Origin of the sequence: Shewanella decolorationis S12, assembly GCF_000485795.1 — a bacterium.
Lineage (GTDB): Bacteria > Pseudomonadota > Gammaproteobacteria > Enterobacterales > Shewanellaceae > Shewanella > Shewanella decolorationis.
This window is the reverse complement of the sequence record NZ_AXZL01000038.1, coordinates 1-49,847: the sequence shown is the minus strand read 5'-3', so window position 1 is coordinate 49,847 and position 49,847 is coordinate 1. Positions and strand designations below refer to the sequence as shown.

Annotated in this window: 45 protein-coding genes, 2 tRNA genes and 1 pseudogene; 17 read left to right on the top strand and 31 right to left on the bottom strand. The window is 44.7% G+C overall.

What is annotated here, in order from left to right; translation table 11 throughout:
- Positions 1–198: 198 nt before the first annotated feature.
- The 5 genes and pseudogenes from SHD_RS01945 to SHD_RS22210 form a co-directional block, all read right to left on the bottom strand.
- Positions 199–2,205 (bottom strand): cation:proton antiporter, encoded by a 2,007-nt coding sequence (locus SHD_RS01945; RefSeq protein WP_039977161.1) that lies wholly within the window; start codon positions 2,203–2,205, stop codon positions 199–201.
- A gap of 269 nt (positions 2,206–2,474) precedes the next feature.
- Positions 2,475–3,587, bottom strand: coding sequence for an HDOD domain-containing protein (locus SHD_RS01940; protein ID WP_023265608.1), 1,113 nt, complete (start codon positions 3,585–3,587; stop codon positions 2,475–2,477).
- Between the two features lie 9 nt (positions 3,588–3,596).
- Positions 3,597–5,573, bottom strand: coding sequence for an EAL domain-containing response regulator (locus SHD_RS01935; protein ID WP_023265607.1), 1,977 nt, complete (start codon positions 5,571–5,573; stop codon positions 3,597–3,599).
- Between the two features lie 8 nt (positions 5,574–5,581).
- A complete protein-coding gene (locus SHD_RS01930) occupies positions 5,582–5,989 on the bottom strand; it encodes a response regulator (RefSeq protein WP_235056920.1) in 408 nt (135 codons plus the stop codon).
- A gap of 21 nt (positions 5,990–6,010) precedes the next feature.
- A pseudogene (locus tag SHD_RS22210) lies at positions 6,011–6,160 on the bottom strand (helix-turn-helix domain-containing protein); the annotation flags it as partial.
- A 92-nt stretch (positions 6,161–6,252) separates the two neighbouring features.
- Between SHD_RS22210 and SHD_RS01925 the strand changes: the two are divergent.
- From SHD_RS01925 to SHD_RS01915, 3 genes are all read left to right on the top strand, one after another.
- A complete protein-coding gene (locus SHD_RS01925; RefSeq protein WP_023265605.1) occupies positions 6,253–7,578 on the top strand; it encodes an HD domain-containing phosphohydrolase in 1,326 nt (441 codons plus the stop codon).
- 291 nt (positions 7,579–7,869) lie between these two features.
- Positions 7,870–9,243, top strand: a complete 1,374-nt coding sequence (locus SHD_RS01920; RefSeq protein WP_152526550.1) for a sensor histidine kinase — start codon at positions 7,870–7,872, stop codon at positions 9,241–9,243.
- A complete protein-coding gene (locus tag SHD_RS01915) occupies positions 9,227–12,301 on the top strand; it encodes an ATP-binding protein (protein WP_023265603.1) in 3,075 nt (1,024 codons plus the stop codon). The genes SHD_RS01920 and SHD_RS01915 overlap by 17 nt, the downstream gene beginning before the upstream one ends.
- A gap of 6 nt (positions 12,302–12,307) precedes the next feature.
- Here SHD_RS01915 and SHD_RS01910 read toward each other — a convergent pair whose 3' ends face one another.
- The 8 genes from SHD_RS01910 to dnaQ all read right to left on the bottom strand — a co-directional run bounded on the left by SHD_RS01910 (position 12,308) and on the right by dnaQ (position 18,018).
- Positions 12,308–13,597 (bottom strand): sensor histidine kinase, encoded by a 1,290-nt coding sequence (locus SHD_RS01910; RefSeq protein WP_023265602.1) that lies wholly within the window; start codon positions 13,595–13,597, stop codon positions 12,308–12,310.
- Positions 13,598–13,599: 2 nt separating this feature from the next.
- Entirely contained in the window at positions 13,600–14,172 is a 573-nt protein-coding gene (locus SHD_RS01905; RefSeq protein WP_023265601.1) for a chemotaxis protein CheX, read from the bottom strand.
- Positions 14,169–14,534: a response regulator gene (locus SHD_RS01900; RefSeq protein ID WP_023265600.1), complete on the bottom strand. Its 366-nt coding sequence runs from the start codon at positions 14,532–14,534 to the stop codon at positions 14,169–14,171. Before SHD_RS01900 ends, SHD_RS01905 begins: the two co-directional genes overlap by 4 nt.
- Positions 14,535–14,918: 384 nt before the next feature.
- Positions 14,919–15,104, bottom strand: coding sequence for a hypothetical protein (locus tag SHD_RS22205; RefSeq protein ID WP_084294812.1), 186 nt, complete (start codon positions 15,102–15,104; stop codon positions 14,919–14,921).
- A gap of 265 nt (positions 15,105–15,369) precedes the next feature.
- Positions 15,370–15,446 (bottom strand) — tRNA-Asp (locus tag SHD_RS01895).
- 56 nt (positions 15,447–15,502) lie between these two features.
- Positions 15,503–15,579 (bottom strand) — tRNA-Asp (locus tag SHD_RS01890).
- Positions 15,580–15,743: 164 nt separating this feature from the next.
- Entirely contained in the window at positions 15,744–17,279 is a 1,536-nt protein-coding gene (locus SHD_RS01885) for a TIGR03503 family protein (RefSeq protein ID WP_023265599.1), read from the bottom strand.
- A gap of 10 nt (positions 17,280–17,289) precedes the next feature.
- Positions 17,290–18,018 carry a DNA polymerase III subunit epsilon gene (gene dnaQ / locus SHD_RS01880; protein WP_023265598.1) on the bottom strand — a complete coding sequence of 243 codons (729 nt, stop codon included), beginning with the start codon at positions 18,016–18,018 and terminating at the stop codon, positions 17,290–17,292.
- A 70-nt stretch (positions 18,019–18,088) separates the two neighbouring features.
- Here dnaQ and rnhA point away from each other — a divergent pair, with 70 nt between their 5' ends.
- Complete coding sequence (gene rnhA, locus SHD_RS01875) at positions 18,089–18,565, top strand: ribonuclease HI (protein WP_023265597.1); 477 nt, start codon at positions 18,089–18,091, stop codon at positions 18,563–18,565.
- A 48-nt stretch (positions 18,566–18,613) separates the two neighbouring features.
- On the opposite strand, the gene SHD_RS01870 is transcribed toward rnhA, so the two are convergent.
- The gene (locus tag SHD_RS01870) at positions 18,614–19,513 is read right to left on the bottom strand and encodes a LysR substrate-binding domain-containing protein (RefSeq protein ID WP_023265596.1); all 900 of its coding nucleotides are present in this window, start codon (positions 19,511–19,513) and stop codon (positions 18,614–18,616) included.
- A gap of 24 nt (positions 19,514–19,537) precedes the next feature.
- Positions 19,538–20,272, bottom strand: a complete 735-nt coding sequence (locus SHD_RS01865) for a methyltransferase domain-containing protein (protein WP_023265595.1) — start codon at positions 20,270–20,272, stop codon at positions 19,538–19,540.
- Positions 20,273–20,441: 169 nt separating this feature from the next.
- Between SHD_RS01865 and gloB the strand changes: the two genes are divergently transcribed.
- Complete coding sequence (gene gloB / locus SHD_RS01860; protein ID WP_023265594.1) at positions 20,442–21,245, top strand: hydroxyacylglutathione hydrolase; 804 nt, start codon at positions 20,442–20,444, stop codon at positions 21,243–21,245.
- Positions 21,246–21,499: 254 nt separating this feature from the next.
- The gene (locus SHD_RS01855; RefSeq protein WP_023265593.1) at positions 21,500–23,047 is read left to right on the top strand and encodes a lytic transglycosylase; all 1,548 of its coding nucleotides are present in this window, start codon (positions 21,500–21,502) and stop codon (positions 23,045–23,047) included.
- Positions 23,048–23,248: 201 nt separating this feature from the next.
- Here SHD_RS01855 and SHD_RS01850 read toward each other — a convergent pair whose 3' ends face one another.
- From SHD_RS01850 to SHD_RS01840, 3 genes are all read right to left on the bottom strand, one after another.
- Positions 23,249–23,818, bottom strand: a complete 570-nt coding sequence (locus SHD_RS01850; protein ID WP_023265592.1) for a BsuPI-related putative proteinase inhibitor — start codon at positions 23,816–23,818, stop codon at positions 23,249–23,251.
- Between the two features lie 92 nt (positions 23,819–23,910).
- Positions 23,911–25,734 (bottom strand): AsmA family protein, encoded by a 1,824-nt coding sequence (locus SHD_RS01845; protein WP_023265591.1) that lies wholly within the window; start codon positions 25,732–25,734, stop codon positions 23,911–23,913.
- A 40-nt stretch (positions 25,735–25,774) separates the two neighbouring features.
- Positions 25,775–26,269, bottom strand: coding sequence for a putative 4-hydroxy-4-methyl-2-oxoglutarate aldolase (locus tag SHD_RS01840; protein WP_023265590.1), 495 nt, complete (start codon positions 26,267–26,269; stop codon positions 25,775–25,777).
- A 218-nt stretch (positions 26,270–26,487) separates the two neighbouring features.
- Here SHD_RS01840 and SHD_RS01835 point away from each other — a divergent pair, with 218 nt between their 5' ends.
- Positions 26,488–26,808: a hypothetical protein gene (locus SHD_RS01835; RefSeq protein WP_023265589.1), complete on the top strand. Its 321-nt coding sequence runs from the start codon at positions 26,488–26,490 to the stop codon at positions 26,806–26,808.
- Between the two features lie 174 nt (positions 26,809–26,982).
- On the opposite strand, the gene SHD_RS01830 is transcribed toward SHD_RS01835, so the two are convergent.
- Entirely contained in the window at positions 26,983–28,773 is a 1,791-nt protein-coding gene (locus tag SHD_RS01830) for a DUF885 domain-containing protein (protein WP_023265588.1), read from the bottom strand.
- Positions 28,774–29,084: 311 nt separating this feature from the next.
- On the opposite strand from SHD_RS01830, the gene SHD_RS01825 reads away from it, so the two are divergent.
- Positions 29,085–30,560 carry a DEAD/DEAH box helicase gene (locus SHD_RS01825; RefSeq protein WP_023265587.1) on the top strand — a complete coding sequence of 492 codons (1,476 nt, stop codon included), beginning with the start codon at positions 29,085–29,087 and terminating at the stop codon, positions 30,558–30,560.
- A 46-nt stretch (positions 30,561–30,606) separates the two neighbouring features.
- A complete protein-coding gene (locus SHD_RS01820; protein ID WP_039977154.1) occupies positions 30,607–31,104 on the top strand; it encodes a peptidylprolyl isomerase in 498 nt (165 codons plus the stop codon).
- A 198-nt stretch (positions 31,105–31,302) separates the two neighbouring features.
- Here SHD_RS01820 and SHD_RS01815 read toward each other — a convergent pair whose 3' ends face one another.
- Genes SHD_RS01815 through SHD_RS01805 form a run of 3 tightly spaced genes read right to left on the bottom strand, consistent with a single transcriptional unit; the run spans position 31,303 to position 33,104 of the window.
- Positions 31,303–31,743 carry a YcgN family cysteine cluster protein gene (locus tag SHD_RS01815; RefSeq protein ID WP_039977152.1) on the bottom strand — a complete coding sequence of 147 codons (441 nt, stop codon included), beginning with the start codon at positions 31,741–31,743 and terminating at the stop codon, positions 31,303–31,305.
- Positions 31,744–31,799: 56 nt separating this feature from the next.
- Complete coding sequence (locus SHD_RS01810) at positions 31,800–32,801, bottom strand: lytic murein transglycosylase (RefSeq protein WP_023265584.1); 1,002 nt, start codon at positions 32,799–32,801, stop codon at positions 31,800–31,802.
- Between the two features lie 24 nt (positions 32,802–32,825).
- A complete protein-coding gene (locus tag SHD_RS01805; RefSeq protein WP_011717311.1) occupies positions 32,826–33,104 on the bottom strand; it encodes a YcgL domain-containing protein in 279 nt (92 codons plus the stop codon).
- A gap of 123 nt (positions 33,105–33,227) precedes the next feature.
- On the opposite strand from SHD_RS01805, the gene minC reads away from it, so the two are divergent.
- From minC to minE, 3 genes are read left to right on the top strand one after another with little or no spacing between them, the layout of a single operon-like run.
- Positions 33,228–33,893, top strand: a complete 666-nt coding sequence (minC, locus tag SHD_RS01800) for a septum site-determining protein MinC (RefSeq protein ID WP_023265583.1) — start codon at positions 33,228–33,230, stop codon at positions 33,891–33,893.
- A 27-nt stretch (positions 33,894–33,920) separates the two neighbouring features.
- Positions 33,921–34,730, top strand: coding sequence for a septum site-determining protein MinD (gene minD, locus SHD_RS01795; RefSeq protein ID WP_023265582.1), 810 nt, complete (start codon positions 33,921–33,923; stop codon positions 34,728–34,730).
- 2 nt (positions 34,731–34,732) lie between these two features.
- Entirely contained in the window at positions 34,733–34,990 is a 258-nt protein-coding gene (gene minE, locus SHD_RS01790; RefSeq protein WP_007648439.1) for a cell division topological specificity factor MinE, read from the top strand.
- A gap of 183 nt (positions 34,991–35,173) precedes the next feature.
- On the opposite strand, the gene rnd is transcribed toward minE, so the two are convergent.
- From rnd to tsaB, 7 genes are all read right to left on the bottom strand, one after another.
- Positions 35,174–36,283, bottom strand: coding sequence for a ribonuclease D (rnd, locus tag SHD_RS01785; protein WP_039977163.1), 1,110 nt, complete (start codon positions 36,281–36,283; stop codon positions 35,174–35,176).
- A gap of 71 nt (positions 36,284–36,354) precedes the next feature.
- Positions 36,355–38,028, bottom strand: coding sequence for a long-chain-fatty-acid--CoA ligase FadD (gene fadD, locus SHD_RS01780; RefSeq protein ID WP_023265580.1), 1,674 nt, complete (start codon positions 38,026–38,028; stop codon positions 36,355–36,357).
- Between the two features lie 199 nt (positions 38,029–38,227).
- Entirely contained in the window at positions 38,228–39,094 is an 867-nt protein-coding gene (locus SHD_RS01775) for an alpha/beta fold hydrolase (RefSeq protein WP_023265579.1), read from the bottom strand.
- Between the two features lie 21 nt (positions 39,095–39,115).
- Entirely contained in the window at positions 39,116–39,928 is an 813-nt protein-coding gene (locus SHD_RS01770) for a class I SAM-dependent methyltransferase (protein ID WP_023265578.1), read from the bottom strand.
- A gap of 131 nt (positions 39,929–40,059) precedes the next feature.
- The gene (locus SHD_RS01765; protein WP_023265577.1) at positions 40,060–40,767 is read right to left on the bottom strand and encodes a M50 family metallopeptidase; all 708 of its coding nucleotides are present in this window, start codon (positions 40,765–40,767) and stop codon (positions 40,060–40,062) included.
- The gene (locus tag SHD_RS01760) at positions 40,760–41,068 is read right to left on the bottom strand and encodes a hypothetical protein (protein WP_023265576.1); all 309 of its coding nucleotides are present in this window, start codon (positions 41,066–41,068) and stop codon (positions 40,760–40,762) included. The genes SHD_RS01765 and SHD_RS01760 overlap by 8 nt, the downstream gene beginning before the upstream one ends.
- A 143-nt stretch (positions 41,069–41,211) precedes the next feature.
- Complete coding sequence (gene tsaB, locus SHD_RS01755; RefSeq protein ID WP_023265575.1) at positions 41,212–41,922, bottom strand: tRNA (adenosine(37)-N6)-threonylcarbamoyltransferase complex dimerization subunit type 1 TsaB; 711 nt, start codon at positions 41,920–41,922, stop codon at positions 41,212–41,214.
- A 373-nt stretch (positions 41,923–42,295) separates the two neighbouring features.
- Here tsaB and hemB point away from each other — a divergent pair, with 373 nt between their 5' ends.
- On the top strand, positions 42,296–43,294 hold the full coding sequence (hemB, locus tag SHD_RS01750; RefSeq protein ID WP_023265574.1) for a porphobilinogen synthase: 999 nt from the start codon (positions 42,296–42,298) through the stop codon (positions 43,292–43,294).
- A gap of 95 nt (positions 43,295–43,389) precedes the next feature.
- Here hemB and SHD_RS01745 read toward each other — a convergent pair whose 3' ends face one another.
- Entirely contained in the window at positions 43,390–44,295 is a 906-nt protein-coding gene (locus SHD_RS01745; RefSeq protein WP_023265573.1) for a bifunctional methionine sulfoxide reductase B/A protein, read from the bottom strand.
- A 377-nt stretch (positions 44,296–44,672) separates the two neighbouring features.
- Between SHD_RS01745 and SHD_RS01740 the strand changes: the two genes are divergently transcribed.
- Together SHD_RS01740 and ylqF are read left to right on the top strand one after the other, a co-directional pair.
- On the top strand, positions 44,673–45,512 hold the full coding sequence (locus SHD_RS01740; protein WP_023265572.1) for an isopenicillin N synthase family dioxygenase: 840 nt from the start codon (positions 44,673–44,675) through the stop codon (positions 45,510–45,512).
- Positions 45,513–45,647: 135 nt separating this feature from the next.
- Entirely contained in the window at positions 45,648–46,589 is a 942-nt protein-coding gene (gene ylqF, locus SHD_RS01735) for a ribosome biogenesis GTPase YlqF (RefSeq protein WP_023265571.1), read from the top strand.
- A gap of 297 nt (positions 46,590–46,886) precedes the next feature.
- Here the strand turns inward: ylqF and SHD_RS01730 are convergent, their stop codons facing one another.
- Positions 46,887–47,327, bottom strand: coding sequence for a hypothetical protein (locus SHD_RS01730; RefSeq protein ID WP_039977145.1), 441 nt, complete (start codon positions 47,325–47,327; stop codon positions 46,887–46,889).
- A gap of 395 nt (positions 47,328–47,722) precedes the next feature.
- Between SHD_RS01730 and SHD_RS01725 the strand changes: the two genes are divergently transcribed.
- Positions 47,723–48,571, top strand: coding sequence for a tyrosine-type recombinase/integrase (locus tag SHD_RS01725; RefSeq protein ID WP_023265569.1), 849 nt, complete (start codon positions 47,723–47,725; stop codon positions 48,569–48,571).
- Positions 48,572–48,605: 34 nt separating this feature from the next.
- Positions 48,606–49,691, top strand: coding sequence for an IS91 family transposase (locus tag SHD_RS01720; protein ID WP_023265568.1), 1,086 nt, complete (start codon positions 48,606–48,608; stop codon positions 49,689–49,691).
- Positions 49,692–49,847: the final 156 nt, after the last annotated feature.

Here is a 49,847-nt window from a genome sequence, read left to right as displayed (position 1 = left end):
GGGAATAATCGCGTTGAGTTCGTTTAATTGTTGAAGTCATTACACTCTCCAAAATGAGTTTGAAAAGTGTCAACGCTATTTAGGACTGGTCACTAATTAGACAAAAGGCACTACCTGTGTAGTGCCTTTTTTATTTTCTCACTTAACAGGCTTATCTCTTCGCAATTGCCAAGCTCTTCTTAGCCTTGACCTTGTCCATTATCCCTTCGCCAAGGTTTCATCCGAGGTATTGATGTTATCTTGTGCTTCAACCTCGGGTTGTGATGGCTCTTCATCCTTAGTTTTCGCTTGCTGCTCAAGTCGTTGACGCTCAGCTTCTTCCTCGGCCTTGGCTTTCGCTAGGGCCGCTTCTTCCGCCGCTTTTGCCTGTGCAGCTATCGCCTCTTGCTCAGCAATCGCCTGTTGGATTTTCGCTTCTTCAAGCGCTTCAACGGGCAATAGGCTGATTAACTCTATACCATTGGGGAATTGGGTATCATTGCCTGACACAATCACGACTTTGCCTTCTTTGGTCAAATACACTAACGGCAATGCGGTTTCGCCATAACGTTTGCGGAAATGCTCAAAGGTGAAGTTTTCAGTTAAGTTAGTGACTTTAAGCTGCGCCCCTTTCGCCATTTGACTAGCAATTTTGGCGTAGGACACCGCATCACCAAACAAACATAGCCGCTGTTTATAGGATTCGGACAATTGGTGGCGCGCACTGCCCTGCTCGGCATTGTTAAGGCCAAAGACCTTTTTAGAACCTAGCACATCTTGAAAATAAAAGGTCACCAGCGGGTTTAACTGCTTATAAGGCGACATGATCAGCACTCGGCCAATCCCGGTTAAATCCATATAGGTTTCAGCATGTTCTGAGGCAGGATTACCAAAATAGACCTGAATATTGTCCATCCGCGCGAGGCGAATGTTATCCCAGTTGCTGTCGGCCAGCAGCACTTTGATATCTTTGGCCTTCAAGATTTTTGCTAGTTCGCGGGAGAACTTGGAGGCGCCGAAAATTAATAATCCTTGCGCCGACCCCGAGGTCACCCCAAGGTATTTCGCCCAGCGGCCCGCGGTTAAACTTTGGATAACCACTGTGCCGATAATAATTAAAAACACCAAGGGTACAATGGCATCGGCGCCCTGCACATTATTCGCCTCTAACTTAATGGCGAATAAGGAAGATACGGCCGCCGCCACAATCCCCCGCGGCGCAATCCAACATAGGAACCACTTATCGGCCTTTGAGAGTGACGTCCCAATGCCTGATACCCAAATACTGAGTGGCCGTGCAACTAGCATAGTCACAGCGAGCACACCTATCCCGCCCCAACCTAAATCCATCATGGCATTCGAGTCGAGTCTGGCGGCTAACAGAATAAATAAGGCGGAGATCAAAAGAACTGTCAATGTCTCTTTAAATTCGAGGATTTCAGCAATATCTACACCGCGCATATTCGCCAGCCAAATCCCCATCACAGTCACTGTGAGTAATCCGGACTCTTCCTGCAATAGGTTGGAGCCGACAAAAATCCCCAGCATTAGGGTTAATACTGCGGTATTTCGTAAATAATGCGGCAATAAATTGCGGCGGATCACTTGGCCAATTAAGTAACCTGACGCTGCGCCTAAACCTAAGCCAAGCGTGAGCATAGAACCTAGTGCATAAAGTACATGGCTGGTTTGATCGCCAGATACAGTAATGTATTCAAACACTAATACCGCCAGCAGCGCACCAATGGGATCAATCACAATCCCTTCCCAGCGTAAAATACTCGCCAGTTGCGACTTAGGCCGCACGCTGCGCAGCATAGGTACAATCACGGTCGGGCCCGTAACCACCACGAGGGCGCCAAATAACAGTGCGACCTCCCAGCTAAAATCTAGCAAGTAAAAGGTTGCGACACTGATGCAGCCCCAGGTGATCACCATGCCAATGCTCACTAAGTGAGTCACCATGCGACCATGATCTTTTATCTCCTTAAAATTGAGGGTCAATGCGCCCTCAAACAGGATCACGGCAACACCGAGTGAAATGATAGGAAACAGCAAATCCCCGAAGATTTCATCGGGATTGAGTACCCCAAATGCAGGGCCTAACAGCAAACCACAGAGTAATAAGGGTAAAATTGCAGGTAACCTAAGCTTCCAACCAACCCATTGACAAAATAACGAAAGCACCCCAATCAGTGCTAACATCCCAGTGATTTTTTCAACCATAAAACTTCCTTTCGTTGGCATGGAGTGGTGAATATTAACCAAGCTAACACGCTTTTTTCATACTGAAAAATGAACTATTGGTGATAACCATAGCAGCTAATAATGCGTGCTTTTACAAAAAATTTCGTATCTAGGTGATACGCTCAAACGATAGACAAATTGTTAATGGTAGTGATCTTAGACACACGGCAACATAGCCATGTTGCTAATGGCTGGATAACGAGAGGGTTTAAGGCTGTCACTTTAACATCTAGTATTCTTAACCTTGGCTAAAGAGCGGCAAGTTTTTGCTTTATTTGCTCATCGGGCAGTTTTTGCAATATTTCTTCGGGGATCTTGCCATGAAATTTTGTCGCATAGTTTGCTAAACAAAGTAATAAAGCAAGATTATGTTCTGAATCAGTCAGCTCAGGTTCTGCACTCGATAAAATGATATCGCACAGAGACTCACTATAACCCCATAGTGTTAATAGGTAGGCAGAAATAGCGACAATTAATTTTCTCGCAGGCCAGTCACCGACTTGTGACGCAAATAAACTCTGCCATGTTCGCGATGATACGATCAACTCCCCTATTGCCGACATTAACGCAGCAATAAATAGCTCTTCTTGAAGACCTTTATGCAAACTCAATTTGCTGGCAATTTTTTGTGCGTTTAGCGCCAACTGATAGGCATGTTCATTAATATTTACTTGGGTTGCTTTATCTATGATAGAGGTTGCCGATTGTTCTACTGCAATTGAAGTTATGATCGCACAGGTTAAATCTACCCCTAAGCGTTTAATGGCTTCTTCAATTGAGAGCGTCGTTCGGCTAAAGCCGAGAAAAGCTGAATTTGCCAACTGCAAAAGTTTGGCAGTGATTAAAGGTTCGTGAGCAACAAGATCCACAATATCAGCCGCTTGTGACTGTTCATCTTTAAGCACTTTTCTGACTTGCTGCACGATATCCGGCAATGGAAGCAATAACGCACTCGCTCCTAACATCGCCCTAACATCATTGGTAAAGGGGAGTTTATGTGTTCTCTCAACACAAGTTAAAAGTTGCACTATATCCTGTTCATTAAACGGCTTGCTCAACACAAAATGAGCCGCTTTACCCGCTTTACACACCACTTCCTCGGTTGTGTCTCCTGTCAGCAGTGCTCTAATCGCGCCAGGATAATGCGTTGATGCCTCTAAAAGTACTGCATCTCCGTTGATTTCGGGCATTAAGTAATCACAAACAATCAGATCGAGCTTAATATGTTGAGGGATTGATTTGGCCCAATTTACCCCATCTTCCTCAACCCAAAACTGCCATTCAGGTCTCAACCGCTTCGCAAGCCTTAACAGCGCTCTAAGCATAAAACTGTCGTCATCAACAAAGAGTACATTGAACATGGTTCTCTCCTAAGGCATTGTCGCAGAAAGGCTTTCAAAGGAGGTCAATAGCGCTAAATAGTCCTCTTCCAATTGAGGTTTCGAAATGCAATAACCTTGGATAACATCGCAACCTAAATACTTCACGATATTAAGTTGGTCCAAAGTCTCAATCCCTTCTACAACAACTTTCATATTAAGATCGTGCGCTAATCTAACCACATTAGCGACTAAGCTTTCAGTATTCAAATTACTTTCAATATCTAATATCAGTGATCGATCAATTTTCAGCACATTGATAGGTAACTTACTCAAATAGCTTAATGAGGAGTAACCCGTACCAAAGTCATCAATCGCGATACTTATCCCTAATTCGGCAATAGCATTGAGCGTAATTGCACAATCATCAAGATTATTAAGTAAAAATGTTTCGGTTAATTCAAATTCAAGGAGTGTGGGCTCAACACCAGTAAGCTGAATATGATGCTTAATCCAATGGATAAAATCAGGTTCCATTAGCTGACGACCTGAAATATTTATCGCCATTTTGCCAAATTGAACCCCCTGACTATGCCATTTAGCAGCGGTGATAAATGCCGTTTTGAGAACCCAGTAACCAATATCGACCATTTGGCCATGTTGCTCGGCCAGCGGAATAAACAACGAAGGTGAAACCATACCAAAATCTGGATGTGACCACCGAATTAGTGCTTCGCAACCGGACAGGGCATATTCAGCAACATCAAATTTTGCTTGAAAATTTAAGAATAACTGTCCTTGCTCTACGGCATGAAACAATGCTTGATTGAGCGAGATCTGGTGTTTTTTCCGTTCAACAGCTTGCTTATCGTAACGCATAAACATACGCACTGCGTCTTCAGCAATCATCATATTGCCGAGTAATAAATTATTCAGAACGGTTCTAGGATCATCGCCATCATCCGGAATAAGACAGTAGCTTACAGCATAATCGAGCTGAGATAACATCACATCGGCTTGGCCAGTGACAGGGTCGATAATGGCTGCGGCCTTTTGTAACGCATTCATTTCAGACGCAACATCAGGTAAACAAAGAACAAATTGCTCATTCGCAAGTAAGGCGAGTTGCCCACTCTCGCCCATGGTATTGCGTAACTGTAATGCAATACGTTCAATGGTTCGCTGTGCTTCGGAATAACCAATCATGCGGCTCCAAAGCTCAAAACTTCTGATCTTAATGACCACAAGGACCATTGGGCGACTGGCGTTAAGATATTGACCTATTAACGAGACAAGCTGTTGATAATTAATCAAAGAGGGAAGCTCAAATACTGCATTAAGGAGCTCACCATCGGTCACTGGATGGAAACTCAACACCACACCTGAGGGCCCCGCTAAACGGCAGGTGACTTCTAGCTCTGTGTGGTTTAATAAACGCATCGACATACTCTGCCCAATTGACAGTGCTTGCCCATGCAACCTTGAACGGTCACTTTCAACCCAAAAGTCATCCAATAAACGCCCTTCAACAAAGGTTTCGCCTAACAGCTTTCTTGCGGCGATATTGGCCTGACTAATCAATGAAGGATAAGATATTTCAACTAAAGCATCAGAACTTGCTAACAGCATTTTTTGTGATTGGCGTTGAAACAAACACTTAGCATAGTGAGTAAAAGCATTTTCAACTTCATCAAGTAGCTCATCATCTTCCCAAGGTTTCTGTAAAAAGCGATAGGCACTTCCTGCATTAAGTAAGGACTTTACAGACTCAAAATCAGAGTAACCACTGAGCACTAGCGCAACGATATCTGGGTATAAACGCTTAATTTTAGAGAGTAACTGCCCGCCATCCATATAGGGCATTCGAAAATCGGTCAGCACGACTTTGCAGTCGAAAGAGAGCAAAGCGTTAAGAGCTTCTTCTCCACTCTGGGCAGTCTTTACGGTATAGCCAGAACGAGTCAACAGGCGGCTAAGAGCCTTAATAATCCCTACATCGTCATCCACTAGCAATAAAGACTTATCCATTGTAACCCCTAACTTAATAGCATATTTACCCTATTTAACAGATCTTTATTATCAAAAGGTTTTGCAATTGCATCATCGGCACCTAATCGAATTGATTCAACAAGCTCAGTCGATGAAAGCCCTGACAATACTAAGATTTTAAGTGTTGCCAAATCTTGTCGCTGCCGAATAAATTGAATGACTTCAAAACCATCTAATCCAGGTAAAGACAGATCGAGCAGAATTAAGTCTGGCTTCTCGGCAATAATCTTAACCCCAGCCTGAAACCCATCCTGTGCAAATAAAATTGTATAAGGCGTTGATTGAAGAGCTCGCTTCAGCGCATTACGCATCGACAACTCATCATCAATAATAAGGATAGACTTTTTGGCAGCCGACAACTCTTTATTATTTGAAGCTAAAAATGCTTCTGGCATAGGCATCTTCTGTTGATGCAGAAAGTTGATAAAGTCCTCAACTAAGACCCGATAATTTCCACGCCCGGGTAACTTATGGCCTTTCAGTTGACCATTAGCAATCCAGCGACTCACAGTACGTTGATGCACATCACAATATTGGGCGATATCACTTGGCTTGAGCGTTTTCATGCAGGTGTGTCTATGTTTAATCTTGCTTAGTTAACACTTATAGCATAATTTTAATCTATAAGACAAATAGGACAAATGTGATAGGTGACTTGATGACAACCCCATCTGATAGCACTCTCCCGCTGATTCTGTGTGTGGACGATGAAGCGAGTATTTTAAAATCGCTACAACGGCTTTTTATCTCAAAAGACGTGCAATTATTGCTTGCAGAAAGCGGTGCCAAAGCGCTGGAATTAATGCAGAACCACAGAGTCAATGTCATTATTACCGATATGCGTATGCCTAACATGACCGGCGCGGAGTTTCTCGCAAAAGCGGCCGTTATCCAACCCGATGCCTATCGGATCCTTATGACAGGTTATGCGGATCTTGCCTCCACTGTCTCAGCTATCAACCTCGGAAAAATTCATCGATACGTACAAAAGCCTTGGGATAATCAGGAGTTGCTAACAGTCGTTGAAGAAGGTTTAGCACTTTACCATTTACTACGCCAAAACAAACAGTTAACAGCAAAAGTCGCTGCACAAAACAAGCAGTTGAAAGAACTTAATAGCTCCTTAGAAGAAACCGTACAAAAAAGAACTGAACAACTGAAACAAACGCTATTAAAATTTAAAAACTTAGCGAGCGAAAGGCAAAAAGACGAAGCCGCAACCTTAGAAGTGCTTTATAACATTATTGTTAGCTACCCCCCCCTCAGTGGTGAACTCGCGCGTAAAATTAGCGCAACCTGTGAATATCTAGCAAACGCGTTAAAAATACCCTCCGACCAAGTGAACACTATTACCAAAGCAGGTTTATTTTCCGAGATTGGTAAAATTGCCCTGCCTCCTAAAATCGCAGAAACCGCTTATACCGATCTCCACAATCGTGAACGTCGTATGTTCAATGAACATCCTCTGCACGCTGAAGAGATATTACTCCCTGCTCTGCATTTAAGTGAAATGTCACTTATCATTGCAAACCAATTAGAACGATTTAATGGCGGTGGTGAGCCTGCACAAAAAGCCGGGGCCGATATCCCTCTTGGATCAAGAATATTGGCCATCGCTAGGGATTTTTGGTTACATGTAGAAGGTCGTTACGATGGTAACAAAATGACAATGACCGAAGCCTTCGACGCAATTCAGCTCCATCAGGGCAGTTATTACGATCCGGCTATTGTCAAAGCATTGTCGGTATTAGTGGCCTCCGAAGAAGTCGATATTGCCAATAAAGCGCGCCGAGGTTTGGAAGTCAGTGCGCTCAAACCAGGGATGAAATTGAAACAAAATCTCTACAACCTTAAGCATATTCTTCTCTTACCTCAGGAACACGTACTTACCCAAGCCTCTCTCGATAAATTGTGGAAATATCAGCTAAAACACAAGGAACAACTGCTGGTAGAGGTCGAAACCACGCCAGATGAAAAACGCTGAGAAATCTAAGAATGAGGCAGCAAACATACTAAGCAAACTCTTAAAGTCGCCTACAATTAAGTTATCGAATCGATTGCTTGCTCGGGTTGCATTGCTGACTAAACGACTAAGACCCCTTTTGCTTTAATCGCCAATAAGTTAGCAAAATTTTAAAACACTCATTCCTGTCTATAAGGTTACATCTGCGGATAACGACTAGTATGAGTGAGATGCTAAGGACTCAGCGCAGACATACTAGTGTTAGAGTGTTCGATAGAATTAAACAAAGTAGCTTAAAACATGGGCAGGCAGATGAGTAATAAAAACCAACAAGAAGTATTGCTAAACCAATTAAAAGCTGAAAATCAGAAGCTGCAAGAGTTTAAAAAACTGAACAATTTAATGTTAAAAACGATGCAAGCATTTACTGAAAATATTGACCAATCGGTGCCATTTAGCTCACTTTTCAGCTTAATCGCCCAAGAGGTCAACCCAGACATCCAGCTAATTATTACCTGCAATCAACAAGGCGATGGTGTTTATGTTGTAGCAAGTACGAATACGGAACTAGAAGGTAAAGATTTTATCTTAAAAAATACTGAAGTAAATGCGAAAAACATATTCGACAAATCAGCAGTCTTTAATAGTCAAGTCAAATCAGCTTGGCCAAGTATACTACAGGAGTTTTCAGCACTCGCCTCCTCGGCAATCATTCAACCAGTAAAAATCACGAACCGTTGCTATGCAATAGTTTTACTAATGAATAATGCTAAAGGGTTTAGTGCAGAAGCAAGTTCGGTGATATCAAATTACAGCAGTTTCATTGCTAGCATACTTACATTAATGGAATATCGACATGTCTCGAAAGAGAGAGATAACCTATTTGCTCAACAAAAACGCATGGAAACGAGCATGGCACGTCAGGGAAAACTAGCTGCTATTGGTCAACTTGCAGCTGGTGTCGCCCATGAGCTAAACAATCCATTGGGATTTATTTATAGCAATTTGAATACTTTTAAACTTTATATAGAAGATATAGAAACTTTTATTAGTAACGCGTGCAAAAAATCATCTGACACGGATAATCTATATAACAAAAGTAATTTACAATTTATCATTGATGACAGTAAAGAATTACTTAGCGAAAGCTTAGAGGGCGCAAGGCGAGCGCGAGACATTATCAAGAATCTTCGAAATTTCTCACACCCTGATGAGACTACAATCTCCAAAGTGAACATTTTAAAACTTGTTGAAGATGCCATCAAAATAGCAAATACACAATTTAAAAAACAAACTAAAATTTTAATCAAGAGTGAAAACCAAGATTTTTGGATAGAAGGAAATATCACACAACTCTGCCAAGTTATTTTAAACTTGATAAGTAATGCTCACCATTCCATTAATCATTCGAATGGATTGATAGAAATAAATATAATAAGAACAGCATCGTGGATCAATATTGAAGTTATAGATAATGGTAATGGGATTGATAAAGCAGATATTCCCCATCTATTTGAGCCATTTTTTACAACAAAGGAAATAGGACAAGGCACAGGATTAGGGCTACCGATCTCTCGAGCGATAGTTGAACAGCATAATGGTTGTCTTGCCCTTGACTATACGGGCTCAAAGGGGACTAAATTCATTATCAGTTTACCGGAGTATACTAATGCTAGCAGTAATTAAAAACCATAACAAGCCTATAAAAAAACATAGGTTGTTGTTTTTACTATATTGCATTACTATTGGTTTACTCGCTAATTTATCAGTAGTATCCTTTCCAATTGCAGTACCATTTAATGTAGGAAATGTTGCAATATTAGTTATTCTTGCTCGATTAGGCCCTATTTGGGCATTGATCTGTTTTTTATTTGTGACATATCCATTGCCCTACGACATCACAATCACTAGTAGCATTTTACAAGTAATACTTTTCTATCTCTATAATAAATTTGAAAAAATCAACTTATTAACTGCATCGTTAATCTATTTCATTTCTATAGCAATTTTAAACCGATTAATGCTACCAGAGGCCATAACTGATAAGTATTTTTTCCTTTTAATCTTTACAACCTTAGCGACTGCATTATTTGCCTGGAGTATAAAAGCTGCAAACCTACTTTTGGCGCTTTATGTAAATGCTCAGCAACTTAGAAAACAGTCTCTACAACATCAATTATCCTATAGAGTTGGATTATACACAGCCATTCCTGCCACACTATTAATTACATTGGGATTAAATGGTATTTCCAGCTTGCACTTAGTTAAACAAATAGCAATTTTTCAAGACGAAGTATCAATACTGAACAAAGAAATAGAAGCAAAGCTTAAAAATTATGTAGATAAAATTGAAACGATAACTAATTTAACAGATATACAGTTGACTAAAAACACACTCAAACAGTTAGTTGAACAATCACCTGAATTCATATCAGCTTTAGTCACGGATAAAAATGGACTAGTAAGAGAGTTTTACAAAGCTAACTTAAATGAAAATAGACTGAATAATGAGAGCGTTGCTGATAGACCTTACTTTTATCAAGTCAAGAAATCTAACACATCTTTTCTCAGCGACACCTTTATGGGGCGTGCATTAGGAGAAGATCAGCTATTCGCCGTGAGCACACCAATTAAAATAGACAATCAATTTAGCGGTGTTTTACAACTTGCAATAAAACTTGATTCACTATTAAAAGTTTTTAGCAATCGAAATGATAGCATATCACATCGGATTTTACTTGATAGCTCAGGTAAAAAAGTATGGGGAAGTAATATAAGCGGGGAAATAGGAAGCATATGGGTACGACCCAATCATAGCCTGCCAATGGAAAATAAGTTTTTAACCAATAGTTTATTTAACCCGCTAAAGCCTATCACTTTCAGTAAAGATGCTCATCATCTTATTATCAGTGAAGATGTATCGAACTCAGGTTGGTCATTGTATTTTTTTATTGATACTGATGATCTATTTTTAATATTTTCAATATATTTTTCACTTGCATTATTACTCATAACATTAATTCTCGAAATATCAATACAATTTTCTAAACGCTTTGTAAAGCACTACACCCAAGCGTTAGAACAACTGGTGGATTATACTCAGCAGTGGGATGGAAAAAGCTCAGTTAGAAAGAATTTAACGTTTACTCAATCTGCACTTGAAATTGATACCCTAGCACACAGTTTTGTAAATATGCAGCGAAGAGTTTCTGGCGCTCATCATGCTATAATATCGACGATGAATGAAGTCAGGCTTCTTAATGAAGAATTAGAAGAGCGTGTTGAAAATCGGACTAAAGAACTAGAACTTGAGCGCGATAAAGCAAATCATCTTGCTTCAATAAAAACACGCTTTCTTGCTAATATGAGCCATGAGATTCGCACACCCATTACTATAATAAAGGGATTTACAGAGCAAATATTGCCTAAAACAGATGGTGAAATTCATAGTGCGCTATGTAAGATAGAACAAAACACGACTCATTTACAAAGCATTATCAATGATATTTTAGATGCCGCTAAAATTGATGAAGGTAAAATGACTATTGCTGAGCAGTATATTGATATCATTCCACTTCTAGAAAGTATTTACGAGTCAATAGTCATGCTAGCAAGTAGCAAAATGCTCATCACTGAATCCGAAATTGATATCGGAGAAATTAGATATGTAATGACTGATCCCTACAGGCTTAAACAAATATTATTAAATTTTATAAGTAATGCCGTAAAATTTACACATCAGGGTAAAATTAAGCTTGTCGCAAATATCAATCAGTCAAATCAGCTATATATAGCAATAATCGATGAGGGTATTGGTATTTCTCAAGAACAAGCCTCTAATTTGTTTCAAGCCTTTACTCAAGCAGACTCAAGTACTAGCCGTGATTTTGGCGGCACAGGTTTAGGTCTATTTATTAGTAAACAATTAGCAGATGCCATGTCTATTACACTCGACATGCAAAGTGAACCAGGTGTTGGTTCTTGTTTCTCAGTCACAATACCGGAAAGCAAAGTAACCAATAACATCAACAGTGTTATTACACATAGTCACGAGGCGAGTTATGAAAAATATAACTGGGAAAACTTGCATATACTGATTGTTGATGATGTAAAAGATATTAGAGATTTGATTGCAATTTATCTTCAGGAAACAGGTATAAACTTGAGCTTTGCTGAAAATGGAAAACAAGCCGTTCAACTTGTAAAGCAACAATACTATGATTTAATTATTTTAGACCAACAAATGCCTATTATGGATGGTGTAACAGCGGCAAATGAGATTAAAAAATTTAATAAGAAAATCCCCTTACTACTACTAAGTGCAGATATACTGGATGTAGAATCTACTCTAGGTGCAGTATTTAAAGAGAAAATATCAAAACCATTTACTAAGGTTCAACTTTTAACCACATTAAGCAAATTGCTCAACCTAAAAGAACCTTCGGTTTTAAAAAATATTCTTTTAGAAGATGATTTAGTTATTGAATACTTAGAAACCTTGCCTAGTTTAATGAATAAATTAGAATCATTAATCGAGAATGGTGACAGTAATAATTTATCCCGCGAACTACATAAAATTAAAGGAACAAGTGCTTGTTTTGAACTGAAATCAATTTCGCAATCTGCTTTAAAGCTACAAAATCTATTAACTGAAAGAACACTATCAGTATCCGATTTGGAAGAACTATCCTTTGCCATAAAAAGTTATAGTGATAATACTAAAGATAGTATTAACTCAAAGTGATGCAAATTAAGATATGCTTTCGGGAGACAAAATGGGTAATATAACCGTAAATGAGGTGCCCTCTCCTAATACAGACGCAACTTTTATTTCACCTTTATGTTTTTGCACTATACTATAGGACAATGACAACCCCAATCCAGTACCTGTTCCCACGGGTTTTGTCGTGTAAAATGGTTCAAAAATTTTTCGCATATCTTGAGGTGCTATACCAGACCCAGTATCACTAATGACGATATAAAACTCAGCATCTGTCGCACTAACATCAATTTTTATTTCGCCCTTATCTTCAATAGCCTGAGCAGCATTCACAAGTAAATTAAGGAAAACCTGATTCAGCTGCATGGGCTGGCAATATAGTTCGGGCAAAATTTCCTGATAATTCCTCACAATTACAGCTTTGTACTTAATTTGGTTTGCTGCAATTTTTAACGTATTTTCAATACCTTCAATCACATTAGCATATTGCCAATCACTGCTATCGACATGAGAAAATGACTTAAGGCTTTTTACTATTACGGCAACGCGCTCTAATCCCTCAATGGATTCATTTATTAAATCGGGTAGATCTGAACTAATAAATTCAAACTGCTGACGTTTTAACATATCCTGCTCAAGTAAAAAATAAGGTGGAGAGCCAATTTTTTTTGTCAGTTTTTGATAAAAGGACAGCAGCTTCAGCAGCTTATTATTATAGTCCTGCAGGCTTTGTAAGTTGGAGTTAACAAAACCGATAGGATTATTTATCTCATGAGCAACTCCAGCAGCGAGTTGCCCTATAGCTGCCATTTTTTCTGATTGCAGCAATTGATTTTGGGCTGTTTCTAATTTTCTATTGAGTAAACTAAGCGAAGCATGCTCATGCTCTAATTGCTCAGAAAGGCTCTTTTGGGCTTGATAATAGCTCGCTAACTCAGTGACATCTTGTACAATTAAGCAAACGGTTTTAACTTGATTATCTTCAATATCAAGTGGGAAAAACTCAATATTTTGATACATTGCAGTTTCTTCACCCGTAATAGGTCTGCTACTGCTAAAATCAAATACATGGGGCCTATGTTCCCAATAGGAAAAGCTTGCATTATTCAATACAAACACACTGTTAATTTTTTTTTGAAGAAATTTAGCAGCCTGAGGAAATAACGTGAGTAAGTTTTTTTCTTGTTTATCTCCTGCTACAGAAGATAAACGATCACTAAAAAAATCATTCCAATAAACAATATTGTAAAGCTCATCAACCACACAGATCCCTAAGGGCAAACGTGAAGCAAGTTTCTGTAACAGTTGAGAATTACTCATAATTACTCCAGCAATAGCTGCAGTTTGGCTAAAAGTGTTTGAACCGAATTTTCTTCCAAACAAATCACAATCTTCGAGTCAAATTGACTTACTTCTACTTTAAACTCTACTTCCATCATTAAAGTACTAGCCCAGCGATAATGGTAATGCTGATTTGAAGCGCTATACATTGTCGGCATACTTAGCTTTGCGTTCAATGCTAACTGTTCCGCAAATCCCGTTAAACAAGCCCCTGCTAAAATATTCGCAAGCTCTAGCAACAGTTCATTTAAGCTATCTTGAGTTAGGGGAAGCTCGTAATCCATAAGTTGACCAATTGCATCACACCCCTGCTTGGATAATGTAGCAATTACCTCACCTTTAATCGTGCCCAAAAAAGATTGTCGCGTGTACCATACTGTCTCATCAGACAACATAGTGCAGAATTGCTCAGGGGTAACATCGCTAATTTTGGGAATTGATAAAGTGATTTTCGCTCCAATTAATCGAGCAAGAGAGTTAGCAGCCTGCCCCATAGAGATATTCATCAACTCCTGCAAGGCATCTCGCTGTTCTTCTGATAGCAACATGTTCATATGAGCCCCACATCAAAAAGCGCTTCTCTTAGCTGTGCAGGCTGCAATGGTTTTTGCAAAAATCGAAAGGCACCTAGGGAGTCTACTAATGATTTTGCTTCTGGCTGAATATCCGCACTGATAACAATCACGATAGTTTTTGATTGTTGTTCATGGAGATACTTTAAAACCCCAAATCCATCAAGCTCAGGCATGGTGAGGTCGAGGAATAACACCTCAGCTTTGCCTGAATTTGCAGCTTCTAGGGCCTCTTTACCATTACATGCTTCCGTGATTTCAACGTCCCAATCCTCAGGCAGAGCACGCCTAACGGCTTTTCGGGACATTAACGAATCATCCGCAATTGTGACTGGAATAGGCATAGCATCACCTCAACAATGTCTCATTTGTCTTATATTAGTCGTTATTCGCGATGCGTCAACATTGAGCCAGAAGAATAAAAAATGATGCCCTTATCATAGAATGAACATTGGTTAGAAATGTTCGGATGAGAATAACCTCCTATACTTGTGTCGTAACGAAATGTGACCTAGGTAAATTGCTTACTTTTAACAGAGCCAGCACTCACGGACGCATGATCATATGGTCAACGGCTTTTGTTAAAACTATTAAAATCGAGTGTCAACTACACATTAATACTTTTCACTACTTAGCTAACCACTGTGAGAGCGGAGGATAAACCGAACCTTGTTTTGAATGCACTCAAGCAATTATTAAGCATTTATGTCACGTACAAAGTAGAAATCTCAATAAACTGATGATGCTGTCAACCGATGAAGAATATGACCCCTGTTAAAAGTGAGTCTTATACCAATCCTATTAAATATCTGTTCATTCAGCGGTAGTTCAACGCGCTTTAGACAAGGCGAAGGCTTGAATGCATAGTCGTGCTCTGTCGGAAGCCTTAAACACAGTATAAAGCGCGTTGCCATACAGTGAACATCAGTCGCCCTTTGGGAGCCATACAGGCATCCCACTCCCGCGTCACATTGACTTAAAAGGGAATAACCATTCCTGCGTCAATACGCCTTGGATTGAGATGCCTGTGAGGCTCTGAAGTGATTAGATATTTAATGTGATTGGTATTAGTCACGAAATGGTCACATTTTGGTCACGGTCACGAAGAAAGAAATGAGATAGGAACTGATGGAAAATCAAAAAGCCCATGCTAATTAATAGCATGGGCTTCATGAATGTTGGCGGAGCGGACGGGACTCGAACCCGCGACCCCCGGCGTGACAGGCCGGTATTCTAACCAACTGAACTACCGCTCCAAACTTTTTATCATAACGCTGTAACAGCACTATAATTTTAATTTCAACAACTTGACTGGCGGAGCGGACGGGACTCGAACCCGCGACCCCCGGCGTGACAGGCCGGTATTCTAACCAACTGAACTACCGCTCCACTCAAGTTGCGGTGAATAATACGGTTGAGTGTTCGTAGCGTCAACCGTTTTTTTCACCCAATTGCATCGTTTAGTTAAAATTTCGCCAAACTTAACAAAATCCCATGTTAAATGAACAAAATACCTTCAAATCAGGCTTCAAATCTTCAAGCTGTATGTCGCTTTATCTACGATTATCAGGCTCATCCGGCATGGTCAAATCAATTTCATCAAGCGATGGTGCTGCGGTCTTATTTTGTTCCGCTTCATCTAGAATTCTTTGTTCAGCAGCGGCAAGAGCCTGGGCTAAACTTTGTCGTTTGCGCCAAACGATGAGCCCCACAATGCCTAACAATAATAAAACAGCATTGACGGTAATGATCCAGAAGAGCGCATCCTGCTTAGCGAGTGCTTCTTCCTCTGCGGCCTTTTGGGCGGCTACAGCGGCTAATTCCTCTTCACTCGGTGGAGGTTCTGGCGGTTGTACTAAGTTAAAAAAGAGCTCAGGCAAATCCAGTATTATTTCACGCCCTGCGATTGTGGTGGTCGCCACTGTACCTTTAATGCGATAACTTCCAAATTCCGTGACTAGTGGTAATGGCAGTTCTGTACTGTCTTGCGTCAGCCCATGGAGGACAACCGGTAACTGCAAGCCCGCTGGTCCTACAAGTTCAAATGAAAAATGCGTTTCTGCAAGTTGTAACACACTGCTATCGGCGTGTAGCATTATTTTCCATTGACCCGTTAACGGGTCATCAGGCGTGATCACTTCGGCATGCACAGGCCGTGGTGATAAGGTGAAGGGAAAGGAAACTTGCCTCTCAAACACGTTATTACGGGCTTGTACCACAAAGTCGTACTCACCCCATGGCTGTTTCAGATTGATATCACTCGTAAAAGTGCCATCATCGGGCCTTTCATCAAACTTTTCGCCATTATCTTTGTATGAACCCACAATAATATCGCCAGCGGCAAAATTTTCATCGCCAGCACGATGTTTACTCACAAAATGGGCGGTCCACTCGACAAGATAATCGAGACCCGGCATGCGAACCCGCTCAGCATCCCCCATCAATTGGGCGACGACTTTAACCTCTTCACCTTGGAATAAGGGTTGCGGTAAGTGTTGCACTTCAATCTCAAGCTTTGATACACGCTTGATTTTCGAACCTTGCACAACTTTACCGACCAATTGCCAAGGTCCAGGCAACGGTGATTCGATATAAATTATATCTCCCGTTATCCCATCGACCCATTTTACGTTCTCAGGATGGCGATTGGCGTACCACTTACTTCCATCGGGCAGTACAATGACCACAGGCGCAGAACCATACTCCCGCTGGATCAACAGCGTCATGTTGCTGACCATATGATCAACCCGAAAGCGATTCTTAAGCTCAGAGGCGGTGTCAACGGGCACTGCTTTTTCCGTCAAAAGCTTAGGAGGCTTGCTAATGGTATTCGGTTTAGCATCAACGGGCTTTTGGGCACTCACGTTAACCTCAGCGGCCTTATCTACACTAGCTTTCGACCCATTGATTTTCGCATCGTTTGGAGTTGCATCAACGGGTTGCGCCTCATTCGTTTTTGAAGCCAAATTGGCGGGTGACGCTGTGGTCGCAGCCGGCTCAGTATCGGCGGCAAGCAAAGCAGTGCTCAAGCAGAGGCCGCCGAGCACAAATGTGGTATTCAGTAAGGATTTTCGCAGCGACATCGTCATAGGCAATAAATTATCCTCTCCAGAGGCATTTTCCTGATTTTGCGACTAAATCAAGACGTTTTTCATGCATAAGGAGTTCATCGGCCGATGCGCTGATCACTTTAAGATTAAGTGATGCCGGATCAAAGCGTTGAATACCACCAGCCTCTTGGCCGACTTCTTCGTTAGAGAGATTGAACTTGGTCTGCCCACCTGTCATCGCCAAATACACATCGGCTAAGATCTCGGCGTCGAGTAACGCGCCATGGTAAAGGCGGCGGGAGTTATCGATACCGTAGCGCTTACACAGGGCATCTAAGTTGTTCTTTTGCCCAGGGTGTAAAAATTTTGCGATATCGAGGGAGTCTAAGATTTCACAAATTTCACTCGTCTTTGGCCCTAAAGGCTGCAACAGCGAAAATTCATGGTCCATAAAGCTCACGTCGAAGTTTGCGTTATGGGCCACAATTTCGGCGCCACTGATAAAATCGATAAACTCTTGCGCTATTTGATGGAACCTAGGCTCATTGGCGACGCGTTCATCGGTGATACCATGAACCGCTATCGCCTCTGGGTCAATCGCTTGGCCTGGATTGATATATTGATGGAAATAGCGACCTGTTAAACGGCGGTTGATCACCTCAACACAACCTATCTCAATAATTCTGTGGCCTAAATACACTGCACCACTGCCTTGGTTCATACCCGTGGTTTCAGTATCCAAAATAACCTGACGGCTTGCGTTTGAGATAATATTCATACTTTTATGCGCTTCTTATGACATTTATTGGTTATACTCGGCCGGTATTTTTGCAGCGGATAACCATTTGATGACTGAACTAAAACTAATCCACATCTTCACCGATGGCTCTTGCTTGGGCAATCCTGGCCCCGGTGGCTATGGCATTGTAATGAATTATAAGGGCCATACAAAGGAGATGTCCGATGGTTTTGCCTTGACGACCAATAATCGCATGGAATTATTAGCCCCCATCATCGCTCTTGAGGCGTTAAAGGAGCCCTGTAAAGTCATTTTAACCAGTGATAGCCAATATATGCGCCAAGGGATCACCACCTGGATCCATGGTTGGAAGAAAAAAGGCTGGATGACCTCAAATCGTACACCAGTAAAAAATGTTGACCTCTGGAAACGTTTAGACAAAGCAGCCCAGCTCCACCAAATTGATTGGCGTTGGGTGAAAGGTCACGCCGGACACGCCGAAAACGAGCGCTGCGATCAACTCGCCCGCGCCGCCGCTGAAGCGAGCCCTACCCAAGTCGATGAAGGCTATCAGGCTGAGTCCTAATACCAGTAATCACTTCGGCGCTCATTTCGGCGCTTACACTTGCGCCGATCACTCCCGAGATAAATGGAAGAAATTACCGCAAAACTGCACAAAGGCCAGACCTAATGACGTGGCTTGGCGGCTCTTGTGGGTAATACGATAAAATTGTCGCTCCAGCACTAGGCCTTCAATGGTTACCAGTGCCAACTCTTTTCGGCTGATGTCTTTATCGAGAGCCAATTCCGAGAGCACGCCCAACCCAGCCCCTTGTTTTACCGCGAGCTTGATGGCATCGGGCGTAGAAAAGCAGAATTTTGCCTCGGGCTGCATACCTAATTCATTGGCTGCATTGACAAAATATTCCCTTGTGCCCGAGCCTTCTTCCCTTAGAACCCAAGATTGGCCTTTGACCGCTGCGGGTTTAACCGTTTGCCCAGCGAGGGGATGCGCGGGATGACAAAAGACTAATAGTCTGTCCTTATGCCAAGGCTCGATATTTAAACGGTTATCGGTACAATGTCCTTCGATAAACCCCATTTCGGCACGAAATTGCGCGACCGATTGGATCACTTCTTGGGTATTGGTGATCGCTACGTCCACGTGGGTCTGGGTGTGTTGCTGACAAAAAGCCACTGCCGCCTTCGCCAGCAAATAGTTACCAATAGTGGAACTGGCACTCACGCTTAAATGCCCGACTAAATCGCCGTCTTGGCGCGTGAACGCTTGCTCGATTTGCTCGACCCTATGCAACAAGTCCGTTGCCAGCGGCAACAATAGATTCCCTTGGGAGTTGAGCTGTAACCGATTGCCTATCCGTTCAAATAAACGGGCGTTAAGTTGTTTTTCTAATTCAGCCAAGGCCATGGAGGTCGCCGGCGGCGACAGGTTGACTTGTTCAGCCGCTTTCGCGACTTGTCCACTGCGTGCAACAGCTTCAAACACCGCAAGTTGCCTTAAGGTTATTCGCATAACAAACTCATTGATGAATAAAAGTTATTTGGTATGTTCAGATAAGTGCCCTGTTCGGCCAGCGCTAGGCGCAGTGGTCCAATTAGGTTGTCTCACCTTACGTTTGTCACGGATGGGCGTTAATGGTGACTCTAACTTACGCGCGACAATCAAATATAAACTGCCCGCACTAGGTAACCATGAGGCCAAAGTTTGCTGCATAAAACGGCCTTCATTAAATTCACCAATTAATGGGTGATAGACTAAACGCTCATCGCTGACCACTTGATAGCCTAATAGCCCTAACCAATCTCGCACTCGAGACGGCATAAAAAAACGCCCGCACCAGGGTAATTTATCCTGATATTTAGGCCAAAGCTTACCCAGAAACACAGGGCTTAAGGGGTTAAAACCCACAATAAATAGGTATCCGCCAGCGATCAGAACCCTGTCGGTTTCGCGCAGGATACGGTAAGGATCTGCTTCAAATTCAAGCAGCAGACTCATCAGCACCGCATCGATCACCCCATTCTGTAAAGGTAAGTGACAAAAATCGCCTATTAACGAGGCATTGGGTTCTGAGCACAGCGAGAAATGATGGGCAACTGGGGATGACATGCTCGACAGTTCGGCGCTTAACGGGCCCAGTTTGAGCAGATGATAACCAAATACCCTTGGCCACCAATCGGCAAGCTTATCGGCAACGGCTTGTTGGAGGGCTGGGCCATTAGGCAAATCGTCCCATTGTTCGGGTTTGTACGCAGAACTGTTATAGGACACAAGTCTCCTCCCTTCCTGTTACGTATTTGCTCAATGATGATGTTAAATCACCCTATCACCCAATACCGGTTTGGCTTTTGCCTATAGATGATAGCAACAGTCGCCAAACGTTATCGTCTTATGGATAATAACCTTATCTTCAAATCGAAATACAGCGATCGGCGATGCTATGCTCACTATAACAGCGATTAATGCCTTTAATGACAATTATATCTGGGTGTTGCGACAAGACTCCCAGCAAAACGTGTATGTGGTTGACCCAGGCGATGCCAATGTTGTGATCGACTACTTGCGCGCACAGCAACTCACACTAGCGGGTATTTTGATCACCCATCACCATAGGGATCACACGGGTGGGATCCCTGCCCTCGCGGCCCATGTTAAACAGACTACAGGCCATGACTTAGCCGTTTATGGTCCACAAACTGAAGCAATTGAAGGCATCAATCAGCCGATTAACCCAATGCTTAGCGATACGCTCACCCTACCCTTTGTTGACGTGCCCGTTCGTATTCTGTCCGTTCCCGGGCATACTGCTGGGCATATTGCCTATCTCGTTGATGACGCATTATTTTGCGGTGATACCCTCTTTAGCGCTGGCTGTGGCCGCTTATTTGAGGGCACGCCAAGCCAAATGTGGCAATCCTTAAGTCTGCTCGCGGCGCTGCCCGATGAAACCCGAGTCTACTGCGCCCATGAATACACTTTATCAAATCTGAAGTTTGCCCAAACGGTCGATACTGATAATGAAGCGCTTAACGCCTATGTGGAGCAGGCAAGCACCCTTCGTGCCCAAGGCAAAGCCACCATTCCCTCAACGATAGGATTGGAGCGAGCCATTAATCCCTTCCTTAGACCTTTAGCACCTACCATAGTCAACAGCATAAAAAATCAGTTTTGTGATCAGGATCTGACTAAAGCAGATGAACTGACCTGTTTTACCCTGCTCAGGCAGTGGAAAGATATTTTTTAGTAAAAAACGATCTATTTCCGACTGAAAATTATACAGTTTTTTCCACTTTTGATGATGTAAATCAAAAGTAACCCCACAAGATGTACGATAATTTAGGGACAAGATCGAAAAGATCCCATAGAATGGCTCGTTTTTGCGTGAATACTTTGCGCTCTGTGTTGTCGCTATTTACATAACAATCAATACATTAGGCTATATCAAAGCTAAGCAAGATTGTGCTGTGGCAATGCACTAACAGAGGACTATCGTTTTCCATGAGAGTATCACTTTATGTTGTGGTAGGGGGAATTGCCCTACTAACGGGTTGTCAGACTTTAGACAACCATCAGGTGACCAAACCTGAAGCTGAAACCGTCACAACCGAAAATAGTGTCCCACAGTATTATCTCGCAACCGAACCTGAATCGGCGCAAATTACTGATGTGTGGGAGCGAATTCGTCAAGGAATGCAACTCCCCATTCCTGACAAAAAATTAGTTAATTATTACCGCGATTGGTACATCAAGAACCCCAAACACCTCGAAGTGATTTCTGAGCGTGCGGCACCTTACATGTATTTGATCGTCGAAGAGCTTGAGAAGCGTCATCTACCGATCGAGATTGCCCTTTTGCCAATTATTGAAAGTGCTTTCGATCCAACCGCTTCATCGGCAAGTTCCGCCTCTGGGCTTTGGCAATTTACTTCCCCTATGGCCAGCTATTTTGGGTTAGAGATGAATTGGTGGTACGACGGCCGTCGCGATGTGCCAGCCTCCACCGTGGCCGCGTTGGACATGCTCGAATACCTGTACGACAAAACCAATAACAATTGGCTTTATGCGATTGCGGCCTACAACTCGGGCGAGTCTCGCGTCCTTAATGCTATTAAGCGCAATGTGGATAAAGGTCTTAACACCGATTTTTGGTCACTCGATCTCCCCAAAGAGACAAAACGTTATGTACCGCAATTATTGGCCCTTGCCGAAGTGATTAAACATGCCGACGAGTACGGCATTACACTAACGCCAATTGAAAACAGCCCGTCTATTGAAGTCGTTGATATTGATAGCCAAATTGATTTGGCCATGGCTGCTGGGCTCGCCAATATGACGACCCACGAGCTGTTAAAACTCAACCCAGGATACAACCGCTGGGCCACGGCCCCCACGGGGCCTCATACGCTGGTTTTGCCGATTGATAAATCAGAAGAGTTTAAAAAAGCACTGGCCGAAACCGAGAGTGAAGCCCGTGTAAGTTGGCTCAGATACACCATCAAATCCGGTGATAGTATCGGCGCCATTGCCAAGAAGCACCATACCACTGTCAATGCAATCCGTGTGGCAAACGGTATGAAAAACAATAATATCGTTGCAGGTAAGCACCTGATTATCCCTGTCTCAGCCGATGATGAACAGCTGTATGCAATGTCAACAAGCCAGAAGTTACCTAAAAAGGCTGCAACATCAACCTCTGGCAACAAATTGACATATAAAGTGAAATCCGGCGATACGCTGTGGCAAATTGCACAAGATCATAAGGTATCGGTGAAGCAACTGACCGCTTGGAACCATTTAACCAAAGACAGTAAATTGCAGATGGGCCAAAAACTGACGATCGTTGCTCCGCAAAACCAAGCTAACGCCGAGCAAATTCGTACCGTTAGTTACAAGGTAAAATCAGGCGATTCATTAGCGCGCATTGCCAGCAAGTTTAAAGTGACTGTTGCTGAACTGCTCGAATGGAACAGCTTAACGCCATCACAATACATTCAACCCGGTCAAGTGTTAAAACTGGTTGTGGATGAAAGCAATTTAAATGCTTAATGCTTTGCCGCTGTTTAAAGGCGTCAAAAATAAGCAAAGACAAGCTCTCAGCCAAATTCACCAGCTGTCACACTAAAATAAAAAGGCAGTAACCTTAGGTTACTGCCTTTTTCATTTGTAAATGATACGGTTATCCTTAGAACTGAGTTATCTTTTTGACGCCAATAAGTCAATGTTAAGCAAGTTTATTGTTGGTAAAAATTACTCAAGAGTAAGTAAAAACACTATGGGTGCCATTGCGGGTAATTCACTCTGCATCGCTTTACCTGCAAATTGCGCAGTTAAGTTTGCGCCTTCTGTCGGAATACCCGCTAATGCTTTGGCAGGAATGGCAAAAGTGACAATCAGCTCTTCACCTGCTGCTAGCTGCGTATCACGCAGAGCTTGAGTAAACATCATATCGTCTGACCAAGCCCAAAGAGGCTTTCCTTGCACAGTCGTCAATACTAGATCCGCCGTCATGCCTGAATGATAACGCAGCGCAACCGCATTGGCTGATGGATTGCGAATCGTCAACGTCGCCTTAAGCGGTTGCTTAAAGTCAACAAATGTTCCGAGGGAGAGTTCACCTTTTAACAGACTCGGTGACGTAAAGGACGAGATCTGCTCAACTTTCAAACTTGGCTTTTCTTTTATCCCTTGTAGTTTCGCCGCTATCCCCGCAGTTTGCACCACTTCAGTCTGTTTCGCGGCCTCGGTACGAATATCCGTTTTTGGCTCATTAGACTGGGCTAGTGGCGCAAAACAACCCAATAGTTGTGCTGCAACCATTCCGATCCCTAGCGGACGTAAGATGCGACTTAAACTGAGTGTTGGTCGAGGCAGTGGCCTCGACACTTGCATGGAGGAGTGTTTTGTCATTCCTAAAAACCACCCAGTTTTTTAAGCAAGGAATCTTTTAATTTTTCCTTAGCTTTATCAGTCTCTTCCTTCAACTGATTATTTAACAGCGCTTGAGTATCTAACGCATATTCAGGTTTTTGAAAGGTACCAGTGATCGCAAGGGGAATATCAATCCCAGCCAACGCATCTTTTTCACTGCCGCCTTGCCCTTTGAGAGAATTTACAAGACTTGTCGTCAGTCGATAATCGAGCGCTTCGGTCAGCAGGTTTGCACTCCCCTTACCCGCCACACGTAATAGCGGTGATGACATGGCAAGATCAGGGTTTGTCGCCACACCATTCTCTAAAGTGAAGTTACCCGTCAAGCTCGAAAAGTCGGTTTTACGCTCTTCTTTGGTGTCGGCAGACATGTCCCCTTTTAACTTGGCCTGAGCGCTACGGATCATCTGTGGAATATTAACTCCGTAAAGAGCACCGTCAGTAATATCAAAACGGCCATTTGCAAGCAGATTTTTCTTCAACAGCTCTGGTATTAAACTCTTACCTTTACCCTTGACGTTGAAATTAGCCGTACCCGCCAGAATATCCAGCTCGGCTGCATCCTTAAGTAATGGACGAATTTGAACACCTGATATTTGCTTATCAAATTGATAACTTGCGACTTTAGTTCGAGCATCAACCTGTGCATTCACGATCAATTTACCTTGGTAAAGATCCGCCGTCAGTTGCTTAAGGTCAACCATCCCATTCTTAATGCCTAAATCCATCAACCAGTTTTGCGTGGACAAATTCGCCAGCTTGATGGATTTCACCGCTAATTTGAGTTTTACATCTAAGCCATTGACAGCACTAAGATCAGGCTCAACCGCTTGAGTTTGTGAAGGTGTGGCAGCGGTTTGCTTTTCTGCCGTGTCAGATTTTGGAAGCAAGGCATCGAGGTCAATGTCACCCAGTTGGAAATCCGCGCTAATTTGTGGCACTTTTCCAACGTAATTCACTGCGAGCTTACCTTCCGCATTGATATCCATCGCCGTAAATTGACTGATGTCAGCCGACAACTGTTTTTTATCTAATGCGATTTGACTGTTTACACTGACCTTCGCGGTCAGTTTTTTATTGGGGATCCCATCGCCTTCTACTTGAGTCTCTATATTGAGTTTCTCAACCATCAGTTGATTAAAGTCTTGGCTCAACTTGATTTGCCCTTCACCCTGACTGTTAATCGTCATATCCGGCAAGATCGCCGCAAATTCGTAAGCAATCGGTGCAAATTTGTCGAGGGAAAATGCCCCCAGTGTAAATTGCTTTAAGGTTAAGGTTTGAGTTTGTCCCTTAGCTTCATCAATCAAGTTGATTTCAGTATTGGTGATAGAAACGCCACCGACATCAATGCTCGTTAATTGTGTTTTGGCGCTGGATTCGGCTGGTGGGGTAACAGGCTTTTCTGTGCTCTTGCCCGTCAAGCCATCGAGGCTCGAACTGCCATTTTTACGGGTGACCAAATTGATTTTTGCACCATCAAGGCTTAACTGTGCGATTTCAATTTGCTTGCTAAAGAGTGGCATAAGTTCGACTTCTGCCACGGCTTTATTCACTTCTAGCATGGCTTTGGGCATAAATCCGTCAGGGTTTGAAAGAGAAATCCCCCCTAAATTGATCCCTATAGTTGGGAAAAATGTCCATGATAAGTCCTCACCAATGACGAGTTCACGACCCGTTTGTTTTTTTACTGCGTTGACAATTTCGGGTTTAAAATCATTAGGGTCAAAGAAAACAGTAAGATATAAGGCGACAGCGACAATTAAGGTCACCAGAATGGCTAAAAACCACTTAATGAATTTCATAGAAACATCCTTATCAATAACATCTTGAATTTTTATAAACTTAATTTAAAAAGGCGAAATTTAATAACTCCTCACTGATAGCAACACCGTTCTCATCGACATAGATCATCATCCCAGGCTTAACAGTGACACCGCCTATCTCTATGGGAACATTTATTTGTCCTTGGTTTAACTTTTCAGTCTTGATGGGCATAGCACCAAGTGCATAAACCCCTAAATTGAAGGTACTCAGTCTTGCCACATCCCGAACATAGCCATTGACAATCACGCCTTGCCAACCATTATCTAGGGCACTTTGTGCGATTAAATCACCCAATAATGCACGACGTGGCGAAGCACCGCCATCAACTACAAGCACTTTTCCATGACCCGGTTGAGCCAATATTTCTTTCACTTTGGAGTTATCTTCAAAACATTTTACTGTGACAACTTCCCCCCAAAACAAACGCTTACCACCATAGGGACGAAACTGGAGCGGTAATAACGTCAATTTCGAGGGGTAGTGATCGAACAAATCAGGTAGTAGATCAAGCATTTGGATCTCCGCTAAGTGAAAAGTTTAGACTACTCATTATTGTAGACCCCGACAAGTGTTATGCGAAACCCATCTTTTTATTTAGTTTTCATGCTTAAATACTTGGTCAGCATTGGCTTTAACATTATAATCTGCGATAGTTAAACGAGTGTGACACCTCAAGGTGTACCCATACATTATTCTGCTTCTCAAATTTTCGTAATTAAAGTGAACACCAAATGACAACAGATCTGGATTTGCAAAGTGCTATCGCAGCACTCGATGAATATGGATATGAAAAAAAAGCCTCAACGGATCTTGAGCAAGCCCGTAATAAACAACAAATGGGAAAATATATCAAATCCCTCGACTACAGTTTGCGTCGATTATTGATATTGCAAGAAACCGTTAACGAGCTAGTAGAAGAAAAGAAACACGAGCTTGCACAACAAGAAAATATCCAAACCTATAAAACAAAAATCATCAATCTTTCTCGAGAGTTTAACATTTCTTACGAAGATGTATTAACTATCATGGCAGAACTGCAATCAACGAAATAATCCGCGTATAGCAATCAATTTTGTTTATTCATTATCAATATATTCTTTGTTCTGAGTTGATAGCTTGCTCTTGCTGGTGTTGATAGATTGTTGCTAAATCCTCCTTGCAATTTGCGACATAAAATATAACAAGCGTCTAGAGCGCGTTTTGCACTCTAGACGCTTATAGTATTGCTATTTTTCTAACATTAACTGACGAATATATTTCACTGGCGCACTGCCATAACTTAAGAACTTCTCATGGAATGCTTTTAGGTCAAAATCCTTGCCTTTAAGTTGCTTATATTCTTCACGGAAATCGTAAATTTCGCGGTAACCAGAGTAGTAACTGGTCAGTTGTACTTGGCTTAGGGTGGCACGGCGCCATTTGCCTTCCGCCTCAGCACGTTGCTGGAACGCCTCATCCATCATCAGACTAATGGCTTGCTCTTCGGTCATGCCTTTAACATGAATACTGTAGTCTAAGATGGTGTTACAGATAACACGTAAATTCCACTTGTAATACATTAACCACATTTCAGGTTCGAAATTACCATAACCTTCTTCAAGCATCATGCGTTCGGTATACACGGCCCAACCTTCGACCATAGCGCCATTGCCAAATAAGCTTTTCACTAAGCTTGGTGACTCATTGGAATAAACTAATTGGGTGTAGTGCCCAGGAATTGCCTCATGGATATTTAAAATCTGTAATATCCAGTGGTTATATTCGCGTAAATAGCTCTCAGCGGATTCATCACTCATACCATCGAGTGGTGTGACGTTATAATAGGTATTACCTAATTTATCATAGGGGCCAGGGGCACTAATCGAAGCTCCCGCATAACCCTGCATATACTCAGGGGTTTCACGCACGACTAATGGTTTTTTAGGATCTAAGGTCACTAAGTCTTTTTGATTTACAAATTCAATCAACTCAGGAATTTGTTTACGCACTTCGCTCACAAAGTCATCACGCTTAACGTGCTCTGTCGATAATTTATCAATCAATTGGCGAATCGCGATTTTATTGTCGGCAGGTTTTGGCGTAGTGAAATATTTTGGCCACAGCTTGTCGGTGATCTTTGCCATTTCACCTTGCACTCTTTCTTTATCCGCCACGGCTTTTTGATAAAGCTGTTTTGCTGTCATGCCCGCTTGGATATCAAAGGCAAACTTTTGCTCGTATAATTCTTCACCAATTCTAAAGCTGCGGGCGCCGTCTTTTTTAAGTTGGCTGACCTGGGTATTTAACCAAGTAATATGTTCATTAATCGCTTTGGTTGCCGTATCGAAACGGGATTTAAACAGCGATTTTTCCGCATCTGACAGACCCGAATCCGCCACTTGCTTCAATAAATCATCGGAGAAGACCGAAAACGCACCTTGATTTTGCATCACAGCCAATTCGGTGTGTTCTAGGGTTGGCTGTTGGATATTGCTGCGCGCCGCGGCGTAATAAGCTGGGATATTTTCCATTCTGGCCAATACGGAACGTAATCTGTCATCCAGTGGCGCAAAGTTTTCATTGATGATTTGTGCAAAGCCGCCAGCTACGTTATAGCTCGAGGGATCCCATTGCCAAGATTTAAAGTCGGTAATTTCCCACGCCATGCTGTTTAGCAGGTTATCAATTAAGTGATAATCGATGGTTTCGTTAGAGCTCAGAGACTTAAGTTCAAACTGTTTCAGCTTTGCCTGCTGGGCTTTTACAAAGGCGAGCGTCTTAACACGGCTCGCTTCATTGGGGATTTCTAAATAGCCATCATTAACGTGTTTGCCACTGTAGAGTGCCCAGGTAGGCGCTAATTGCCACAGATCATCGATAAAGGCCTGGCTAAATTGTGCAAAGGCGCTGGTCTTCACATCAGCACTGAGCGCGCTTGATTTGGCGGTATCGGCTGACGCTTGAGTTGATTGCGATTGGCAACCCGCAAGGCCTGTGAGCGATAACAAGATCGCAAGAGAGATGGCGGTTTTCTTCATTCTTTTTCGTCCTTTTTATATTTATGCGTTAATTCCAGTGCCTCGAGGCGACCGTAAGCGTCTAAAAACCTAACTTATCAGACGCCAATAAAAGGACTTAAGTTAATCATATCAGCCGCCTAATTGCAGCAGTGTTACGAGTGAATACATGCCCAGTTACAAATTTGTAAGCTCGAATGCCGATAGCGCCAACTATCAATCTGCGTGAGATAATCCCCTATTTCACTATCGCTACTGCTATAATAGCGACCTGCTTCGCTGTTCGCCTCAGGCCAACAGTTTGCCAATAAATCATTTAGTTGAGACTCTCAATGCCATTCTCCCAACTTGGATTACACAGCGCGCTTGTCAAAGCGGTGACTGAACTGGGTTACACGAACCCCACGCCAATACAGACAAAAGCCATTCCCAGCATTTTAGCGGGCAAGAATGTGCTTGCTGCGGCGCAAACGGGCACAGGTAAAACCGCCAGTTTTGTGCTGCCGCTGCTGCACAGATTCGCTGACGCGCCCAAGATCCGCCCTAAGCGAGTGCGGGCCATCATACTCACCCCCACGCGTGAGTTAGCACTTCAGGTCGAAGAAAATATCAACCAATACGCCAAGTATTTACCTTTAACGGCCATGGCGATGTACGGTGGTGTCGACGCCGCGCCGCAAAAGAAACGGCTGATTGAAGGCGTCGATTTACTGGTGGCCACACCAGGGCGTTTGCTCGACATGTATACCCAAAGGGCCATTCGTTTCGATGAAGTCTCAGTATTGGTGCTCGACGAAGCCGACCGCATGCTCGATATGGGCTTTATCGAAGATATTAATAGCATCATCGAAAAGCTGCCCGAGCAGCGACAAAACCTCTTATTTTCAGCCACCTTATCGAAACAGGTGAAAGCGCTGGCGAAATCCGCGATTCCGGACGCCATCGAAATTGAAATTAGCCGTAAGAGTGCGGCGTCAACTCATATTGACCAATGGTTGACCACGGTCGATAAAGATAAAAAGTCGGCGCTGTTAAGTCATTTGATCCAAGAAAATAACTGGTCACAGGCATTAATTTTTATCCAAACCAAACACGGCGCCGCTAAATTAGTTAGCCAGTTAGAAAAGCGTGGCATTGTTGCAGAGGCTTTTCACAGTGGGCGTAGCCAAGCGGTGCGCGAGCAACTGCTGATCGATTTTAAAGCGGGTAAAGTTTCCTTTTTAGTCGCCACGGGCGTGGCCTCACGCGGCATTGATATCGATGCCTTAGCGCGGGTGATTAACTACGACTTACCCGATGAAGCCGACGACTATATCCACCGCATTGGTCGTACGGGACGTGCGGGTAATCAAGGGGAAGCAATTTCCTTTGTCTCTAAGGATGATTTTAGAAACCTATGTGCCATAGAGCGCCGCTTAGGTCATATTATCGTGCGCAGGGAGATTGCAGGCTTTGAGCCGAAAAAAGTCGTGCCGATTTCTATACTCGATTTTGTGCCTAAATCAGCATCTTCAACAGAGCGTAAGCCCCATAAACTCACCGATACAAGTGCTCAACCCCGCCCCTATTCAAGTGGCAAGCCAGGCACCTTTGAGGCAACACAAGCCAAGAAGCATCGCAGTGCCAAGGCGGCTCCTGCGCCTAAAGCCCAAAAGGCAGGGGCTGACGTTCGCTCAGATACTCACTCAAGTGCTCGCTTAAATAGCCGCCCTGCGAACCCATTGCAAGGTAATCCATGGCAAAACAGCATCAAGTCGCAGGGTGATAGCGAACCCCAAGCAAATCCTTGGCACAAAAGCACTAAGTGAATTAACGGCTTATCAACGAATTAACTCAAAAATAGCAGAAGCCAATATGACGATTATTTTTACAACCAACCTAGGTGATATCAGTATCGAACTCGATATGGAGCGCGCACCCGTTACTGCCAAAAACTTTATCCGCTACTGCCAGGAAGGTTTTTATGAGCACACGATTTTCCATCGAGTAATCAAAGGCTTTATGATCCAAGGCGGTGGTTTTACCGCCAAAATGAAGGAAAAGCCCACCCACGAGTCGATTGTTAACGAAGCCAATAAAGGCCTATCGAATGTGTTTGGCACAATTGCCATGGCCCGCACCGACGCACCGCACTCGGCAACCGCGCAGTTTTTTATCAATACGGCCAACAATGAGTTCCTCGACCACACGGCAACCACGAACAACGGTTGGGGTTATGCGGTATTTGGTAAAGTCACCGCGGGACTCGAGGTCGTGCTACAAATTGAAGGCGTAAAAACCACCCGTGTTGCAGGCCATGAGGACGTGCCCCGTGAGCCGATTATTATCGAAAAAGTGACTATTGTTGAATAAGTCACTCTATCTAATCGATGAATAGTGTGGCGTTGCTTAATACAGCAATAACGCCGCCATTCCTTGATAGATAAAACTTTGGTTTTAAAGCCTAGATAGAAAAAGGAGCAATCAACCCAATGGTTAGTTGCTCCTTTTTGTTTATTCACATCTGATTGTTTATTAACGTCTGTTAATAGAAACGCTGCTGCAATGGCGTTAATTCAGATCCTTAAGCGGCCACAGCACGATATGGTCTTCAATATCTTTCACCCTGCGCTCATCCACCACTTTGCCTTGAATCGACATGCCCGCAAGGTGCATGGCCTCTTTAGAGCCCGTGAGTAAAGGATGCCAGCTTGGTAAGTCTCGACCGGATGCTAAACGGCGGTAGGCGCAGCTATCGGGGAGCCACGTCAGTTCATGGACGTTTTGCGGTGTGATCACAGTACATTGGGGAACATGGCTAAAACGGTCACTATAATGCTTGCAGCTGGCAGTTTGATGATCGAGCAGTAGGCAAGCCGCATTGGTGTAATAGAGCTCTTCGGTTTCATCATCGATCAACTTGTTTAAACAACACTTACCACAACCATCGCAGAGGGACTCCCACTCCTGCGACGTCAATTCGGTTAACGCTTTATTCTGCCAAAATGCCATGTTTACGCTTATCTTCATATAAAAAACCCGCTTAATGCGGGCCATTTTACACCAATTTACTGGGGAGTTTTAATTCTCTCCGATAAATGCACCACAGAGATGCCAAAATAATCGCCCTCACCTAAATAATTCACCGCTTGCCAGTGCATTAAGGCGCGGTAATTGCCATAGACCAGATATTTTCGGCCCTTAACACCGTCGGGCATAATAAGCGAAGCGTGAATATCCTCACGATTCGGTAAATCCGTATTATCGAACCGCCTGACACCGAGCTGTTGCCACTTGGCTAAGGTTAGGGATTGATTGAGTCCGATAAGCTCGGCCTTAAGATCCGCCGGTGCTTGAACCTGACGTCCCCAAGTATCTTCACCATTCCAGCCCTGCTGCTTTAGCAGATTCGCGGCAGAGGCAAAGGCATCGGCCACATTGCGCCAAATGTCTTTTTTACCATCACCGTCGCCATCTTGGCCATAGGCTAAATATTCACTCGGAAGCAATTGGGTTTGCCCCATAAAACCTTTGTCATTACTTTTAAGATCATCAAACTTGAGATGCTCTTTATCCATGATGGAAAGCGCAGCCATAAACTCCCGCTGGTAACGCGCCGTATCTTCGCCAGTAAAGGCTAACGACGCCATCACAGACAGCACAGGATAATCCCCCGACGCATCCCCAAAGTTAGACACTAAGCCCCAGAGCGCCACTAAAAACCGCGGCTGCACTTGATACTTGTCGGCAATATGGGTTAATAGCACTTCATGCTCGTTAAAGAGCACGCGCGCCGTATCCACCTTCCATTCTGGCACTACCTCAGGCAGATAGGTTTCAAGGGTTTTTGATTGGCTTGGCGCTGCGGCCACATTGGCTTTTTTAAAGCGTTTTATCTGCGGAAAAGCCGTATTAATCGTCGCTTGGCTAATGCCTTGGGCACTCGCCTCTTGCTTAAGCTTAAGGAGGTAATCGTTGAAGGAGGCGTCTTGCCCTAGCGCGCTATGGCTTATCAAGGGCAAGAAAATCAATGTACATGCTGCAACGCGTTGAAGGAGGGTCTTTGGCATATACCTTTGTCCGCAGTTTATGGGCTAGTCTTTAATCCCAAGACTTTCTCTGTGTTCGGCCAATAAATTAACCTGCGGTGGCGGAATTTGTAAATAAAAACCCTTTTCCTCGAGTGCTGCTCTGACCTTTTGAATATCGGCAATACCGAGGGATTCACGCTTAGCAATGGGGAACACCATCACTAACTGAGGCACACCAAACATCTCCAACAACGCTTGGGGAACATCATCAAAACAGTCCCTTTTGTTCACAAATAAGTAAGTGTCAGCCTTTCGACTACTTTTATAAACCGCACATAGCATAAGAGTATAAATATCCAATAGTTCAAACTTGCCAGTCAATGGGGCACACTATAACATGGTCGCCTAGTAATTTAATTGTAAAATCAGCGAACCGACTGATGATTTCTGGAGAATAGTGCCGGGATGTCAAAACCTAGCTTAGAGTTAAAAGGCGCTTCTTTTACTCTTTCAGTGCTTCATATTAATAGCAGCGACTTGAATGCTGTCATGGCTGAATTAGATAGCAAATTGGCACAAGCCCCTCAATTTTTTCTGGGTGCCCCTTTAGTCGTCAATCTCAGCGCCATCCAAGATAACGATTTCAATTTACATGGCTTAAAAGAGTTATTAGTTTCCCGCCAGCTCGTTATCGTGGGGATCACTGGGGCAACGACCTTCCTCAGCAATCAAGCCAAGACCCTAGGCCTTGCCATCGTCAAAGCGGGCAAACAGAGCGTGACGCCCCCGCCTGCCCCGCGTCAAACTAAGGTTTTGAAGCAAAATATCCGCTCAGGCCAGCAGGTCTATGCAAAAAATGGTGATTTAATCATATTTGGTGCCGTTGGTAATGGCGCTGAAGTCATTGCCGATGGTAGCATTCATATTTATGGCGCATTACGAGGAAAAGCCATGGCGGGCGCGGCCGGCGACAGCAGCGCGGTAATCATCGCCCATTCCCTCGAGGCCGAATTAGTTTCAATAGCAGGGCAATATTGGCTCGCTGAAAATCTACAACAACATAGCTCAGATAAAAGCGGCTGCATTCGCTTAAATGGCGAGTCGCTTATCGTTGAATCATTGCCCCTCTAAATGGCATAAAAAAGGATAGAGAGAAACATGGCACAAATTATTGTTGTCACTTCAGGTAAAGGTGGTGTTGGTAAAACCACATCCAGTGCGGCGATTGCAACTGGACTTGCACTACAAGGGCATAAAACTGTTGTTATCGATTTCGATATTGGCTTACGTAACTTAGATCTGATCATGGGCTGTGAGCGCCGCGTCGTCTATGACTTTGTCAATGTAATCAACGGCGAAGCCAATTTAAATCAAGCACTCATCAAAGATAAACGCTGTGAAAAACTGTTTGTACTGCCAGCATCGCAAACCCGCGATAAAGATGCACTGACCAAAGAAGGCGTGGGTCGTGTACTCGATGATTTAGCGAAAGAATTTGAATTTATTATCTGCGACTCGCCCGCGGGGATTGAGCAAGGCGCAATGATGGCACTGTATTTTGCCGATATTGCAATTGTCACTACTAACCCTGAAGTGAGTTCGGTACGCGACTCTGACCGTATTCTGGGTATGCTGCAGAGCAAGTCACGTCGCGCCGAACTGAATTTAGAGCCGATAAAAGAGTATTTATTGCTGACGCGTTATTCGCCGAGTCGGGTAAAATCGGGCGAAATGTTAAGTGTTGACGATGTAAAAGAAATCCTTGCTATTGAATTACTTGGTGTTATTCCTGAATCACAGTCTGTGCTCAAGGCCTCTAACTCGGGTGTACCAGTGATTATCGATCAAGAGAGTGATGCAGGTGCGGCTTACAGTGATACCGTCGCGCGTTTGCTGGGAGAAGATGTTCCAGTTCGCTTCATTACGGAAGAGAAGAAAGGTTTCTTACAACGGATATTTGGTAGCTAATTATGTCTTTACTCGACTATTTCAAAAGCAAGAAAAAGCCTAGCACTGCGGTAATGGCAAAAGAGCGACTACAAATTATTGTGGCTCATCAACGTGGACAACGGGATACGCCCGATTATTTTCCTCAGATGAAACAAGAAATTATCGCCGTGATCCGTAAATATGTGCAGATTTCTGATGATCAAGTGTCTGTGCAGTTAGATCAGAACGACGATAACCTGTCGGTACTCGAACTTAACGTCACATTGCCTGACAGATAAGTCGAGCGTTGGCGTCATCCTCATCACGGGGATGACGCTTTCTGCTGCGTTTTTGTAGCGTCTTAGGAGAAAAAACGTAAGCTTTGATATAAGCGCTTGATATAAGAGATTAAGGTCTCAACAATTGCTAAAACCTCAATTCTGCTCCAGCTTTTAAATAAGCCTTAAACCACGTCTATAATATTAAACTTCAAGCTTTGCCAACGATTCGGCGGCAATCTGTCCACGCCAGCCACTTAAGACCGTCGGTAACGCCCCCTGCTGTTTATCCCAACGCCATTGTAAATACTCATGAATATGACGTTTAGAGCCCAGCATCTCCATCGGGATAGCATGCTGCTCGCACAGTTCAGTTAAGCAGGTTTTAATGTTCTTAAAGGCCGATTTGTAACCAGGTTTGAGCGCTAAGACATCCACTAATTCGGGAGGATTGTTTAAATCCGCGGTCTGCATCACCCGTAAAATGTCTTTACCGTGAATGCGTTTCTCCTGCTCGGTCAAATCATTCAATTTGAGTAAATCGCCCATGCTCTTAGGCTGCTTCTTCGCTAGCGCGATCAGGCCGTGATCTTTAATCACAAAACCCAAGGCTAAATCCCGCGCTAAGGCTTTTTCTAAACGCCACTTAGCCAACACTTTAAGGTAGGCCAACTGATGCTCGGTGAGCTGAAAAGCATTTTTGACTCTTAGGTACGCAGTATCCATATCCGGCGTCGCTAAGCGCCCTTCTGTCATTCGCTCGCCTTCTTCATACAGCCAGCCTAAACGGTCTTGCGCCTTAAGCCTTTCGGCGAGTTGCGGATAGAGTTGATACAGATACAACACATCGTTGGCGGCGTAGCTAAGCTGCGCCTCAGTCAAGGGACGGCGCATCCAGTCGGTGCGCGACTCACCCTTATCAATCACTTCACCTAAACAGGTTTCCACTAACTTGGCATAACCTAGGCCATGGCCCATGCCACATAAAGAGGCTGCGATTTGGCTATCGAACAAAGGCGTAGGTTGACGCTGACCATAGTGGGCGAAGACTTCTAAGTCCTCGCTACAGGAATGCACTAGCTTGATGATGTTGGGATTATCAAGCAAAGACCAGAATGCACTGAGATCTGGCAGCGCAACCGGGTCAATTAAGGCTAAGGTTTTACCATCATAGGCTTGAATGAGGCCAAGCTTAGCGTAATAGGTACGTGTGCGCACAAACTCGGTATCTAACACGAGCAGCGGACTCTGTTGATATTGAGCGACGAGGGCATTGAGGCTCGCTTCGTCGCTCACATACTGAAACACTGACAAATTCTTCTCCAGTTCCTGTGGGTTAAGCACCGTCCATAAAAACAAAAGCCGGCTCATTGCCGGCTTCAATCTTACGCGCGCTTCACTTCGTCTCGAAGTTCTCGTCGCAAGATCTTACCCACGTTGGTTTTAGGTAACTCGTCCCTAAATTCTACCAGCTTCGGTACTTTATATCCCGTTAAATGCGCGCGGCAATGCTTAATGATGTCGTCAGCGGTTAAAGATTTATCTTTTGCAACCACAAACACCTTCACTAATTCACCACTGGCGTCATTTGGTACGCCAACGGCAGCCACTTCAATCACTTTAGGATGTAACGCGACCACTTCTTCAACTTCATTGGGGAAGACGTTAAAGCCCGACACTAAAATCATGTCTTTTTTACGGTCGACGATATAGAAGAAGCCCTGTTCATCCATATAACCGATATCACCGGTGGCAAGCCAACCATCTTTATCGATCACTTTGGCCGTTTCCTCTGGACGCTGCCAGTAGCCTTTCATGATCTGTGGACCTTTACCAAACAGCTCGCCTGTCTCGCCCTGCGGCAATACATTACCCGCATCATCACGCACTTGAATTAAGGTCGATGGCGCAGGGAAACCGATAGAACCATTGTAACCGTCTAAGTTATAGGGGCAGCAAGTCAGTAGCGGCGACGCTTCGGTTAAACCGTAACCTTCGAGTAAACGGGTTTTCGTGATGCTTTGCCATTTATCGGCCACAGCTTTTTGCACCGCCATCCCGCCACCAATGGATAATTTTAGGCGAGAAAAATCTAATTCCGCAAAATCGCTACTGTTCACTAACGCATTGAACAGGGTGTTGACGCCTGTCAGCGCGGTAAAAGGATATTTTTTCAGTTCGGCTACAAACCCTGGAATATCCCGAGGGTTAGTGATCAATAGGTTTTGGCTGCCCTTATGCAAGAACAGTAAGCAGTTCACTGTTAAAGCAAAAATATGGTAAAGCGGCAAGGCTGTTACCACAAATTCGTTGCCATCACGCAGTGCCGGTGAATAGGCACCATTGGCCTGCAATACGTTTGCCACCACGTTTTTGTGGGTCAACATGGCGCCCTTCGACACCCCAGTCGTTCCACCTGTGTATTGCAAAAAGGCTAGGTCATCAGCCGTGATAACGGGTTTGACATACTGCATTCTGCGCCCTCTTGAGAGGGTTTCACGCATTGAAAGTGCGTGGGGTAAATCATATTTTGGCACCAGTTTTTTGATGTATTTGACCACAAAGTTCACTAAGGTGCGTTTTGGCGCGCTGAGTTGATCACCTAAACTTGTGATAATCACGCTTTTTACTGGAGTTTGATCAACAACTTCTTCCAAGGTACGGGCAAAGTTCGATACCACAACGATGGCCTTAGCGCCTGAGTCGATTAACTGGTGCTTTAATTCGCGGGGAGTGTAAAGCGGGTTAACGTTAACCACCACCATGCCCGCACGTAAAATACCAAACAGTGCAATGGGATATTGCAGCAGGTTCGGCATCATCAGGGCGACTCGGTCGCCCTTTTGGAGTTTCAATTCATTTTGCAGATAGGCGGCAAACGCACGACTGCGTTCTTCAAGTTTACGGTAAGTTAGCGTGGCACCCATGTTGATAAACGCAGGTTGATCCGCATATTTGGCCACCGCCGTCTCGAACATATCGACGAGCGATGAATACTGATCCGCATTAATCTCGGCAGGTACATCTTTTGGCAAATGATTAATCCAAGGCTGATCCACAACTTTCTCCTAAATCCCCACAACTGCGGACACGGTATCCCTACTACCGTCAATACTCGACAAATACCGAGTTAAAATACCGACTTACATTTTATTGTTTTTGATTAACCCGCATAAATCATACGGGCGTTTTAATTTTGATCATCATCACATAAAAAAAACAAAAAACCTAGCGTCTTTTTTATGTAAGCAAAAGCAATTATTCGACAAACTGCTGGATCAAGTGTGCAACCCCTTTGGCGTTATCCATGTGCACATGGTGGTCGCCCTCGAGCATATGTTCAGACAAGTGTGTGAACCATTTCCTCGCCTTAGGCAATGCCGCTTGCAACTGGCTAAAGCCCTGTTTGCCGCAAATCAATAATGTCGGAACAGAAACATGCTGCATCAATGCATCGACCTGCTCAAAGGTCAAACGCATAGGCGAATCGAGCCTTAATCTTGGATCGCTACGCCACGCAACACCATCGGTGGTTGGTTGCATATTGCGCTCCAGTAACAAGCGGCACCAAGACTCCGCTAGTCCCGTTAAGTGAACTCGGGCTTTTACTGCAGTATCCATACTGTCGTAAACCTTTAGCTGTTTATGCTTTTGCGCTAACAATTTCTCGTGCTGATAAAAACTCTTTCGCAGCCGCGTTTTCGCTTGAGTCGCCGACTCAAACAATGGGCTTAACGCCTCAATCAAAATCAGCTTGTTGACCTTTTCTGGAAAGGTTGCGGTATACGCTGAGGCAATAATGCCTCCTAACGAATGCCCAACGATAGCCAGCGGCTTTTGCGGCAATATCGCCAGTAACGCATCGAGATCGTATAAATAGTCAATCCAATGCAATGGATAATGTCCCGGCCGATGTGCTGAAAAACCATGACCGGGCCAATCTATGGCAAGTATCTGATAATGGGGCAAATACTCCGCGAGAGGCTCAAAACTGTTCGCATTGTCTAACCAGCCATGCAACGCGAGTAATAACGGCTTATCTTTCGCTCCCCATAATCGACCACTCAGCTTGATATGGGGTAACACAAACTCGACTTGATTTTTGGGGGCGAAAGATTGCCACATATTGCCTCTAATGTCAGGTGATTAGCGCGATTTTTTGATAAATTTGAGCGTCATGCGATCGCTCTCACCAATTGCTTGGTATTTTTCCTTATCGGTATCGCCCAAGGCAAACGAAGGTGGCAGCGTCCATACCCCCTTGGCGTAGTCCTTAGTGTCTTTCGGATTGGCGTTGATTTCGGAGCTTTCGGCTAAGGTAAAACCCACCTTTTTGGCCAGCGCGATCATCTCGTCTTGGTCCATGTAACCCGTGCTCATATTCATGCCTTTATTGGCTCTATGTTCGACCACGCCAAACACACCACCATCTTTCAGCACTTGATAGGAGGCGGCGAACACGTTTTCGAGTTGGTCGCTTGAGGCCCAGTTATGTAAGTTACGGAAGGTTAATACCAAGTCCGCACTGCCATCGGCACCTAAATTCATTTTTGCAGGCGGGTCGAGAACCACCATTTTCGCATTGCCAAATAAGGCTTTATTAGCCGTCATCCAAGTATCGAATTTCACGCCCGCATTAGCGCGGTAGCGATTACCTGGGGTGTCCGTGCTAGGGTTGGTTTCGAAACTGGCAGCAATATATTGTCCCTTAGGCGCAAGATAAGGGGCAAGGATTTCAGTGTACCAGCCATTACCAGGCCAAAGTTCAATTACGGTTTGTGTTGGAGTAATACCAAAAAATGTGAGGGTTTCGACAGGATGGCGATAAATATCGCGACTGGCGTTTTTCGCTTGGCGAAACTCGCTCTTAATGGCCTTATCCAAGCCTTCATCGGCATAGGCCATACCTGAACATAAACCAGCAATCAGCATACTGGCGACGAGTGTGACTTTTTTCATAATAATTCTCCTTGGATACCGAAGACTTAAGCTAGCAGCCAATATAAAAAAATCCAAGAATTAGCCACACAAGTTGACCATTTAGGCTGTAAATATTTGTGATCTCATCACGGCATTAATGACGCCATAGATTAGCGAGACGTGGCAGAATCTACCCGGCGCCAAGCCATAAACAAGGCGCAGATACTGCAAAACAGCCAAATGGCGACCCAAATCCATGCCGGGATCCATGAACGCTCGGCCAGCAGCACCGCATCACCCTGCCCTTCGAGTCCGAGCAATACCGTGGGGCTTGCCAGCGCATTGAGCATGATCATCAGGCCAATAATGCGTAAGAATTGCGTGAGGATTTTATTTTTGCTGAGTTTTAGCGGCAGTAATAACACAATCGTCAGCACAGCTAAAATGGCTAAGGTCAGTAAATCTCGCCCCCACAGCAGACCACTTAGCACCACTAAACCGCCTAAAAACGCAAAGCTTAAGCGAATCCCCTTAGGCCAAGTTGCCAACAAGTAAATAAGGTATCCCCAACAGGCTGCGCCAAAATAGCCCGCAAATCCAATCACCAGTGGCGAGCCACCTTGGCTAAAGCAAAAACCTGCACCATTGGGGAAGAGTTGAATATGACTCACTATGCCGCCACTGAGCACTGTCGCTATCCCATGGGACAACTCGTGAAAATAGCTCTCTAACCACTTAAAAGGTACGCTTAGATATGGAATGCGCGTCAATATGAGTGCCAGCATCAGTTCGATGATAAACAAACCGCGGCTCGGCAAACCGCCGGTTAAACGAGGAGTTAAACGGGATTGAGAAGACACGGGCGCACTATCAGGCATAAATATCCACACCGACCATCTGCTGAATTTCTTCACGTTTGGCGGCATGTTGCGTTTGTAGGTATTGGGCAATAGCCCCTTGATGACCTCGGGTACTTTGCTCGTATTCGAGCTGGGCACCGAGTCTGGATTGTAGGTTTTGTGATGAACTATCAGCGGTATCATCAAAGGCTAAGGCAGAAACCGCATCGAGCTCAATCACAGGGCGCGGCGCCTCCGTGGGCGACATTCCCTGTATGACTGCGGGGCGATTACTCGCAACCGCTTGTGTCAAACTCGTTTGAAGCGAATTTACCTGCATCGAAATGCCCAGTTTATATCCTATTTGCCCTGGTTAACCTTGCTAGGCGGTTGTGACGAGTGCCTAACTAAGAATTGATGTCTGCATCGAGAACCCATGCAGACAATCTAGATTCTAACGTATCACAGGGAAGAATGAACAGTTTATTCACGTCCCGGTAACTTTTTCCATGTCACAGTATCACGTAGGTACACAGGCTCGAGTTCATCGACACTGGTGGTTAATCCTGCTTTGATACCCGCTTCGGCCAGCGCTAACATGGCTCGGGCATCGGGATACTTCACCGCCGCTAAGGTGGTAATCCCGCTGCCTAACGCTAATAACTCGGGATAGGCATCAAACCCCGTACCACAGCCTACAATCGCTTTGTTAAGATCGAATGTCAGCTCAACCTGCTCTGGCGAGCTCACTATCTCTTTACCGACTAAGGTGGCAATGCCATCGACAGCAACAAATTGACCCCAGTACACTTCTCCCATGCGCGCATCGATACAGCAGAGTACTTGCTCGGCAGCGTGCTCAGCAATCGCCATTTGTGCCATGGCCGCTAAGGTTGAAATGCCGATAACGGGTAAGTCTAACCCTAGGGCTAAACCTTGGGTCATGCTGGTACAAATACGGATCCCCGTAAAACTGCCTGGCCCACGGCCGTAGGCAATGGCATCCAGTTTATCTAAGCCGACATTGGCTTGTTTTAATACTGCTTCCACCATAGGCAATAAACGCTGACTATGCTCCCGAGGCGCATCGGCTAACTCAGCAAAAACCTGTCCTTGATAATACAGGGCAGCCGAACAAGCTTCGGTACAAGTGTCGAGGGCGAGAATACAAACAGAGTCTTGGGGTGTTGTCATATAAAAACCGCGCTGTGGGCATAGTTGGACTGAAAAAGTGACTTATCGAAATCCTGCACTATACCAAGTGTAAATTGGCGCAAATGATAACATCAAATAATCGAAAGCAAAGGCTTAAAAACAGCGGCTAATGACTCGATTAGCTTAGCGCTGGGTTTGTGATCGCCATCACTAACTCAACAACCTCTTAGGCCTTTGGCCAAATATTGGGAAACTTTTGCCCTATTTTAGGTCAGAGCAAACAGTGCTGAAGCTTTTGTCTCACTTAATCAAGTTCACCAAAGCAACAGGCACGTCCTAAGCATCGTTTTAACTCTCTCCCCTTGACGCGAAGCTTCGCGTGATGCTTTTACACTGTTAATAAGGAAATTCAATGAGCAGTACCAGAGATAATCCCCTTAAACCCCTTCGCCGTTTAAGACGCCTACGCCGCACAGAAGCGATGCGTGACCTAGTGCGTGAAACCCAGATTTCCCTAAGCGACTTAGTCCACCCACTCTTTATTGAAGAGCACATCACCCAAGCCGTGCCTATTTCAACCCTGCCGGGGATCAGCCGTCTGCCCGAGAGTGCGCTTGCTGATGAAATTCAAAGGCTTTACGCATTAGGGATCCGTTATGTGATGCCCTTTGGCATTTCCCACACCAAAGATGCGCAGGGCAGCGACACGTGGGATGACAATGGCTTACTCGCGCGGATGATCCGCACCATCAAAACCGCCGCGCCAGAGATGATGGTGATCCCCGATATTTGTTTTTGTGAATATACCGACCATGGACACTGCGGCGTATTGCACCATGACGAAGTCTGTAACGATCAAACCGTGGCTAACTTAGTCAAACAATCCATTACCGCCGCCAAAGCCGGAGCCGATATGCTGGCGCCATCGGCGATGATGGACGGCCAGATTAAAGCCATTCGCCAAGGACTGGATGAGGCAGGCTTTGAACACATTGCCATTTTGGCCCATGCAGCCAAATTCGCCTCATCCTTCTATGGGCCTTTTAGGGCCGCAGTGGATTGCGAACTTAGCGGAAACCGTAAGGGCTACCAGCTCGATTACGCCAATGGTCGCCAAGCCTTGCTCGAAGCGCTGCTCGATGAAGAGGAAGGCGCGGATATATTGATGGTGAAACCCGGCACGCCCTATTTGGATGTGTTAAGTCGCCTAAGACAAGAAACCCACCTTCCCTTAGCGGCTTATCAAGTCGGCGGCGAATATGCCGGCATTAAGTTTGCCGCCCTGGCGGGCGCCCTCGATGAGCGCGCCGTCGTCACCGAAACCTTTATCGGGTTAAAGCGTGCCGGCGCCGATTTAATTGTTAGTTATTACGCAAAACAATATGCCGAGTGGTTAGCGCAATCCCGTTAATTCACTGAGTCTTCAGCCTATCAGGCAAGCAATTAACGGAAACGCCACCCTAATCGGTGGCGTTTTTTATCCGTCATTTTGGTCGCACATTAAGCCTATGCTTGTAGCTCTGCAAAAAGGGCTCTGATCTTTTCAACCTTTGGCCTTACCACAATTTGGCAATAGGGCTGCTCGCCATGCAGGGCGAAGTAATCATTGTGGTAATCCTCAGCGGGATAAAAAGACTCAAAGGCCACCACTTGAGTGACGATCGGCGCATCAAATACCTTTGCCTCGGTTAATTTGGCAATCATGGCATTAGTCTCTTCAATCTGCGCCGCATCGTGGGCAAAGACGACGGAGCGATACTGCGGCCCTTTATCATTACCTTGGCGATTAAGCGTGGTGGGATCGTGACTCTCAAATAACACCTGCAGCAGCGTTGTAAAGCTGATTTGCGCGGGGTCAAATTCGATGTGCACCACTTCGGCATGCCCAGTTAATCCCGAGCACACCGACTTATAATCGGCATCGCTCGCCTCGCCGCCCGAGTAACCTGAACTGACATTCAGCACACCCTTAAGGCTCTTGAAAATCGCTTCAACACACCAAAAACAGCCTGCACCAAAGGTGGCAAAGGCTGTTTTATGCGTCGATGTTGCCACCTCATCGGCCGCTTGAAACAGCATGGAGACAGAGTTAACGCAGTGACGAATATTTTTCGGCGTTAAATATTCCCCTTCAAACACATGGCCTAAATGGCCGCCACACTGGCTACAGACGATTTCGGTACGGCGACCATCGGCGTCGACATGACGACTCACTGCGCCCGGAATTTCATCATCGAAGGCTGGCCAACCACAGTGGGCATTAAACTTATCTTCTGAACGATACAAAGGCGCATGGCATTTTTTGCACAAATACACGCCTTTAGCGTCATGTTTATAATACTCACCGCTAAAGGGACGTTCTGTGCCCTTTTCTTCTATGACATAGCGTTCAAAATCAGTCAGTTTGTTCATAAAAGTCTCCTTTAGCTCCTAAGTTTTTCGCCTGCATAAGACCGTTTATTCCTTAGGTTTATTGCGCCTCAGCCTGAATTGGCTTTTTGGCATAGTAGCCGCTTTAGTCGATAAAATCCTGTTGATTGAGCCATTGCTTAAATAACTGGAGGAAAATTCAGCAGTAATCTCAGTCCATTGTCTTGAGTGTTTGCACCAAGCAAAGTGCAAAGCTACACTTGCTGCGGGTCAATTCTCTACCCAAATCCTTTCTATTTTGGCCGCTTTGCACTAGGGCTTAGCGCACCATACTGATAATGAGATAAGTGGCAACGACTCCTTACCTTTATCCTTAGAAAGTGTTTGGTTAACAACCATATATAACAAGTAGAAACAATATGAAATTAGAAACCATTGATTATCGCGCAGCCGATAGCGCCAAACACTTCGTCGAATCCCTACGTGAAACGGGCTTTGGTGTACTCTCTAACCACCCTATCGATAAGGAACTGGTCGAAAACATTTACGCTGAGTGGCAAGCCTTTTTCAATTCTGACGCTAAGAACGAGTTTATGTTCAATCGTGAAACCCACGATGGCTTCTTCCCCGCGTCGATTTCTGAAACAGCAAAAGGCCACACGGTTAAAGACATCAAAGAGTATTACCATGTGTACCCTTGGGGTCGTATTCCAGATTCTTTGCGCACCAATATTCTGGCTTACTATGAAAAAGCCAATGCGCTGGCCTCTGAACTGTTAGAGTGGATTGAAACCTACTCACCAGACGAGGTAAAAGCCAAATTCTCTATCCCGCTGCCAGAAATGATTGCCGACAGCCACAAAACCCTACTGCGCATTCTGCATTACCCACCGATGACGGGCGATGAAGAAATGGGCGCTATCCGCGCTGCGGCCCACGAAGATATTAACCTCATCACTGTGCTACCCGCGGCCAACGAGCCAGGGCTGCAAGTCAAAGCCAAAGACGGTTCTTGGTTAGATGTACCAAGCGATTTTGGCAATATTATCATCAACATTGGTGATATGTTGCAGGAAGCCTCGGGCGGTTACTTCCCATCGACCTCACACCGCGTGATTAACCCAGAGGGCACGGATAAGACTAAGTCGCGTATTTCACTGCCCCTATTCTTACACCCTAAGCCTTCGGTAGTGCTGTCTGAGCGTTATACCGCCGACAGCTACTTAATGGAAAGATTGCGCGAGCTGGGCGTACTTTAACTCAGTCCCAAGCAATAGATGCTCAAATTCGCATCAAGATTAAGCAATTAAGCGCCTTCGGGCGCTTTTTTTATGACATTCGTCGCCTTCAAGGTAGAATAGCCGTCTTTAGGTCATTTAGAACAAGGCGCTATCATGGCAATTCAATGGTATCCGGGGCACATGCACAAGGCACGCAAAGAGATCGAAGAGGCTATGCCTCAGGTCGATCTGGTGATTGAGGTGCTGGACGCCCGTATTCCCTACAGTAGTGAAAACCCCATGGTGTCAAAGCTTCGCGGCGACAAACCTTGTATTAAGCTACTGAATAAATCCGACTTAGCCGATCCTGATATCACCGCCCAATGGATTGAATATCTTGAACGTGAACAAGGGGTAAAAGCGACTGCGATTACTACACTGCAACCCGGTATGTTGAAAATGCTACCGGATCTTTGCCGTAAGTTAGTGCCGAGTCGCGATAAGACCGAAAAGGACATTCGCACTATGATCATGGGGATCCCTAACGTGGGTAAGTCCACCATTATCAATACCTTAGCTGGTCGTGTTATCGCTAAAACCGGTAACGAACCCGCTGTCACCAAAAGCCAGCAGCGTATTAACCTACGTAACGGCATTGTGCTCTCGGACACGCCTGGGATTCTATGGCCTAAAGTCGATAACGAAGCCAGTAGCTATCGCCTAGCCGTCACGGGTGCCATTAAAGATACCGCCATGGAATACGAAGATGTGGCACTGTTTGCCGCAGATTATTTCTTAAAGGCGTACCCGAAGGAAATTTGCGAGCGTTATAACATCAGCGAGTTACCTCAGGATGATATAGCGTTACTCGAAGAAATCGGCCGTAAACGTGGTGCACTGCGTCCCGGTGGTCGCATCGATTTGCATAAAGCCTCGGAAGTGGTGTTACACGATTACCGCTCAGGTCGAATTGGCCTATTATCCCTCGAAACCCCAGCGATGGCCGAAATCGAGAAAGCCGAAGTGGAACGCATTCTGGCTGAAAAAGCCGCCGAGAAAGCCGCTAAGTTAGAAGCGGAAAAACTGAAACGCTCAGGGAAACGACATAACGTTTAAGCGCTGTTTTTAATTGCTGCGTGCAAGCCTAACCGAGCAACAGCCGCTAAAGAGACTAGTTTAAGTGATTAATTATATTGATTATTTAGATTAAAAAGTCGCTTTACAGTATGCATCAATAGCTCTCAGTTTGACTGATAAGCCAGCGCGACCTTAGCGCTGGCTTTTTATTTGCTACCACATATTCATGGTTCGCGAAGCAATCTCTCAATCTACAGCAAAATTTACTGCGAAGTTAGCAGTCATCGATTAGCGATAATATAAACCATAGCCCATTTATGTTTAGAGACTATTCCATCAGTACAAACCAGAGGCACTATTGGGCTCGAACACTGGGGTTTGGCCTGCGGCTATCATGTTGTAACTCAACATAAAGGGCACTCCACCCTCCGAAACCATTATATTATCCATCCAGCCAATCGGATTATTGAACAAGGAGTTGTCGTGATTTAATACCCCAATGGCGCCGTTGGCTTCATCAAAGTCCCAAACGACTGAGCCCCAGTGCCAGTTGAGCCCTTTTACATATTGCCAGCCAAGCAAGGCCCCGAGTGCGTAAATCACATCATCATCCATCACTCGTTGATTTGCCCGATAGTCACGCGTCAGTTCCGTAATCGCCGCCACTATCTCCGGCGGCGATGTGTGCTCCGACAAACTGAGCAATACGAACCCTTTTTGAGCTAACTGTTCGAGTTCTTTCTGTATTTCCTCAGATATCGCATTTATTTCGGCCATAATACCTCCCTTAGAATGAGCCAAATATCCAAAACAAGATACGGATAAAACCCATTGGCGCCAATACCACATTGGGATGAAAACACTAAAGCAGATCACCCATTGTAGATAAATCCATCAGCATGAAATGGGACAAAAGCATGATAGTTTCCCAATCAAATTTTTGAGTTTCGGATTAAAACTTCTGTGGAAATAACGCCCCAACAAGCAGTAAATAACACTTGGTTATAATTAGCGGGGTACGAGCGCAAGCAAAGTGCTATTCGTCCGCCCTTTATTGGCTTGTTGAACGAAGCCGCTTTGCGGCAGGAACAAGATAAAGCCATCCTTTTGCCCCTCATCCTAAATACTTGCTAGACGCGACCTGCTTCGGTCGCAATCCTAGGAGTATCATCATGGACATTCACGAACAACAACGCTTTGATTTACTTTATGAACAACATCTTACCAACTTAACCTTGCAAGGCAAGCGGCCTGCAACCATTGATGCCTATAGCCGAGCTATACGCCGTATTGCGGCATACTTTGACTGCTGCCCTGACACCTTGACCACCGATGATTTGAAGCGCTATTTTGCTGATTTGATTGCCTCACATTCTTGGAGCACCGTCAAACTCGACCGCAACGGTTTGCAGTTTTTCTACTTTCACGTCCTCAACAAATCTTGGCAGTGGCTTCATATTGTTAAGCTACCACAGGTGAAACACCTGCCCGATATCCTGACGCCCTGCGAGGTCGCGATGGTTATCAGCCTCACGCGTCAACTGCGTTATCAGGTTTGTTTCTTAACCCTGTACAGCATGGGATTGCGCCTTGGTGAAGCGATTTCATTACAGGTCAGGGATATTGATGCGGGACTGATGCAGGTGCATATCCGTGATGCTAAAGGGGGCAAGGATAGACTGGTGCCGTTACCTCAACGCACCTTGTTAGCGTTAAGGTTCTATTGGCGCACCCACCGTCATCCTCGTTGGCTATTTCCGGGTAAAGATAATCAACCTGACTCACTCATGGACAGAGGCGGGCTCCAAAAAGCCATGAAGCAAGTCATTTCCGAGTGCAATATTCATAAAGCCATCAGTCCGCACAGTTTACGTCACAGTTATGCCACCCATTTGCTGGAGCAAGGACTCGATTTGCGCTCGGTGCAAACACTGCTCGGCCACCATAGCCTGAATACCACCGCCCGTTACACGCAGCTCACTGATATCACCCGTAAAAATACCTCTGAGGCGATTAACTAACCAACGGCTTAGCCTTGAGGTGGGAGTGTGGGTTATGAGCCAGTTTATCGATATCTTACGTCAACATCTGACGGATTTTCGGCGGCGTTATGCCCATCAAATCACCCCAGAGATACAGGATGCTATCCATGCCATGCTCAGCTGTCGCTGCAACACGGCGAGGGTGAGTTGCTGGGATTGTCAAACCTGCGAGCAACAGCTTGAGTTTCCGCTCTCTTGCGGTCATCGCAGTTGCCCACAGTGTCAACATGGCACCACATGTGACTGGTTGAGTAAACAACAAGCTAAGTTATTACCAGTGAATTATTTTATGGTGACCTTTACCTTGCCGTTTGAATTAAGAGCCATAGCAAAATCGCAACCCGAGCCGTTCTATCACGCCATGTTTACCGTAGCAGCGGGTGTACTCAAAGACTTTGCAGCACGCTCCCCCAAGCTCAGTGGTGACATCGGCTTCACGGGGGTATTGCATACTCACAGTCGGCGTAGAGACTACCATCCACATCTGCACTTCATTATCCCCGCAGGGAGCTACCACTCTGGCAAGCGGCAATGGCGTAAGTGTAAAACCCATTACTTATTTAACGCCTTTAATCTTGCCAAGGTGTGGCGAGCACGTTTACTGGCTTATCTGAGTGACACGCTTCAACTCAACCTGCCACATCAATCCCACTCGAAATGGGTGGTCGATTGTCAGTTTGTCGGTAAAGGTGCTCCTGCACTGCAATATCTGTCGCGCTACCTTTATCGGGGCGTTTTACCCGACAGCAGTATTTGTCGTCATGTCGATAATCAGGTGAGTTTTACCTATCAAGACAGTCAGACTCGCTGCCAACAAGTACGCAGCTTGCCCGCCGTCGAATTTCTGTGGTTGATATTACAACATGTGTTACCCAAAGGATTACGGCGAGTGCGTGACTATGGCTTACTGCGAGGCAACGCTAAAACGCTACGGCAACAAATCCAACTGATGCTGGCTGTTGCGGGAGCCGCTTTCCCCGTATTACCAGAGGTCAAACGTGCCTTAGCCGTGCGCTATTGCCCTTGTTGCCACCTCGAGATGCATTTTATGGGCGTTCATGTGCGTCATCGACCGACAGACGCTAGCATCATCGCCTAAGGCGAGAAGTATAAGGATAACGGGTTAACCAAACAGAATGAGGACTCGATAACAGCTTGATGAATAGGTAATAAAAATATTAGCTCGTTCGCTAAGGGCGGGTCATGTCTGCATAAAAGTCTCTTTGAAAATAAGACCTTCGCCAGTACACATTCT

What these genes read in the sequence shown, in the direction of transcription:
- SHD_RS01945 (WP_039977161.1), bottom strand. Translation starts at nt 2,205, where the DNA reads ATGGTTGAAAAAATCACTGGGATGTTAGCACTGATTGGGGTGCTTTCG.
- SHD_RS01765 (WP_023265577.1), bottom strand. Translation starts at nt 40,767, where the DNA reads ATGCCTGATAGTGCGCCCGTGTCTTCTCAATCCCGTTTAACTCCTCGT.
- gloB (WP_023265594.1), top strand. Translation starts at nt 20,442, where the DNA reads ATGCTCACTATAACAGCGATTAATGCCTTTAATGACAATTATATCTGG.
- SHD_RS01930 (WP_235056920.1), bottom strand. Translation starts at nt 5,989, where the DNA reads ATGCCAGAAGCATTTTTAGCTTCAAATAATAAAGAGTTGTCGGCTGCC.
- SHD_RS01915 (WP_023265603.1), top strand. Translation starts at nt 9,227, where the DNA reads ATGCTAGCAGTAATTAAAAACCATAACAAGCCTATAAAAAAACATAGG.
- SHD_RS01885 (WP_023265599.1), bottom strand. Translation starts at nt 17,279, where the DNA reads ATGACGATGTCGCTGCGAAAATCCTTACTGAATACCACATTTGTGCTC.
- SHD_RS22205 (WP_084294812.1), bottom strand. Translation starts at nt 15,104, where the DNA reads ATGGCAACGCGCTTTATACTGTGTTTAAGGCTTCCGACAGAGCACGAC.
- minC (WP_023265583.1), top strand. Translation starts at nt 33,228, where the DNA reads ATGTCAAAACCTAGCTTAGAGTTAAAAGGCGCTTCTTTTACTCTTTCA.
- SHD_RS01820 (WP_039977154.1), top strand. Translation starts at nt 30,607, where the DNA reads ATGACGATTATTTTTACAACCAACCTAGGTGATATCAGTATCGAACTC.
- SHD_RS01900 (WP_023265600.1), bottom strand. Translation starts at nt 14,534, where the DNA reads ATGCCTATTCCAGTCACAATTGCGGATGATTCGTTAATGTCCCGAAAA.
- SHD_RS01830 (WP_023265588.1), bottom strand. Translation starts at nt 28,773, where the DNA reads ATGAAGAAAACCGCCATCTCTCTTGCGATCTTGTTATCGCTCACAGGC.
- dnaQ (WP_023265598.1), bottom strand. Translation starts at nt 18,018, where the DNA reads ATGAATATTATCTCAAACGCAAGCCGTCAGGTTATTTTGGATACTGAA.
- SHD_RS01835 (WP_023265589.1), top strand. Translation starts at nt 26,488, where the DNA reads ATGACAACAGATCTGGATTTGCAAAGTGCTATCGCAGCACTCGATGAA.
- SHD_RS01805 (WP_011717311.1), bottom strand. Translation starts at nt 33,104, where the DNA reads ATGCTATGTGCGGTTTATAAAAGTAGTCGAAAGGCTGACACTTACTTA.
- hemB (WP_023265574.1), top strand. Translation starts at nt 42,296, where the DNA reads ATGAGCAGTACCAGAGATAATCCCCTTAAACCCCTTCGCCGTTTAAGA.
- SHD_RS01840 (WP_023265590.1), bottom strand. Translation starts at nt 26,269, where the DNA reads ATGCTTGATCTACTACCTGATTTGTTCGATCACTACCCCTCGAAATTG.
- SHD_RS01855 (WP_023265593.1), top strand. Translation starts at nt 21,500, where the DNA reads ATGAGAGTATCACTTTATGTTGTGGTAGGGGGAATTGCCCTACTAACG.
- SHD_RS01720 (WP_023265568.1), top strand. Translation starts at nt 48,606, where the DNA reads ATGAGCCAGTTTATCGATATCTTACGTCAACATCTGACGGATTTTCGG.
- SHD_RS01940 (WP_023265608.1), bottom strand. Translation starts at nt 3,587, where the DNA reads ATGTTCAATGTACTCTTTGTTGATGACGACAGTTTTATGCTTAGAGCG.
- SHD_RS01775 (WP_023265579.1), bottom strand. Translation starts at nt 39,094, where the DNA reads ATGTGGCAATCTTTCGCCCCCAAAAATCAAGTCGAGTTTGTGTTACCC.
- minD (WP_023265582.1), top strand. Translation starts at nt 33,921, where the DNA reads ATGGCACAAATTATTGTTGTCACTTCAGGTAAAGGTGGTGTTGGTAAA.
- SHD_RS01870 (WP_023265596.1), bottom strand. Translation starts at nt 19,513, where the DNA reads ATGCGAATAACCTTAAGGCAACTTGCGGTGTTTGAAGCTGTTGCACGC.
- SHD_RS01845 (WP_023265591.1), bottom strand. Translation starts at nt 25,734, where the DNA reads ATGAAATTCATTAAGTGGTTTTTAGCCATTCTGGTGACCTTAATTGTC.
- SHD_RS01935 (WP_023265607.1), bottom strand. Translation starts at nt 5,573, where the DNA reads ATGGATAAGTCTTTATTGCTAGTGGATGACGATGTAGGGATTATTAAG.
- SHD_RS01905 (WP_023265601.1), bottom strand. Translation starts at nt 14,172, where the DNA reads ATGAACATGTTGCTATCAGAAGAACAGCGAGATGCCTTGCAGGAGTTG.
- SHD_RS01740 (WP_023265572.1), top strand. Translation starts at nt 44,673, where the DNA reads ATGAAATTAGAAACCATTGATTATCGCGCAGCCGATAGCGCCAAACAC.
- SHD_RS01910 (WP_023265602.1), bottom strand. Translation starts at nt 13,597, where the DNA reads ATGAGTAATTCTCAACTGTTACAGAAACTTGCTTCACGTTTGCCCTTA.
- SHD_RS01725 (WP_023265569.1), top strand. Translation starts at nt 47,723, where the DNA reads ATGGACATTCACGAACAACAACGCTTTGATTTACTTTATGAACAACAT.
- SHD_RS01745 (WP_023265573.1), bottom strand. Translation starts at nt 44,295, where the DNA reads ATGAACAAACTGACTGATTTTGAACGCTATGTCATAGAAGAAAAGGGC.
- SHD_RS01810 (WP_023265584.1), bottom strand. Translation starts at nt 32,801, where the DNA reads ATGCCAAAGACCCTCCTTCAACGCGTTGCAGCATGTACATTGATTTTC.
- SHD_RS01850 (WP_023265592.1), bottom strand. Translation starts at nt 23,818, where the DNA reads ATGGTTGCAGCACAACTATTGGGTTGTTTTGCGCCACTAGCCCAGTCT.
- SHD_RS01920 (WP_152526550.1), top strand. Translation starts at nt 7,870, where the DNA reads ATGAGTAATAAAAACCAACAAGAAGTATTGCTAAACCAATTAAAAGCT.
- minE (WP_007648439.1), top strand. Translation starts at nt 34,733, where the DNA reads ATGTCTTTACTCGACTATTTCAAAAGCAAGAAAAAGCCTAGCACTGCG.
- SHD_RS01770 (WP_023265578.1), bottom strand. Translation starts at nt 39,928, where the DNA reads ATGAAAAAAGTCACACTCGTCGCCAGTATGCTGATTGCTGGTTTATGT.
- tsaB (WP_023265575.1), bottom strand. Translation starts at nt 41,922, where the DNA reads ATGACAACACCCCAAGACTCTGTTTGTATTCTCGCCCTCGACACTTGT.
- SHD_RS01760 (WP_023265576.1), bottom strand. Translation starts at nt 41,068, where the DNA reads ATGCAGGTAAATTCGCTTCAAACGAGTTTGACACAAGCGGTTGCGAGT.
- ylqF (WP_023265571.1), top strand. Translation starts at nt 45,648, where the DNA reads ATGGCAATTCAATGGTATCCGGGGCACATGCACAAGGCACGCAAAGAG.
- rnhA (WP_023265597.1), top strand. Translation starts at nt 18,089, where the DNA reads ATGACTGAACTAAAACTAATCCACATCTTCACCGATGGCTCTTGCTTG.
- SHD_RS01925 (WP_023265605.1), top strand. Translation starts at nt 6,253, where the DNA reads ATGACAACCCCATCTGATAGCACTCTCCCGCTGATTCTGTGTGTGGAC.
- SHD_RS01825 (WP_023265587.1), top strand. Translation starts at nt 29,085, where the DNA reads ATGCCATTCTCCCAACTTGGATTACACAGCGCGCTTGTCAAAGCGGTG.
- SHD_RS01730 (WP_039977145.1), bottom strand. Translation starts at nt 47,327, where the DNA reads ATGGCCGAAATAAATGCGATATCTGAGGAAATACAGAAAGAACTCGAA.
- SHD_RS01815 (WP_039977152.1), bottom strand. Translation starts at nt 31,743, where the DNA reads ATGGCATTTTGGCAGAATAAAGCGTTAACCGAATTGACGTCGCAGGAG.